The 52411-nt window shown below is 73.9% G+C and carries 63 protein-coding genes and 1 pseudogene (1 of these 64 cut by a window edge); 34 read left to right on the forward strand and 30 right to left on the reverse strand.

Going from position 1 to position 52411, the window contains the following annotated elements; translation table 11 throughout:
* Nucleotides 1-450: 450 nt before the first annotated feature.
* From ABZ312_RS36080 to ABZ312_RS36090, 3 genes are all read left to right on the forward strand, one after another.
* The gene (locus tag ABZ312_RS36080; RefSeq protein ID WP_500439544.1) at nt 451-1203 is read left to right on the forward strand and encodes an SDR family NAD(P)-dependent oxidoreductase; all 753 of its coding nucleotides are present in this window, start codon (nt 451-453) and stop codon (nt 1201-1203) included.
* A gap of 240 nt (nt 1204-1443) precedes the next feature.
* Nucleotides 1444-2193 carry a glucose 1-dehydrogenase gene (locus tag ABZ312_RS36085; RefSeq protein WP_500329326.1) on the forward strand — a complete coding sequence of 250 codons (750 nt, stop codon included), beginning with the start codon at nt 1444-1446 and terminating at the stop codon, nt 2191-2193.
* Between the two features lie 88 nt (nt 2194-2281).
* On the forward strand, nt 2282-3139 hold the full coding sequence (locus ABZ312_RS36090) for a TIGR03620 family F420-dependent LLM class oxidoreductase (protein WP_500329410.1): 858 nt from the start codon (nt 2282-2284) through the stop codon (nt 3137-3139).
* Between the two features lie 314 nt (nt 3140-3453).
* Here ABZ312_RS36090 and ABZ312_RS36095 read toward each other — a convergent pair whose 3' ends face one another.
* Genes ABZ312_RS36095 through ABZ312_RS36105 form a run of 3 tightly spaced genes read right to left on the reverse strand, consistent with a single transcriptional unit; the run spans nt 3454 to nt 4693 of the window.
* Complete coding sequence (locus tag ABZ312_RS36095) at nt 3454-4056, reverse strand: TetR/AcrR family transcriptional regulator (RefSeq protein WP_500329325.1); 603 nt, start codon at nt 4054-4056, stop codon at nt 3454-3456.
* A gap of 50 nt (nt 4057-4106) precedes the next feature.
* Nucleotides 4107-4379, reverse strand: coding sequence for a TetR family transcriptional regulator C-terminal domain-containing protein (locus ABZ312_RS36100; RefSeq protein ID WP_500359819.1), 273 nt, complete (start codon nt 4377-4379; stop codon nt 4107-4109).
* A complete protein-coding gene (locus ABZ312_RS36105) occupies nt 4277-4693 on the reverse strand; it encodes a TetR/AcrR family transcriptional regulator (RefSeq protein ID WP_500359808.1) in 417 nt (138 codons plus the stop codon). Before ABZ312_RS36105 ends, ABZ312_RS36100 begins: the two co-directional genes overlap by 103 nt.
* A 238-nt stretch (nt 4694-4931) precedes the next feature.
* Between ABZ312_RS36105 and ABZ312_RS36110 the strand changes: the two genes are divergently transcribed.
* Genes ABZ312_RS36110 through ABZ312_RS36120 form a run of 3 tightly spaced genes read left to right on the forward strand, consistent with a single transcriptional unit; the run spans nt 4932 to nt 7473 of the window.
* Nucleotides 4932-6608 carry a SulP family inorganic anion transporter gene (locus ABZ312_RS36110; RefSeq protein ID WP_500329408.1) on the forward strand — a complete coding sequence of 559 codons (1677 nt, stop codon included), beginning with the start codon at nt 4932-4934 and terminating at the stop codon, nt 6606-6608.
* Nucleotides 6605-7051, forward strand: a complete 447-nt coding sequence (locus ABZ312_RS36115; RefSeq protein ID WP_500329323.1) for a pyridoxamine 5'-phosphate oxidase family protein — start codon at nt 6605-6607, stop codon at nt 7049-7051. Before ABZ312_RS36110 ends, ABZ312_RS36115 begins: the two co-directional genes overlap by 4 nt.
* A gap of 11 nt (nt 7052-7062) precedes the next feature.
* A complete protein-coding gene (locus tag ABZ312_RS36120; RefSeq protein ID WP_500359811.1) occupies nt 7063-7473 on the forward strand; it encodes an ATP-binding protein in 411 nt (136 codons plus the stop codon).
* Nucleotides 7474-7486: 13 nt separating this feature from the next.
* On the opposite strand, the gene ABZ312_RS36125 is transcribed toward ABZ312_RS36120, so the two are convergent.
* Together ABZ312_RS36125 and ABZ312_RS36130 are read right to left on the reverse strand one after the other, a co-directional pair.
* The gene (locus tag ABZ312_RS36125) at nt 7487-7642 is read right to left on the reverse strand and encodes a DUF6126 family protein (protein WP_499509460.1); all 156 of its coding nucleotides are present in this window, start codon (nt 7640-7642) and stop codon (nt 7487-7489) included.
* Nucleotides 7639-8022, reverse strand: a complete 384-nt coding sequence (locus ABZ312_RS36130; protein WP_500329407.1) for an ArsR/SmtB family transcription factor — start codon at nt 8020-8022, stop codon at nt 7639-7641. The genes ABZ312_RS36125 and ABZ312_RS36130 overlap by 4 nt, the downstream gene beginning before the upstream one ends.
* Nucleotides 8023-8103: 81 nt before the next feature.
* Between ABZ312_RS36130 and ABZ312_RS36135 the strand changes: the two genes are divergently transcribed.
* Nucleotides 8104-8613: a DinB family protein gene (locus tag ABZ312_RS36135; protein WP_500359812.1), complete on the forward strand. Its 510-nt coding sequence runs from the start codon at nt 8104-8106 to the stop codon at nt 8611-8613.
* 29 nt (nt 8614-8642) lie between these two features.
* Here ABZ312_RS36135 and ABZ312_RS36140 read toward each other — a convergent pair whose 3' ends face one another.
* Both ABZ312_RS36140 and ABZ312_RS36145 read right to left on the reverse strand, forming a co-directional pair.
* Nucleotides 8643-9647 carry an MBL fold metallo-hydrolase gene (locus tag ABZ312_RS36140; RefSeq protein WP_500359813.1) on the reverse strand — a complete coding sequence of 335 codons (1005 nt, stop codon included), beginning with the start codon at nt 9645-9647 and terminating at the stop codon, nt 8643-8645.
* 83 nt (nt 9648-9730) lie between these two features.
* Nucleotides 9731-10627: a serine hydrolase gene (locus ABZ312_RS36145; RefSeq protein WP_500329319.1), complete on the reverse strand. Its 897-nt coding sequence runs from the start codon at nt 10625-10627 to the stop codon at nt 9731-9733.
* A gap of 30 nt (nt 10628-10657) precedes the next feature.
* On the opposite strand from ABZ312_RS36145, the gene ABZ312_RS36150 reads away from it, so the two are divergent.
* The 8 genes from ABZ312_RS36150 to ABZ312_RS36185 all read left to right on the forward strand — a co-directional run bounded on the left by ABZ312_RS36150 (nt 10658) and on the right by ABZ312_RS36185 (nt 18995).
* Nucleotides 10658-11629 carry a LysR family transcriptional regulator gene (locus ABZ312_RS36150; RefSeq protein ID WP_500359815.1) on the forward strand — a complete coding sequence of 324 codons (972 nt, stop codon included), beginning with the start codon at nt 10658-10660 and terminating at the stop codon, nt 11627-11629.
* Nucleotides 11630-11727: 98 nt separating this feature from the next.
* Nucleotides 11728-12537: a DUF427 domain-containing protein gene (locus tag ABZ312_RS36155; protein WP_500329550.1), complete on the forward strand. Its 810-nt coding sequence runs from the start codon at nt 11728-11730 to the stop codon at nt 12535-12537.
* Between the two features lie 44 nt (nt 12538-12581).
* Nucleotides 12582-13094 (forward strand): molybdenum cofactor biosysynthesis protein, encoded by a 513-nt coding sequence (locus tag ABZ312_RS36160; RefSeq protein ID WP_500329551.1) that lies wholly within the window; start codon nt 12582-12584, stop codon nt 13092-13094.
* Between the two features lie 115 nt (nt 13095-13209).
* The gene (locus tag ABZ312_RS36165) at nt 13210-14163 is read left to right on the forward strand and encodes an endonuclease/exonuclease/phosphatase family protein (RefSeq protein WP_500439546.1); all 954 of its coding nucleotides are present in this window, start codon (nt 13210-13212) and stop codon (nt 14161-14163) included.
* A 413-nt stretch (nt 14164-14576) separates the two neighbouring features.
* A complete protein-coding gene (locus ABZ312_RS36170; RefSeq protein WP_500439547.1) occupies nt 14577-15509 on the forward strand; it encodes a hypothetical protein in 933 nt (310 codons plus the stop codon).
* Nucleotides 15510-15733: 224 nt separating this feature from the next.
* Complete coding sequence (locus ABZ312_RS36175) at nt 15734-17305, forward strand: alpha/beta hydrolase (RefSeq protein ID WP_500329557.1); 1572 nt, start codon at nt 15734-15736, stop codon at nt 17303-17305.
* 136 nt (nt 17306-17441) lie between these two features.
* Nucleotides 17442-18326 carry a DMT family transporter gene (locus ABZ312_RS36180; protein WP_500439549.1) on the forward strand — a complete coding sequence of 295 codons (885 nt, stop codon included), beginning with the start codon at nt 17442-17444 and terminating at the stop codon, nt 18324-18326.
* 105 nt (nt 18327-18431) lie between these two features.
* Entirely contained in the window at nt 18432-18995 is a 564-nt protein-coding gene (locus ABZ312_RS36185; RefSeq protein ID WP_500439551.1) for an Rv1733c family protein, read from the forward strand.
* A gap of 6 nt (nt 18996-19001) precedes the next feature.
* Here ABZ312_RS36185 and ABZ312_RS36190 read toward each other — a convergent pair whose 3' ends face one another.
* Nucleotides 19002-19217, reverse strand: coding sequence for a hypothetical protein (locus ABZ312_RS36190; RefSeq protein ID WP_499509473.1), 216 nt, complete (start codon nt 19215-19217; stop codon nt 19002-19004).
* Nucleotides 19218-19370: 153 nt separating this feature from the next.
* Nucleotides 19371-19493: a hypothetical protein gene (locus ABZ312_RS36195; protein WP_500329562.1), complete on the reverse strand. Its 123-nt coding sequence runs from the start codon at nt 19491-19493 to the stop codon at nt 19371-19373.
* A 401-nt stretch (nt 19494-19894) separates the two neighbouring features.
* Between ABZ312_RS36195 and ABZ312_RS36200 the strand changes: the two genes are divergently transcribed.
* The 3 genes from ABZ312_RS36200 to ABZ312_RS36210 all read left to right on the forward strand — a co-directional run bounded on the left by ABZ312_RS36200 (nt 19895) and on the right by ABZ312_RS36210 (nt 21452).
* On the forward strand, nt 19895-20302 hold the full coding sequence (locus tag ABZ312_RS36200) for an ArsR/SmtB family transcription factor (RefSeq protein WP_500329564.1): 408 nt from the start codon (nt 19895-19897) through the stop codon (nt 20300-20302).
* Nucleotides 20299-20937, forward strand: a complete 639-nt coding sequence (locus tag ABZ312_RS36205; protein WP_500329565.1) for an SRPBCC family protein — start codon at nt 20299-20301, stop codon at nt 20935-20937. The genes ABZ312_RS36200 and ABZ312_RS36205 overlap by 4 nt, the downstream gene beginning before the upstream one ends.
* 68 nt (nt 20938-21005) lie before the next feature.
* On the forward strand, nt 21006-21452 hold the full coding sequence (locus ABZ312_RS36210; protein WP_500439553.1) for a winged helix-turn-helix transcriptional regulator: 447 nt from the start codon (nt 21006-21008) through the stop codon (nt 21450-21452).
* Nucleotides 21453-21577: 125 nt separating this feature from the next.
* Here ABZ312_RS36210 and ABZ312_RS36215 read toward each other — a convergent pair whose 3' ends face one another.
* Both ABZ312_RS36215 and ABZ312_RS36220 read right to left on the reverse strand, forming a co-directional pair.
* Complete coding sequence (locus ABZ312_RS36215; protein WP_500329730.1) at nt 21578-22024, reverse strand: nitroreductase family deazaflavin-dependent oxidoreductase; 447 nt, start codon at nt 22022-22024, stop codon at nt 21578-21580.
* A 168-nt stretch (nt 22025-22192) separates the two neighbouring features.
* Nucleotides 22193-22720 (reverse strand): annotated as a pseudogene (locus ABZ312_RS36220) (alpha/beta fold hydrolase); the annotation flags it as partial.
* Nucleotides 22721-22950: 230 nt separating this feature from the next.
* On the opposite strand from ABZ312_RS36220, the gene ABZ312_RS36225 reads away from it, so the two are divergent.
* Together ABZ312_RS36225 and ABZ312_RS36230 are read left to right on the forward strand one after the other, a co-directional pair.
* Nucleotides 22951-23544 carry a hypothetical protein gene (locus tag ABZ312_RS36225; protein WP_500329568.1) on the forward strand — a complete coding sequence of 198 codons (594 nt, stop codon included), beginning with the start codon at nt 22951-22953 and terminating at the stop codon, nt 23542-23544.
* A 117-nt stretch (nt 23545-23661) separates the two neighbouring features.
* Nucleotides 23662-25461, forward strand: a complete 1800-nt coding sequence (locus ABZ312_RS36230) for a S8 family serine peptidase (RefSeq protein WP_500439554.1) — start codon at nt 23662-23664, stop codon at nt 25459-25461.
* Nucleotides 25462-25546: 85 nt separating this feature from the next.
* On the opposite strand, the gene ABZ312_RS36235 is transcribed toward ABZ312_RS36230, so the two are convergent.
* The 3 genes from ABZ312_RS36235 to ABZ312_RS36245 form a co-directional block, all read right to left on the reverse strand.
* Nucleotides 25547-26161: a class I SAM-dependent methyltransferase gene (locus ABZ312_RS36235; protein ID WP_500439556.1), complete on the reverse strand. Its 615-nt coding sequence runs from the start codon at nt 26159-26161 to the stop codon at nt 25547-25549.
* Nucleotides 26124-27335 carry a PP2C family protein-serine/threonine phosphatase gene (locus ABZ312_RS36240; protein ID WP_500329574.1) on the reverse strand — a complete coding sequence of 404 codons (1212 nt, stop codon included), beginning with the start codon at nt 27333-27335 and terminating at the stop codon, nt 26124-26126. Before ABZ312_RS36240 ends, ABZ312_RS36235 begins: the two co-directional genes overlap by 38 nt.
* A 172-nt stretch (nt 27336-27507) precedes the next feature.
* Nucleotides 27508-27939 carry an ATP-binding protein gene (locus ABZ312_RS36245; RefSeq protein ID WP_500439558.1) on the reverse strand — a complete coding sequence of 144 codons (432 nt, stop codon included), beginning with the start codon at nt 27937-27939 and terminating at the stop codon, nt 27508-27510.
* Between the two features lie 198 nt (nt 27940-28137).
* Between ABZ312_RS36245 and ABZ312_RS36250 the strand changes: the two genes are divergently transcribed.
* On the forward strand, nt 28138-28902 hold the full coding sequence (locus ABZ312_RS36250; protein ID WP_500439560.1) for a YqjF family protein: 765 nt from the start codon (nt 28138-28140) through the stop codon (nt 28900-28902).
* A gap of 25 nt (nt 28903-28927) precedes the next feature.
* Here the strand turns inward: ABZ312_RS36250 and ABZ312_RS36255 are convergent, their stop codons facing one another.
* Genes ABZ312_RS36255 through ABZ312_RS36290 form a run of 8 tightly spaced genes read right to left on the reverse strand, consistent with a single transcriptional unit; the run spans nt 28928 to nt 32667 of the window.
* Nucleotides 28928-29326 carry a gas vesicle protein K gene (locus tag ABZ312_RS36255; protein ID WP_500329579.1) on the reverse strand — a complete coding sequence of 133 codons (399 nt, stop codon included), beginning with the start codon at nt 29324-29326 and terminating at the stop codon, nt 28928-28930.
* Nucleotides 29323-29550, reverse strand: coding sequence for a gas vesicle protein (locus ABZ312_RS36260; RefSeq protein WP_500359303.1), 228 nt, complete (start codon nt 29548-29550; stop codon nt 29323-29325). Before ABZ312_RS36260 ends, ABZ312_RS36255 begins: the two co-directional genes overlap by 4 nt.
* Nucleotides 29547-30350, reverse strand: coding sequence for a GvpL/GvpF family gas vesicle protein (locus ABZ312_RS36265; protein WP_500329582.1), 804 nt, complete (start codon nt 30348-30350; stop codon nt 29547-29549). Before ABZ312_RS36265 ends, ABZ312_RS36260 begins: the two co-directional genes overlap by 4 nt.
* Nucleotides 30343-30792, reverse strand: a complete 450-nt coding sequence (locus tag ABZ312_RS36270; RefSeq protein WP_500329584.1) for a gas vesicle protein — start codon at nt 30790-30792, stop codon at nt 30343-30345. Before ABZ312_RS36270 ends, ABZ312_RS36265 begins: the two co-directional genes overlap by 8 nt.
* 14 nt (nt 30793-30806) lie before the next feature.
* Complete coding sequence (locus ABZ312_RS36275) at nt 30807-31061, reverse strand: gas vesicle protein GvpG (RefSeq protein ID WP_018559348.1); 255 nt, start codon at nt 31059-31061, stop codon at nt 30807-30809.
* Between the two features lie 15 nt (nt 31062-31076).
* Complete coding sequence (locus ABZ312_RS36280) at nt 31077-31790, reverse strand: GvpL/GvpF family gas vesicle protein (RefSeq protein WP_500329731.1); 714 nt, start codon at nt 31788-31790, stop codon at nt 31077-31079.
* Between the two features lie 2 nt (nt 31791-31792).
* On the reverse strand, nt 31793-32275 hold the full coding sequence (locus tag ABZ312_RS36285) for a gas vesicle structural protein GvpA (protein WP_500329586.1): 483 nt from the start codon (nt 32273-32275) through the stop codon (nt 31793-31795).
* 29 nt (nt 32276-32304) lie between these two features.
* Entirely contained in the window at nt 32305-32667 is a 363-nt protein-coding gene (locus ABZ312_RS36290; protein WP_500329588.1) for a gas vesicle protein GvpO, read from the reverse strand.
* A 126-nt stretch (nt 32668-32793) separates the two neighbouring features.
* Between ABZ312_RS36290 and ABZ312_RS36295 the strand changes: the two genes are divergently transcribed.
* The gene (locus tag ABZ312_RS36295; RefSeq protein ID WP_500329589.1) at nt 32794-33537 is read left to right on the forward strand and encodes a histone protein; all 744 of its coding nucleotides are present in this window, start codon (nt 32794-32796) and stop codon (nt 33535-33537) included.
* 336 nt (nt 33538-33873) lie between these two features.
* Here the strand turns inward: ABZ312_RS36295 and ABZ312_RS36300 are convergent, their stop codons facing one another.
* Nucleotides 33874-34530 carry a class I SAM-dependent methyltransferase gene (locus ABZ312_RS36300; RefSeq protein ID WP_500329591.1) on the reverse strand — a complete coding sequence of 219 codons (657 nt, stop codon included), beginning with the start codon at nt 34528-34530 and terminating at the stop codon, nt 33874-33876.
* 148 nt (nt 34531-34678) lie between these two features.
* Here ABZ312_RS36300 and ABZ312_RS36305 point away from each other — a divergent pair, with 148 nt between their 5' ends.
* A complete protein-coding gene (locus ABZ312_RS36305) occupies nt 34679-35845 on the forward strand; it encodes a MalY/PatB family protein (protein ID WP_500329593.1) in 1167 nt (388 codons plus the stop codon).
* A 152-nt stretch (nt 35846-35997) separates the two neighbouring features.
* A complete protein-coding gene (locus ABZ312_RS36310; RefSeq protein WP_500329595.1) occupies nt 35998-37089 on the forward strand; it encodes an NAD-dependent epimerase/dehydratase family protein in 1092 nt (363 codons plus the stop codon).
* A 43-nt stretch (nt 37090-37132) separates the two neighbouring features.
* On the opposite strand, the gene ABZ312_RS36315 is transcribed toward ABZ312_RS36310, so the two are convergent.
* Nucleotides 37133-38101 (reverse strand): YihY/virulence factor BrkB family protein, encoded by a 969-nt coding sequence (locus ABZ312_RS36315; protein WP_500329597.1) that lies wholly within the window; start codon nt 38099-38101, stop codon nt 37133-37135.
* Between the two features lie 83 nt (nt 38102-38184).
* Nucleotides 38185-38706, reverse strand: coding sequence for a hypothetical protein (locus tag ABZ312_RS36320; RefSeq protein ID WP_500359299.1), 522 nt, complete (start codon nt 38704-38706; stop codon nt 38185-38187).
* Nucleotides 38707-38806: 100 nt separating this feature from the next.
* On the opposite strand from ABZ312_RS36320, the gene ABZ312_RS36325 reads away from it, so the two are divergent.
* The 5 genes from ABZ312_RS36325 to ABZ312_RS36345 all read left to right on the forward strand — a co-directional run bounded on the left by ABZ312_RS36325 (nt 38807) and on the right by ABZ312_RS36345 (nt 43174).
* Nucleotides 38807-40288, forward strand: a complete 1482-nt coding sequence (locus ABZ312_RS36325; protein WP_500439561.1) for an AlkA N-terminal domain-containing protein — start codon at nt 38807-38809, stop codon at nt 40286-40288.
* Between the two features lie 104 nt (nt 40289-40392).
* Nucleotides 40393-40908, forward strand: a complete 516-nt coding sequence (locus ABZ312_RS36330; protein ID WP_500329603.1) for a methylated-DNA--[protein]-cysteine S-methyltransferase — start codon at nt 40393-40395, stop codon at nt 40906-40908.
* A gap of 66 nt (nt 40909-40974) precedes the next feature.
* Nucleotides 40975-41658, forward strand: a complete 684-nt coding sequence (locus ABZ312_RS36335) for a 2OG-Fe(II) oxygenase (protein ID WP_500439562.1) — start codon at nt 40975-40977, stop codon at nt 41656-41658.
* Complete coding sequence (locus tag ABZ312_RS36340) at nt 41655-42491, forward strand: type 1 periplasmic-binding domain-containing protein (RefSeq protein ID WP_500439563.1); 837 nt, start codon at nt 41655-41657, stop codon at nt 42489-42491. The genes ABZ312_RS36335 and ABZ312_RS36340 overlap by 4 nt, the downstream gene beginning before the upstream one ends.
* Nucleotides 42488-43174: an alpha-ketoglutarate-dependent dioxygenase AlkB family protein gene (locus ABZ312_RS36345; protein ID WP_500329607.1), complete on the forward strand. Its 687-nt coding sequence runs from the start codon at nt 42488-42490 to the stop codon at nt 43172-43174. The genes ABZ312_RS36340 and ABZ312_RS36345 overlap by 4 nt, the downstream gene beginning before the upstream one ends.
* Here ABZ312_RS36345 and ABZ312_RS36350 read toward each other — a convergent pair.
* A complete protein-coding gene (locus ABZ312_RS36350) occupies nt 43128-44342 on the reverse strand; it encodes an MFS transporter (protein WP_500439564.1) in 1215 nt (404 codons plus the stop codon). The genes ABZ312_RS36345 and ABZ312_RS36350 overlap by 47 nt on opposite strands.
* A 74-nt stretch (nt 44343-44416) precedes the next feature.
* On the opposite strand from ABZ312_RS36350, the gene ABZ312_RS36355 reads away from it, so the two are divergent.
* The 3 genes from ABZ312_RS36355 to ddaH all read left to right on the forward strand — a co-directional run bounded on the left by ABZ312_RS36355 (nt 44417) and on the right by ddaH (nt 46868).
* Nucleotides 44417-45388, forward strand: a complete 972-nt coding sequence (locus ABZ312_RS36355; RefSeq protein ID WP_500329611.1) for a transcriptional regulator — start codon at nt 44417-44419, stop codon at nt 45386-45388.
* A gap of 17 nt (nt 45389-45405) precedes the next feature.
* A complete protein-coding gene (locus ABZ312_RS36360; protein ID WP_500329612.1) occupies nt 45406-45909 on the forward strand; it encodes an Lrp/AsnC family transcriptional regulator in 504 nt (167 codons plus the stop codon).
* A 122-nt stretch (nt 45910-46031) separates the two neighbouring features.
* Entirely contained in the window at nt 46032-46868 is an 837-nt protein-coding gene (gene ddaH, locus ABZ312_RS36365) for a dimethylargininase (RefSeq protein WP_500329614.1), read from the forward strand.
* A 22-nt stretch (nt 46869-46890) separates the two neighbouring features.
* On the opposite strand, the gene ABZ312_RS36370 is transcribed toward ddaH, so the two are convergent.
* Nucleotides 46891-47310 carry a PaaI family thioesterase gene (locus tag ABZ312_RS36370; protein WP_500329616.1) on the reverse strand — a complete coding sequence of 140 codons (420 nt, stop codon included), beginning with the start codon at nt 47308-47310 and terminating at the stop codon, nt 46891-46893.
* A gap of 35 nt (nt 47311-47345) precedes the next feature.
* On the reverse strand, nt 47346-48935 hold the full coding sequence (locus ABZ312_RS36375; protein WP_500359295.1) for an MFS transporter: 1590 nt from the start codon (nt 48933-48935) through the stop codon (nt 47346-47348).
* Nucleotides 48936-49036: 101 nt separating this feature from the next.
* On the opposite strand from ABZ312_RS36375, the gene ABZ312_RS36380 reads away from it, so the two are divergent.
* Nucleotides 49037-49522, forward strand: coding sequence for a winged helix-turn-helix transcriptional regulator (locus ABZ312_RS36380; RefSeq protein WP_500439565.1), 486 nt, complete (start codon nt 49037-49039; stop codon nt 49520-49522).
* 63 nt (nt 49523-49585) lie between these two features.
* Here the strand turns inward: ABZ312_RS36380 and ABZ312_RS36385 are convergent, their stop codons facing one another.
* Nucleotides 49586-50554, reverse strand: coding sequence for an SDR family NAD(P)-dependent oxidoreductase (locus tag ABZ312_RS36385; protein ID WP_500439566.1), 969 nt, complete (start codon nt 50552-50554; stop codon nt 49586-49588).
* Nucleotides 50555-50600: 46 nt separating this feature from the next.
* Nucleotides 50601-51629 (reverse strand): LacI family DNA-binding transcriptional regulator, encoded by a 1029-nt coding sequence (locus ABZ312_RS36390; RefSeq protein ID WP_500329733.1) that lies wholly within the window; start codon nt 51627-51629, stop codon nt 50601-50603.
* Between the two features lie 444 nt (nt 51630-52073).
* On the opposite strand from ABZ312_RS36390, the gene ABZ312_RS36395 reads away from it, so the two are divergent.
* Nucleotides 52074-52411, forward strand: the beginning of a protein-coding gene (locus ABZ312_RS36395; RefSeq protein ID WP_500329623.1) for a glycoside hydrolase 5 family protein. It continues 907 nt past the right edge of the window; the window shows 338 of its 1245 coding nt (coding positions 1-338); its start codon is at nt 52074-52076; the stop codon falls past the right edge of the window.

The raw sequence follows: 52411 nt of genomic DNA on the forward strand, positions 1-52411 counted from the left end.
CGCCCAGGGCGACGGCGGCGGCGAGCAGGACGGACAGGCCGGTGCGGCCGGATCGGTGAACCGGTCTGGGCCGTATGCGTGTTGACATGGACGAAAGCCTCCGGCAGCCCGGAGTGACCCGGGCTCGGTAGTGGGACATCGGATGCACGGCGCACCTTCGCGCCCGCGGCTCGCCCTGCACCCTCGTGGTGATCACACCCGGGTGACAAGACGAAAACCGGGGGGAGTACGCGCAGTTGCACAGATGCGAAGCGGGAGGGCGGGCAGAGGGCGCCGAAGTGCCCGGTGTGGTCCCGATTCCGGAGGAACGGCCGCTTCGTACGGCCCTGACACGCTCGTCGCGTACGCCCCGCGGACTCCCCCGGGCGCCGGCACCCGGGCGCCCGCACCCGCCGTGCGACGGCGGCCGGGCCGCCGGATACTGCTCACGAGCGACGCTGGAGGCCGGCGATGGGGCGTTTCGACGGGAAGACCGCGGTGGTCACCGGTGGGACCAGCGGCATCGGGCTGGCCGCAGCCGAGCGCCTTGCCGCGGAGGGCGCGCACGTCTTCCTCACCGGCCGCCGGGAGCCGGAGCTGCGCGGCGCGGTCGCCGCGATCGGCCCGGGAAGGGCCACCGGTGTGCGCGGTGACGTCGCCGTCCCCGCCGACCTGGACCGGCTGTTCGCCCAGGTCGAGGCCGCGGGGCGGCGCATCGACGTCCTCTTCGCCAACGCGGGCGGCGGCAGGCTGGCCCGCCTGGAGGACGTGACGGAGCAGGACTTCGACGACACCTTCGGGGCGAACGTGAAGGGCGTGCTCTTCACCGTCCAGAAGGCGCTGCCGCTCCTCAACGACGGCGCCTCGGTCATCCTCACCGGCTCGACGGCGGGCAGCGGTGGGGCGGAGGGGTTCACCGTCTACAGCGCCTCCAAGGCCGCCGTGCGCTCCTTCGCCAGGACCTGGGCCAACGAGCTCAAGGGCCGCGCCATCCGGGTGAACACCCTGAGCCCGGGACCGGTCGAGACCCCGGGGGTCAACAGCCTGGCCCCCGACCCCGAGCAGAACCGCCGCCTGCTGGACACCCTGGTCGGCACGGTGCCGCTCGGCCGCATGGGACGGCCCGAGGAGGTCGCCGACGTGGTCGCCTTCCTGGCCTCCGACGAGAGCACCTTCGTCACCGGGGTGGAGCTCTTCGTCGACGGCGGCCAGCAACAGGTGTGAGCCCGCTCGTCCTCTGCCCCGCTGTGCGGTCCAAATCGCCAGAAGGGGGCGCTTGACACTCCCCGCAGGTCGACCTAGTTTCGTATCGACCACTACATAACTCGCCAACCGCCACCCCTCCTCGCGGCACCCCGAACGCGGGCGCAGCTAATACCGGGAGGGCATCCCCTGCGGCAGTACGTAACAGATCTTGTTACACCGGAGGCTGTGGCGATCACTCATCGCGATCGGAGCAACACCATGGGACAGCTTGACGGCAGGACCGCCATCGTCACGGGCGGCACCAGCGGCATCGGCCTGGCCACCGCGCGGCGGTTCGCCGCCGAGGGCGCGCACGTGTTCGTCACCGGCCGCCGCAAGGACGCGCTCGACGCCGCCGTGGCGGAGATCGGCCCCCGTGCCACCGGTGTCCACAGCGACGTCTCCGACCTGGCCGGTCTCGACCGGCTCTACGCCGCCGTCGCCCAACAGGGGCGGCGCATCGACGTGATCTTCGCCAACGCGGGCGGCGGCAGCTTCTCCACCCTGGAGCAGGTCACCGAGCAGCACTTCGACGAGATCTTCGCGACCAACGTCAAGGGCCTGCTCTTCACCGTGCAGAAGGCGTTGCCGCTGCTCAACGACGGCGCCTCGGTCATCCTGACCGGCTCCACCGCGGGCTCGGTCGGCAACGAGGCCTTCGGCGTCTACGGGGCGTCCAAGGCGGCGGTGCGCTCCTTCGCCAGGACCTGGGCCAACGAGCTCAGGGGCCGCTCGATCCGGGTCAACTCCATCAGCCCCGGCACGATCGACACACCCGGCATCGACGGCCTCGCCGCGGACGCGGAGCAGAGGGCGCAGCTCAAGGGCTACCTCGAAGGCCAGATCCCGCTCGGCCGGATGGGCCGGCCCGAGGAGGTCGCCGCCGCGGCCGTCTTCCTCGCCTCCGACGAGAGCACCTTCATCACCGGCATCGAACTCTTCGTCGACGGCGGCACCAACCAGGTCTGACCCCCGCCGAGGCCTCCCCGTCCACGGCGGGGAGGCCTCGGTGACAGCCGTACGCACCGGAACCACCAGCACGGACGGGACACACGCGATGGACATGGGACGAACAGGGATCTGGAGCATCGAGCTGCGCACGGCCGATCCGGGAGCGATCGAGGACGCCGCAGCCGAACTCGACACGATGGGCTGGGGTGCCTTGTGGATCCCCGGACTCGGCGGCGGCGACATCCTCGGCGACTCCGAACGGCTGCTCCGCGCGACCCGCACCGCGCGCGTCGCGGTCGGAGTGCTCAGCATCTGGCGCCACCGGGCGGCGGAGATGGCGGCAGGACACGCGCGGCTGCAGCAGCGGTACGACCGCCGGCTCCTCCTCGGCCTCGGCGTCAGCGACGCGGCAGCCGCACGCGGCGCGGGGCGCCCCTACCGGCCCCTGTCGGACATGGACGCCTACCTGGACGAGCTCGACGGAGCCCCGGCCCCCGTACCGGCCGGGGAACGCGTCATGGCCGCTCTGGGCCCGAAGATGGTCCGGCTCGCGGGACGACGCACCGCGGGTGTGCACCCGTTCATGGTCACCCCCGAGCACTCGGCGGCGGCCAGGGAACTGCTCGGACCCGGCCCCCTCCTGGCGCCCTATCAGGCGGTCGTGCCGGAGCGCGACCCTGCCAGGGCCCGTGCCGCCGCCCGGGACTTCCTCGGGACGTTCCTCGCGATGGACCACTACGCCCGCAGCCTGCTCCGCCAGGGCTTCACCGAGGACGACCTGGCCGGAGGCGGCAGCGACCGGCTCATCGACGCCGTCGTGGCCTGGGGCGACACCGAGGCCATCGGCGCCCGCGTCCGCGCCCACCACCAGGCCGGCGCCGATCACGTGTGCCTCCACGTCATCACCGCGGACTCCGCACTCCCGCTGGCGCAGTGGCGGGAACTCGCCGCCCTCGCCCGCTGAACCAGGGGGCTGGTCGGCGCCGCCGGGCGAGCGTGTGGCGGGAGGTCGGCGATGGTGGTGGACGCGGGTTCGTGCACGACGCCCTGGTGGAGTCCGCCGTGCACGGGCCGCAGGGCGGGACCGATGCCGTGGCCGACGGGACAGCCGGCGTTCGGCGGGCAGGGGTGCAGCCGGAGGAGCCTGCCGTCCTCGACCGCACGTCGGGACTCGACGCTGTCCGGGCCCCCGCAGGTCGCCCGGACAGCGCCGATGACCACGGGCCTGGTCAGCCCGCCGTTGGCGGTCACGCCCGCGGACCTGCCCTTCGGCGATGGTCAGCCGGCCGCCGGCTCCGCGGGCCAGGCGCCCAACGCGAGATCGACGACCCGGTGCAGCTCCTCACGGGTCGCGCCGCCCGCGGCCTGCACGGCGACGCCCTGGTACACCGCGATGAAGTAGCGGGCGAGATCGGCCGGATCGGCGTCGGCGGGCAGTTCCCCGTCCGCCCGCGCCTTCTCCAAGCGCAGCCGGAGCGCCGCCTCGCCGGACGCCCGGCGCGCGGTGAGCTCGGCGCGCACGCTCTCCGACCCGGGCGACGCGGCGAGGCCTCCCTGCACGGTGAGGCAGCCAGGAGGGCAGTCGGGCCGGGTCGTGGCGTCCGCGGCGCCGTGCAGCAGCCGCTCGACGACGCGGCGCGCTCCGGGTTCGGCGAACGCCTCGCGGATGTAGCGGGCAGGGCCGTCGGCGTAGTGGTCGAGGACCCGCTTGAACAGCTCCTCCTTGTTGCCGAAGGCGCCGTACAGGCTCGGCGGGTTGATGCCCATGGCCCGGGTCAGGTCCGAGATCCCGGTGCCCTCGTAGCCCTGGCGCCAGAACACCTCGAGCGCCCGGTCCAGCACCTCGTCGACGTCGAAGGCCCTCGGTCGTCCTCCCGCCATGGTGGCCTCCTGCCCGGCGATCTGTAACGACCGTTATGATACCGCGCCGGTCAGGGGCGCGGGAGGCGGGCCAGCGCCGCCCGGCCGCTCTGCAGCAGCCCCGAAGCGTCCATGCGGGTCTTGGCGAGGAACTCCATCCCCTGCAGCCCGGCCGGCAGCAGCCGGCCGCGCTCCTGCGGGTCGGCCCCCGGATCCAGGTCTCCCTCGCGCTGCGCCTCCTTCACGCACGCGGCGAGGAGGTCCTCGACCTCCCGGTAGGTCGTCCGGGAACGTTCGACCACGTCCGGATCCTGGCCGTGCAGTTCGAAGGTGCTGTTGACCAGGAAGCATCCGCGCCGGTGCGGGTCGGCCCCGTAGCCCGCCGCCGCACTTCGAGCAGACGGGTCAGCCGCGCGACCGCCCCGCCGGGGCCGCCCAGCGCTTCCCGGACCCCGTCGAGCTGCTCGGCGCGGTGGTCGTCCAGGACCCGCAGGAAGAGCTGCCGCTTGTCGCGGAACGCCCCGTACAGACTGCCCTTGCCCAGCCCCGTGGCGCCCGTCAGGTCCTCCAGGGACGTCGCGGCGTAGCCACGGGCCCAGAACACCTCTCGGGCAGTCCGCAGCACCTGCCGCTCGTCGAAGCTCCTGGGACGCGCCATGGCGTCGATGACACGGATTCTTGACCTAACGGTCCCTTTACGCCGCCGCCCGTCCGCCGCCGGAGGACCCAATCCATCGGATCCACAAATTGCAAAAATCTTCAATTCACTACATGATGATCCCGCTGTGCCGTCAAGGGAAGCGCGGGGCACGGCAGCGGGGCCGTCCCCGGCAACCGGCCGGGGCGAGGGACGACGGGGCCGGTGTCTTCGCACGGTGACTTGGCTGGCAGGGCGGATGTGGGGCCCCGTACGCGCGTTGCTGCCCGCGCGGGGCGATCTGACGGCGATGCGGCGGCAGCCCCGTCGCGACCTGCTCGCCGGATTGACCGTGGCGGTGGTGGCCCTGCCGCTCGCGCTGGCGTTCGGAGTCTCCTCAGGGCTCGGGGCGGAGGCCGGACTGGCCACGGCCGTGGTGGCGGGGGCGGTGGCGGCCCTGTTCGGTGGATCGGACGTGCAGGTCTCCGGGCCGACCGGGGCGATGACCGTGGTGCTGGTCCCCATCGTCGCCCGGTACGGGCCCGGCGGAGTCCTGACCGTGGGTCTGATGGCCGGTGCGCTGCTCATCGGGCTGGCCCTGCTGCGCGCCGGCCGGTACATGCGCTACGTACCGGCGCCCGTGGTGGAGGGCTTCACCCTCGGGATCGCATGTGTGATCGGGCTGCAGCAGGTGCCCGCGGCCCTCGGGGTGCCCACGCCGGACGGCGAGAAGGCCGCGGCCGTGGCCCTGCGGGCCGTACGCGCGTTCCTGGCCCACCCCCACTGGGCGCCCCTCGCACTCTCGGCGGCGGTGGCCGGCGCCATCTTGGCGGGTGCCCGGTGGCGCCCGCGCGTGCCGTTCTCGTTGCCGGCCGTCGTCGTGGTCACGATCGCCGCCGAGGCCACGGACCTTCCCGTGGCGCGCATCGGGCACCTGCCGTCCGGACTGCCCGCGCCTTCCCTGGGGTTCCTCGACCCGGCCGCGCTCCCCTCGCTGCTGGCGCCCGCCCTGGCGGTCGCGGCCCTGGCCGCCCTGGAGTCGCTGCTGTCGGCGACCGTCGCGGACGGCATGACGCGCGGACAGCGCCACGACCCGGACCGGGAATTGTTCGGCCAGGGCCTGGCGAACCTGGTCGTCCCGCTGTTCGGCGGGGTGCCGGCCACGGCGGCGATCGCCCGCACCGCCGTCAACGTCCGTACCGGAGCGGGCTCGCGGTTGGCCGCGCTCACCCACGCCGCCGTCCTGGCGGTGATCGTCTTCGTCGCCGCTCCGCTGGTGGGGAGCATCCCGCTCGCGGCGCTCGCAGGGGTGCTGCTCGCCACCGCGATCCGGATGGTCGAGGTCGGATCGCTGCGGGCGACGGCCCGGGCGACCCGCGCCGACGGCGCGGTCCTGCTGCTGACCGCGGCCGCGACGCTGGCCCTGGACCTGACGTACGCGGTCGTCATCGGGCTGGTGGTGGCCGGGGCCCTGGCGCTGCGCGCCGTGGCGCGGCAGGTCCGGCTGGATCGGGTGCCGCTGCACGAGGGTCCGCCGGAGGGGCACGGCGCCGGGGAACACGCCCTGCTCGCCGAGCACATCGTGGCCTTCCGCATCGACGGGCCCCTGTTCTTCGCCGCAGCCCACCGTTCCCTGCTCGAACTCACCGAGGTCGCCGACGTGTCGGTGGTCATCCTGCGGCTCTCCCGCGTCACCCACATCGACGCCACCGGCGCCCTGGTCCTCAAGGACGCCATCGACCGGCTGAACCGCCGCGGCATCACGGTGCTGGCGTCCGGTCTCCGGCCCGGGCAGCGGCACGCGCTGGACGCGCTGGGCGTGCTGGACGCGCTGCGGGACGCGGACCTGGTGCACGCCACGGCCCCGGAGGCCGTCCGCGCGGCGCGCGCCCGGTTGCACCGGGCCGGTGTGCTGCGGGGGGAGGCCGCCGGATGAGCCCCGCGTACCGCATGACCGACCTGACCGGGGCGGAGGCGCTGTGGCTGCTGGAAGGCGCCGGCAACGGCCGCCTGGTGTACCCGCTGCGCGGCACGGTGGTCGTCCGCCCCGCCGTCCACGTCCTGGAGTACGGCGCGCTCGTCGTCCGCGCACCCGTCCCGCTCACCACGGTCACGCGGGGCGGCGACGTGACCTACCACTGCGACCGGTTCCACCGGACCTCGGGCACCGGCTGGTCGGTCACGGCCACCGGACCCGCCCAGGACCTCGCCGACGCCCACGAGGCCGCCCACCACCGGCGCGCGCTCACCGACTGGGTCCACGGTCCGCACGACACGCTGCTGCGGATCCACCCCCTCACGCTCCAGGGGCACCGGCTCGGCGGCCCCGGGGGCGCGGGTGCCCGTACCGGTGACGACGGCCGGCCCGGCACCCGGTGACCGCTCGCGCCATGCTGCAGCGCCGCCACGTGCTGACCCTCCCGACGGCGCCCCTGTCCGTCACCGTGGCCCGCAGGACGGGCGAGTACGTCTACACCTCCTGGGGCGTCGGCCCGGGCGACACCGTGCTGGGCCGGGCCCTGCTGATCCTCGGCGAGCTGGTCGCGAACAGCGTCCGGCACGCCGCCGGGGTCTCCCCCAGCCTGGACGTCGTCTACGCGACGGGCGGCGGGGTGCTCGCCCTCGCCGTGTACGACCTGCATCCCCACCGGCCGGACCTGCTCCGGGCCGCCGCGACCGGCGGCGGACTGGCCATGGTCACCGAGGTCACCGCCGAATGCGGGGGCACGGCCACGGTGCTCCCCGACCCCGGCACCGGTGGCAAGGGCATATGGGTCACCCTGCCGCTGCGCACGGCGTGAACCCGTGGGCCCCTCACTTGGGAGCGTGCTTCCCCAGGTAGAACAGCAGGGTGATGAAGCCGGCGATGAAGTGGGTGACGAAGACGTAGACGAGGACGCGCAGCAGTACCGCCCGCTGCTTGTACTTCTCGCCGCCCGTGTCCCTACCGGAGCCGGTCCCGGCGCTCACGCGGCGTCACCGGTCGTCCCGGGCGGGCCGGGGGTACGGACGGCGGAGCCTTCCTCGGTCTGCTTCAGCTCGGCCAGCAGGTCCTGCTGCCCGGTCAGCAGCTCCGTGAGGATCCTGCGGGCCGCCCGGAGCAGTTCCGCCACGTCGCCGCCCGCCAGCTCGTACACCACGGTGGAGCCGGTGCGCGTGGCGGTCACGATGCCGGAGCGGCGCAGTACGGCAAGCTGCTGGGAGAGGCTGGAGGGCTCGATCTCCATGGCGTTGAGGAGGTCCCGCACCGGCTTGGGCCCGTCCTGCAGGAGTTCCAGGACACGGATGCGCACGGGGTGCCCGAGCATGCGGAAGAACTCCGCCTTGGCCTGGTAGAGCGGAACCTGCACCCGGACCACCCGTACCTTCTGTAAGGATTCGCGAATTGAAGAACTCTTCAATCGTACCGCTCCGCAGGAAGTGAGCATCCAGTGACCGACGACGACCGCGTGGGCCCGCCGCTGCTCGGCGGGGAGCGCGAGACGCTCCGGGCGTTCCTCGACTACCACCGGGCCACGCTGGCCATGAAGTGCCGGGGGCTGACGGACGAGGAGCTGCGGCAGCAGTCGATGCCTCCGTCCACGCTCTCGCTGCTCGGGCTCGTCCGGCACATGGCGGAGGTGGAACGCGCCTGGTTCCGCCGGGTGTTCGAGGACAACGACACGCCCATGGTCTGGTCCGACAGGATCGACTTCCAGGCGGCCTACGACGCGGGCGCGTCCACCCGCGCCGAGGCCTTCACGGCCTGGGAGGCCGAGGTGGAGAACTCCCGGCGGATCGAGGAGGCGGCCGGGTCACTGGACCTGACCGGGCACCAGCCGCGCTGGGGCGAGGACGTCTCCCTGCGGATGGTCATGGTGCACGTGCTCCTGGAGTACGGCCGTCACAACGGGCACGCGGACTTCCTCCGCGAGGGTGTCGACGGCACCGTGGGGGCCTGACCGGCCCCGCGCGGTCCGGGAACCGGCCGTCAGGGGACCGGCCGCATGTCCGCGCCGTAGAGGGTGCGGTAGTCGGGGACGACGACGCGCGACGCGGGCGACTCGCGGCGGACCTGCGCGGTGAAGGCCTCGACGTCCGCCGACGGGTCGCGCCTCGGCTCCAGGTCCAGCGGCCGCTCGAAGTCGTCCCAGTGCACGGGCACGACGACACCGGGGTCGCCGAGCGCCCGCAGCAACCGGGGGACGTACCGGTGCGTCGAGGCACTGGTCGGTACGGCGACCATGGCCAGGTCCGGGCGCAGTCCCCGGGCCGCGCGCTCGCTGAAGTCACTGGCGCCCATCAGGAACGCCGAGGGCCCCTCGGCACCTGCCGTGACCTGGAAGGCGAGGGTGTCGCCCTCGGGGAGGTCGGCGATGGTATCCGGACGGGCCTGGGGCGGTGCGGCGTGCCTGCCGGGGGCGAAGTAGGAGTACCCCTTGTTGCGGCTGTGCAGGCTCGCGACGACCTCCACCACGATGCCGTCGAAGTCCAGCACTTCCCCGCCCTTCACCACCGAGATCCGCGCCGGGTCGACGCCGAGCGCGACCAGCAGGTGGTACGTGGTCTCCGTGCCGACGACCCGGGCGCCGGTGGAGGCGGCGATGTACGGCACGTCGGCGATGTGGTCCCAGTGCGAGTGGCTGACGAGGACGAGTTCGGGGTGGCCGACGCGCTTCCGGACCGCGGTCTCGTCGGTCCGCAGCCGGGTGGCGGGGTCGAAGGCGCCGGTGAAGAGTCCCGTGGGGAACCGGGTGACGTAAGGGTCGAAGAGCACGGTCCGGCCGGAGACGTCGATGCGCCAGCCCGCGGTGCCCAGCCAGCGGAAGGTCGCCGCACCGGCGTCCGGGGCCCCGCGCCGGGCCGCGGGTGCCGCCGCTGCCGCCGTGGGCACCGTGCCCGGCAGCAGCGGGGTGGCCGCGGACAGTGCGGCGCCCCGCAGCATCGTGCGCCGTCCGAACCTCTTCACGTCTCGTACGTCCCTGTCGTCGCTCATGGCCTCAGGAGATCAAGGCCGAGTCGCCCGCGTCCAAGACCGGAATTCCGCACGCCTGATACGCGATCCGCTATGAGCGCAGGTCAACGGCGTTCGGCCCGCAGGAAGTCCACCGCGATCCGGGCGGCGGCGCCGATCGCGGAGTCCACCGCGGGGCGCACCGCGGTCAGTTCGCGGGTGCGGGCGAAGACGGCGACCGCGTAGCGCCCGCCGTCCGGGTGGCCGACGACCCCCGCCTCCAGGTGCAGACCGGGCAGCGTGCCGGTCTTGGCGGCCACCGTCACCTCGCCGGGGAAGCCGGAGACCATCCGGTGCCGGAAGACCTGCCGGCCCATCAGCTCCCGGACCCAGGCGCAGGCCTGCGGCGGGCCGGCCTCGTCCCGCCAGACGAGCCCGAGCAGCCGGGTGATCTCCCGGGGCGTGCCGGCGTTGGTCCGCGTGGGGTCCAGGACCGCCAGCCGTCGCTTCCGGTCCTCCGGCAGGGCGGGCCAACGGGCCGCGAACTCCGCCTCGGTGCCTGCCCCGACGTCGGCGAGCATCGACTCCAGCACGTCCCGGGGACCGCCCACGAGCCGGATGCCGGTGAGTCCGAGCTCCTCGGTGAGGAGCCGTACGGTGTCCAGTCCGATCCGGGCCAGCAGCAGGTCCGCCGCGGTGTTGTCGCTGACCGACATCGCGAAGTGGGCGAGATCGCGGAGCGAGAGCTCGACGTCGTCGGCGCATCCCGCCGTGCCCCAGCCGCCGAGCCGGTCGGCCGCGGTGACCCTTACGCGCTCACGGGGGTCGAGCTGGCCGGCGGCCACCTGGCGGGCGAACTCCAGCACCACGAGGATCTTCACGACCGACGCGAGGACGACGGGCTCGTCCGCGCCGACGGCGACCTCGGCCGTGTCGCCGGCCCCCGCACCGACCGGTACGGCGTGCAGCACCCCTTCGGCGCCCGCCGCCGCGAACACCTCCCGGATGTCCTCCTCGACCATCAACAGCCTCCTCGCGTAGGGTCCTTGATCGTGGATCTCTTGCGCCACCTGCGTATCTTCGTCGCCGTCGCGGAGGAACTGCACTTCGGCCGCGCCGCCGACCGGCTGGGCACGGCACAGCCGCCGGTCAGCCAGGCGGTGCGCGCGCTGGAGCGGGAACTCGGCGCGGAGCTGTTCGACCGGTCGCGACGCCGTACCGCGCTGACCTCGGCGGGGACGCTGCTGCTGGAGGAGGCGAGGGAACTCCTGGCCCGTGAGGACCGCCTGCGGGCCCTGGCGCGGCGTGCCGCCGACGGGGGCCTGGGCACCCTGCGGGCGGCCGTGCCCACCGGCACCACGGCGGCGGTGGCCTCCGCGCTGCTCGCCGCGTGCACGGAACACGCCCCGGGTCTGGCGGTCGATCTGCGGGAGGCGACCACCGCGGAGCAGCTGCGGCTCCTCGGTGCGGGCGGCCTCGACGTCGGCCTCGTCCACCGCCCGGTGGAGGCGGCCGGACTGCGGCTCGGCCCGGAGGTCGCCTTCGACCTGGGAGTCGTCCTACCCCGTGCCTCGCCGGTGGCCCGCGGTCCGCAGGTGTCCCTCGCCGATCTGTCCGGCCAGGACCTCGTGGTGTTCCCGCGCGGGGAGGCTCCCGGCTGGTACGACCGGCTGCTGGAGGGCTGCCGCGCGGCGGGCTTCGTCCCCGGTGGCGTCCGGCACGCCTCGAGCCCGGAGTTCCTGCTCGCCCTCGTCGCGGCGGGTGGCGGCATCGCCTTCGACCAGGGCGCCGCCGCCCGCAGGGAGCCACGCGTGGCCTGGCGGCCGCTGTCCGGACGCCCCCTCGCCCGCCGGATCGGCGGCGCCTGGCCCGCGGGCCCCTCCGCGCACCCCGCGGCCCCGCGCTTCGCGGCGCTCGCCGCGCGCGTGCTGGCGCGGCACGGTGCGGTGGCCGAGGAGCGCAGCGCAGGCCCGGCTGCGGCGCCGGACGGGCCGCCGCGGCCGTGGTCGGTGGTGTTCGGCTGAGACGGCGGCGTGCCCCGGGCACCGCCGGGGTGGCCGATCACGCGGCCGCCGGAGAAGCTGGGCGTACGGAATCCGTGAACGGACCGAGGTGATCACCGATGGCGGACGAGAACGTGAACCATCCGGGTCTGATCGTCCCGGTCGGCCACGTCGAACCCGTCCCACGTCGCATCCGGGCACTGGTCGGGGGCCGTACCGTCCTCGACACCCGGCGTGCCGTGTACGTGTGGGAGTGGCCCGGCTATCCGCAGTACAGCATCCCGGTCGAGGACCTGACCGAGGGGGTGCTCACCGACGACGGCCGGGCCGGCCGGCTGGGCCCCGGCCCGGCACGCCGCCACTCGCTGCGCGTCGGCTCCGAGGTCCGCGAGGGCGCGGCCTGGGTCTGGGACGAGGGCTCACCGGACCGGCTGCTGGGGACCGCGCGCTTCCGCTGGGAGGCACTCGACGCCTGGTACGAGGAGGACGAGCAGGTCTTCGTCCACCCGCGCAGCCCCTACACCCGCGTGGACGCCCTGCGCTCCTCCAGCAGCGTGCGTGTGGAGGTCGACGGCACCGTCCTCGCCGACGCGCCGCATGCGGTGACCCTGTTCGAGACCGGCCTGCCGACCCGCTACTACGTCGAGCGCGTGCACGTCGACTGGACCCGGCTGCGTCCCTCCGACACGGTCACGCACTGCCCGTACAAGGGCACGACGAGCGGCTACTGGTCGTTCGACGGGGACGTCGCCACCCACAAGGACATCGCCTGGGCGTACGACTTCCCCACGGCGGCGTGCGCCCCCGTCGCGGGGATGGTCGCGTTCTACAACGAGCACGTGGACCTGTACGTCGACGGCGCGCCGCTCCCCCGCCCCATCGCGATGTCCCGGACGGAGTGGGACCGGCGTCGCCTCGGAAAGCCCTGAGACGCCCGCACCGGGCACGGCGGGCGGCGAATTAGGCTGGCCGCATGTCTCAGCAGGTCGAAGTCGTGCAATTGCTGGTGTCGCCCGCGCACCGGTACACGGGGCGGCCGTCGGAGGGGCCGTCGGCGGCGCCGGACGGCGAGCTCGTGCGGAGCGCCGAGGTGCGGAGCGGGCTCGGGCTCGTGGGCGACCGCTACTACGCGCGGCCGGCCCATCGGAACGCCGCCGTCACGCTCATGGCGGCGGAGAGCCTGCCGCTGGACATCGCTCCGGAGACCGACCTGCGGCACACCCGCCGCAACGTGCTGCTCCGAGGCGTCGACATCGACGCGTACGTGGGCACGACCGTGTCCCTGGACACCGGCGCGGGGCCCGTCCTGTTCGCGGTGCGGCGCCCCGCCCGGCCCTGCGCCTGGATGGACGCCGTCATCGGTCCGGGGGCCCAGCGCGCGCTGCGCGGCAAGGGCGGGGTGCGGTGCACGCCGCTGAGCGACGGCGTGCTCACGCTGGGGCCGGCGGAGTTCCGGGTCGTGGAGGACGAGAGGGAGACGGCGTAGCGGGGGCGTGCCGGCCCGTCACGGGGTACCACGGGAACCGGATCACGCGGCCCGGCGTGGTTGCTGCGTGCGATCACTGAGGCGGACGGTTCACGGGCGGGCCGATCACGGGCGGATGGACGCGGCAGGGGACGCCCGCGGATGGCGCGGCCCGCGGCGGTGGGACGGGCTCCTGGTGGCGCTTCCCCTCCTGCTGGCGCTGCTGCTCGTGTGCCACGCCTCGGTGCCGAACGGCCCCGGCCGGTGGGGGAGCCTGCTGGAGACGTTCCTGCCGTGGCTGGGGCTGGGCGTCCCGTTGCTGCTGTGCGCGGCCCTGTTGCGGCGCTCGGGAGTCGCCCTGTGCACGCTCCTGGTACCGCTGGCGGCCTGGCTCGCGGTCTTCGGTGATCCACTGGGCCCGCGCGGCGGGGCCGGGTACGACCTCGTCGCGGTGCAGCACAACGTCAGTGACGAGAACGCGGATCCGGCGGGTACCGCCGAGCAACTGATCTCGGCAGAACCGGACTTGATCGCCCTCCAGGAGCTGACGCCGTCCCTGCTGCCGGACTTCGGCGCCGTCCTGGACGCGGCGTACCCCCATCACGTGCGCTTCGGCACGGTCGGGCTGTGGTCGCGGTACCCCCTGGTGGACGGGCGCAGGATCGACATCCGGCCCGCGGACCTCGGCGAGGACTGGGACCGGGGCCTGCGGGCGACCGCCCGGATGCCGCGGGGGGACGTCGCCGTGTACGTGGCCCACCTGCCCTCGCTCCGCCTCGGCCCGTCCGGGTTCGGCTCCGGCAGGCGGGACGAGAGCGCGGCCCTCCTCGGCGCCGAGATCACGGCCGAGCGGCTGGACCGGGTGGTCCTGCTCGGCGACCTCAACGGCACCGTCGAGGACCGCGGGCTCGCCCCGCTCACCTCGCAGCTGGACGCTCCGGAGTCGGGGCTGGCGTTCAGCTGGCCGAGGCGGTTCCCGCTGGCCAGGATCGACCAGGTCCTGGCGCGGTCCGCGACGGTCTCGGACGTACGGACCCTGCCCGCGACCGGGAGTGACCACCTGCCTGTCGCGGCCCGCATCCGGTTCTGATCACGGGCGGCCCAATCCCACGCCCGCACACGGGGTCTGACGCACCGTCCGAACTCGATCGGGCCTCGCCCCACAGCCATGTCAGGGCACGACAAAGAACGCTGACGGACCATCAGCTTGAGCAGCCTCGGATGTCCCGAAGCTTCGCTGCCCTGCTGACGCAAGATTAGCTGATACTCCGTCACCCAGTTGGACATCTCTTCACATTTTTCTTATTCGGGCCACCACACCACCCCTGACCTGCAGAAACTTCCCGGGCGGCGGCGCGGCCCCACCCCATTCGGCCCTACCCCTCCGCCGGTCTCAGGGTGCGGAGCGGCTGCGGATGATCGCCATATAGGTCTCGAGGACGCGCTGGCAGTCGTGCCGGGGGCCACATCCCGCCTGCCCCGTCCACAAGGAGGTTCAGCTCCATGCGTGGTGCTCGCATCCTGGCCATGGCGACGATGACCGCTGCGGCCGTCATCCTTCCGAACTCGCAGGCCTTCGCCGTGGTCGACGTCAACGTCGCCCAGAACGGACGCTCCGTCACCGTCACCGCCAGTTCGGAGGTTTGCCAGGCGCCCGGCGCGATGGTGAACGCCAACGCCTTCCCGTCCGGCCTGCTGCGCAACGCCCTGTCCCTCAGCGCGGCGACCCCGGGCGGCCCCCTGACCGGCACGTTCACGATCCCCGAGGACGCGCCGGCCAACACGTACACCATCACCGTCAGCTGCATGATCGGCCCGAAGTCCGACCAGGGCAGCGTCGGCACCCTCACCGTTCCGGCTACGACCAGCACGGAGGGTGACCGCGACGGCGGAACCACCACGGACAACAACGGCACCAACACGAACACGAACAACAACACCAATAACAACAACAACGACTACGACAACGGCAACGGCAACGGCAACGGCAACGACGACGAGTACGGGGACGACTACGAGGACGACTACGGCAACTACGGCCGCGGCCACGACCGCGACAAGTGCTCGTGGGGTGGGCACGGCCGGGGCGGCCGGGGTGACGACCGCGGCGGCGACGACAACGGCCGCGGCGGTTACGGCGACCGGGGTGGCTACGGTGACCGCGGCGGCTACGGCGACCGGGGCCGCGACCACGACCGCAAGTGCTACAAGAAGCGTCACCACGGCCACGACCGTGACAACGACCGTGACAACGACAACGACTACGGCAATGACAACGACAACGACAACAACGGCGGCGCGCCCGACACCGGCTTCGGCGGTTCGACCGGCATGAACACCGCCGAGAGCCTCACCGGCGCCTCCCTCCTCGCCGCCGCGGCGGCGGGCGGCGTGTTCCTCCTGCGCCGGCGTCGCACGCAGGGCGGCGAGGCCTGACCGCCCCGCAACCCCCGCGCACGACAGCACGGCACTCCGCCCCGGGCCCCGCACACGGGCCCGGGGCGGGCTGCTGTCCGCCGCCGGCCGGCCGTACGTTCCCGCCCCCGTCACGGCCCGGGCCCGCCCGCCGCGGTTCACTCCACCGGCGTACGCGAACGCTCCCCCGGACACGCTGCGTGGTGCACTGATCACGCACCGGAAGGTGAAGGAGAGACGTGGCGATGAAGGCAGCCCGGACGACCGGCCCCATATCCCCCGGACCCCGGCGCGGGCTCCACCACGCGGCGCTCGTCGCGCTCTGGGCCTGCGCACTCCTGGTGACCGCCTGCACGGCCGGTCCGCCGGGGCGGAGCGCGGGGCAAGGCCCCGCGGGGCCGCCGGGCGCCGCCGCGGCGACCGTTCCTCCCGCACTGGCCGGCTACTACCGGCAGAAGCTCGACTGGAAACCCTGCGCGGACGAGCCGTCGTTCGAGTGCGCCACCTTGCGGGCCCCGCTGGACTACACGCGTCCGTCGGCGGGCGACATCCGTCTGTCCGCCACCCGCAAGCGGTCCACCGGGACCGCCGCCCAGCGCATCGGGTCGCTGCTGTTCAACCCCGGCGGCCCCGGCGAACCCGCGATCACCTCGCTCTGGTCCTACGCCGGAACCTTCTCACCGGCCGTACGGGCCGCCTACGACCTGGTCGCGGTCGACCCGCGCGGGGTCGGCGACAGCACCCCGGTGCACTGCGGTACCGGCACGGCCGGCACCCGCCTGGGGGTGTGGGGCCTGCCCGGCGCCGACGCGCCGGACTTCGCCGCGGCCGACGAGGCGGCACGCGACACCGCCGCCGCGTGCGAGCGCGGCGCGGGGCGTCTGCTGCCGCACGTCGGCACGCTCGACTCGGCCCGGGACATGGAACTCGTGCGCGCCCTGCTCGACGACGAGCGGCTGCACTACCTCGGCTTCTCCTACGGCTCCTACCTCGGTGCGAGCTACGCCGGCCTCTTCCCGTCCCACGTGGGCCGCATGGTGCTGGACGGCGCCGTCGACCCCACGCTCGACGGCGTCCACAGCCTCCTGGGCCAGGCCCGGGGCTACCAGATCGCCTGGGACTCCTTCGCCGCCGACTGCGCCGCCCGCCCGGCCTGCCCCGTGGGTCACTCCGCCGACGGGGCGGGCCGCACCCTGGACGCCCTGGTCGAGACCCTCGACCGGAGCCCGTTGCGGCAGGGCAAGGACGTCGTGGTCGACGGCGACGCCCTCATCAGCGCGGTCACCACGGCGCTCATGGCGCCCGCGTGGGAGAAGCTGCGCGTCGCGCTCGGCGAGGTGCGCTCCGGGGGCACCACCACCGTGCAGGAACTCGGCGGGGCCTTCGGCGACTCCGGTTTCAGCGGTGACGCGTACGTCGCGATCAGCTGCCTCAGCGGCACCCTGGGACCACGGGCCACGCCCGCGCAAGCACGCGCGGCGTTCCCCGCGTTCGTCCGCGCCTCGCCCCGCTTCGGCGCGTACTTCGCGGACCAGTTGTCGACCTGCGCCCACTGGCCGGTCCCCGCGGACCAGCCGGCCGGTGCCCTCACCGCATCCGGCGCCGCACCGATCCTGGTCGTCGGCACCACCCGCGACCCGGCGACCCCCTACCCCGAAGCACGGACCCTGGCCCGCCTGCTCTCCTCGGGCCGGCTCCTCACCTACGACGGCGACGGCCACACCGCCTACCTCAGGTCGGTCGGCTGCGTCGACGACGCCGTCGACGGCTACCTGACGCGGGGCCAGTTGCCGCCCGCGGGCACGGTCTGCGCCTGACGCCCCCGACAAGGGTTCGGGGGCGGCTCGGGGTGGACCCTGATGCCCCGGCGGCGGCGCACACGATGTGCTGGGGGCCCGCGCCACCACCCCCGCACACCAGGAGGAGCCCCATGCCCGTTCGGAGGGTGCTCGCATGAACCCCGGCGTGCTGTCCCTGGCGGCGGCCCTGCTGTCGGCGGTCTGCTACGCGACGGCGGCGGTCGCCCAGGAACGTACGGCCGCCGCCGGGCGGAAGCCGACGGGCGGCCTGTGGACGCTGGCGCTGGTGCTCCAGGCCGCCGGGGCGGGGCTGCACGCGGTCGCCCTGCGGTACGGGTCGCTGACCGTGGTCCAGGCACTGGGCGCGCTGACCCTCGTACTGGCGCTGCCGCTGCACGCGGCCCTCGGCCGGCGCCGCGTGCGGCCCCGCGAGTGGGGCGGGGCCGGGCTGACCGTCCTGGGGCTGGTGGCCCTTGTGCTGTCCACGGCGCCGCCCGGTACGGAACGGGTACTGGGTGGTGCCGAGTTGGTCCTGCTGGCCGCGATCACGGCGGCGGCGTCTCTGGCCCTGACCCGGGTGCCGTGGGGGGCCGACCGTTCCGTGGTGCGCGCGCTGCGCTTCGCGACGGCGGCGGGCGCGGCGTTCGGAATCGCCTCGTGCCTGACCCAGGGTTTGGCGGTGCACCTGGCCGCGAGCGGGCTCGGAGCTGCCTTCGCCGACCCGATGCTCCTGGTGGCGGCCGGCTGCACCGGTGTCCTGGCGATCGCGGGGATGCTGTGGTCGCAGGAGGCGTACCGGGGTGGGCTGGGCGTCGCGCTGGCTGCGGTCACGCTGGCGAACCCCCTGGTCGCGGGGTGCGTCGGCGTCCTGCTGCTCGGTGAGTGTTTCCGGGGCGGCTCGGTGGGCCTGGCGGTGGCCCTGGCGGGGGCGGTGGCGGCGGGGCGGGGCGTGGTGGTCCTGTCCCGGCCGGCACCCGCGGCGGGCCGTGCGCACCGGGTCCCCGGTCCGCGGGCTGCGTCGCCTGCGGTCGCCGACTAGTCGGCAGCCAGGGGGGCGAATTCCCGGCGGGCGGCGGCCCCGCGGGTGCAGCATGTCGGCAGTCCGGTCGAGACCGGGCCGCGCGCCTCGTCCGAGGGGGGTCCCATGTTGCTCTGCGCCTGTCCTGCCGTGCTGCCGTCCCGGTGCCGCCCGTGCGCGCACACCCTTCCGCGGCTGGCCGCCTCCGCGCTGATGGTGCTCGCCGTACTCGTCTCGGCGTGCGCGGGGTTCGCCGTGCACCGGGCGGAGCGCGCGCAGGCCCTGGCCGAACGGGGCCACCGGCACCTCGTGGAGGGCACCGCGCTGTCCTCGACGGGGCCGGTCTTCCATGAGCACGGCATGCGGTCGTTACCGCCGGTGAGCGCCGGCTGGGAGTACCCGCACGGCCGTTCGCACACCGGACGGGTCCCGGTGGGGCGGCCCGTCGAGGCGGGCGAGCCGGTACGGATCTGGGTGGACGACCGGGGCTCGCCGGCGCCGGAACCCCGCAGTACGGCCGGAGCGCGGGGCGCGGGCCTGGTGCTGGGCCTCATGTGCTTCCTGCTGTGGTCGGCCGTGGCCTGGGGCGTGCACCACGCCGTGGGCGCCCTCGTGCTGCGCGGGCGGCTGAGGACGTGGGAGCGGGAGTGGGCGCGCGTCGAGCCGGTGTGGTCCGGCCGGGCGCGCTGACCGGCGTCAGCGGAAGAGCCGCAGGACCCGCAGGCCTCGGACGTGGTCCTCGCCGGGACCCGCCCTGAGTTCCTCCGGGGGTTTCCAGTCGGCGTGCAGGGCGGCCCAGAAGTCGGTCCACGCCTGGGTCTCCGTCGGCCCGCGCCCGACCGCGTCGGTTCCCGGACAGGTGACCACGTAACCGTCGCCGTCCTGCCGGATCGTCACCGCTGGCTCGACCATGGCCACCTCGCGTCCCGGTGCACCCGAATCACGTCAAGGGTCACCCGGTCGGCGCCGACGCGCAACAGCGCTCCGCGTGGGCCGTCCGGGGGACCCCGCAGCGGCCCGCCGCGCCCCCGGGCACCCGGGGCGCGGCGCTGTCCGCCGGCCCCGTCACCCCGCCAGGGCCACGCGGCGGAAGCCCTCGGCGAGGTAGCGCAGCCGCCTCACCACGTAGGCGAAGACCGGGCGGAAGGCCGGGACGGTGCTCCCCGGCCGGTAGGACGTGTCGCTCATCTCGGGCGACCCTTCTGGACGTGCACGGTGTGCGTCGGGGGTGGGTGTCAGTACGGGAGGGGCTTCCCGGACGGTGTCCGCAGGTCGATCGGAGGGCGCGACGGCGCCGGCTTCTTCGGTCGCTGGACGCGGATGCGGCGCATGGTCATCACTCCTTCGGAAACGCGGCCCGTGGTGGGCGGACCCTTCCAGTCCTACGTCGTGGGCACTGTTGCCCGCGTCAGGGAACGTCCCTGAAGCCACCCCTATGCCCGGCATGTCCCTCCTCTCATGGGGTGAGTCCCGCGCAGGGTGCGTCGTGGCTGCTCAGGGACCCGGGGGAGGAAACGGAGATTTCCCTCACAAGCGTCGATACCGGTGGCCAATCTAAGTTCTTGCTTATATAAGCAGCTGCTGCCATAGTGACGGACGTGCATGCATTCGACGTACTCGGGGATCCGGTGCGGCGCCGCATCCTGGAGCTCCTCGCCTCCGGGGAACAGCCGTCCGGTGCGATCACCGAGGTCATCAGCGGGGAGTTCGGCATCTCACAGCCCGCCGTGTCCCAGCACCTGAGGGTCCTGCGGGAGAACGGCTTCGCCGCCGTGCGCGCGGAGGGGACCCGGAGGCTCTACGCCGTCCAGGCCGCGCCGCTGCGCGAGGTCGACGCGTGGCTGGAACGCTTCCGCGGTTTCTGGGAGCAGCGGCTGGACGCGCTCGGCACCGAGCTCGCCCGGGGGCGCCGGGAGCGCCGCCCGGCACAGGAACAGCAGCGACCGGGAACGGGACAGGCCCGAGACCCCGGGAAGGAACGGGAAGACACCGCATGAACATCGTCGACGAGATCAACGCCATCCACCGCGCGACCGGCAGCCGGGAGGTCTCCGGCGAGGAGGCGCGCACGGTGCTGCTGCGCCGTACGTACGACGCCCCGGTCGAGGACGTGTGGGACGCCTGCACCACCGCGGAGCGCATCGGGCGCTGGTTCCTGCCGGTCACCGGCGATCTGCGGCTCGGCGGCCGGTACCAGCTGCAGGGCAACGCCGGCGGGGAGATCCTGCGGTGCGAGCCGCCGGAACTGCTCCGGGTCAGCTGGGTCATGGGCGGGGCGCCCGGGTTCAGCGAGGTGGAGGTGCGGCTGACCGCGGAGGACGCGGAGCGTACGGTCCTGGAACTGGAGCACACGGCCGTGGTGCCGCCCGGCATGTGGGACCGGTTCGGGCCCGGTGCGGTCGGCGTCGGCTGGGACCTGGGGCTGCTGGGGCTCGGGCTGTACCTGGCCGGCGGCGGCATCGGGCCGGAGAAGGCGGAGGAATGGCAGTTCTCCGACGAGGCCCGGGACTTCATGACCCGCAGCAGCCGGGCCTGGGGCACGGCGTACGCCGCCTCGGGGGCCCCCGAGGACACCGTGGCCGCCGCGGTCACCGCCACGACCGGCTTCTACGTCCCGGCACGGCCCGAGTAGCCCCCGCCCCCGATGCGGTGTTTGCTCCGCCCGACCTCTCGGTTTAAAGTCGCAACCGGGAGAGGGCGATGCAGAAGAAGGACTTCAGTGACGGACCGTGCCCGGTCGCGCGGACCCTGGGCATCGTCGGCGACTGGTGGTCGCTGCTGATCGTCAGGGACGCGCTCAACGGGGTGCGCCGGTTCAACGACTTCCACCGCAGCCTGGGCTGCGCCAAGAACATCCTGAGCAGCCGCGTCACCAAGCTCGTGGAGCACGGGGTGCTGCGCACGGTGCCCGCCTCGGACGGGAGTCCGTACCGGGAGTACGAACTCACCGAGGAGGGCAAGGGTCTGCGGCTGGTGCTGCTCGCCCTGCGTCAGTGGGGCGAGGCCAACCTCTTCGAACCCGGGGAGGAGCGGACCACCCTCGTGGACCGGGCGACCGGTCGCCCGGTGGCCCCGCTGGGGATGCGCGACGCCGACGGCCGGCCGCTCGGGCCCGACGACGTCGAGTTGCGGACGCCGGCGCCCTGACGACCCGCGGGTGCCGGACCGCGACGGGGGAAACGTGGTCCGGCACCCGCACCGCGCGCCTGTCCGCGATGACGCCGTTCATGCGCACCGGGCGCGGCCCGGTGCGCATCACCCCCGCGCCGCGCTCAGTGGGGACGGGCCGCCGGCTCCAGGACGAAGACCGGGATCTCGCGGTCGGTCTTCTTCTGGTAGTCCGCGTAGTCGGGGAAAGCCTCGACAGCCCGGTCCCACCACAGCGCCTTCTCCTCGCCGGACACCTCACGCGCCGTCATGTCCTGGCGCCGGGGGCCGTCCTGGAGCTCGACCCGGGGGTCGGCGACCACGTTGTGGTACCAGACCGGGTTCTTGGGGGCGCCGCCCAGCGAGGCGACCACGGCGTACTGCCCGCCGTGCTCCACCCGCATCAGGGGGGTCTTGCGGATCTTCCCGCTCTTCGCGCCGCGGGTCGTCAGGATGACCACGGGCAGGTCCCGCATCGTGGTCCCCTCGGTGCCCCCGGAGCTCTCGTACCGCTCGACCTGCTCGCGCGCCCACGTCTGCGGGCTCGGTTCGTACTCGCCCTCCAATGGCACGGGCTCCTCCTCGGTGTCGGTGGTGCTGTCCCGCCCCATCCTCCCCCGCCCGCCGCCTCGTTGCGACGCGCACCCCACCGCGTACGCGTGCTCACCCGGCCACGTCGTGCAGCAACGGCCGCAGGAAGTCCGCGAGTTCGACCGGATGTGTGAGGTAGGGGGCGTGCGCGCCGGGGATGCCGACCAGCTCGGTTCCCAGCCTTCCCGCCAGCCACTCGGCCAGCGCACCAGTTCCTCCGGCGCGCCCCTCGGCCCGTCCGCCGCCATGCCCCGTTCGAAGGCCCGGTCGAACCGGGCGCGCACCGCGCCGGGATCCGCGCTCACCGACAGGAGCGGGGGCTCGTGGACGATGGCTGCCCGCACCGTCTCCGGGTGGCGCAGCGCGAGGTTGAGCAGGATCACCGCCCCGCTCCCGGACCCCAGGACGGCCGCCGGACCGAAGCCGAGGCCGCGGAGCAGCCCGGCGGCGTCGTCGGCCTGCTCGTCGATGGACGTCGAGGTCCATCGCGGCGGACGCGGGCTGCGCGCGTTCCCCCTGCGGTCGTAGGAGACGACGGTGAACTCGTCCGCGAGCGCCTCGGCCGTCCTGGTCCACACACCCGCGTCGCCGCCCGCCCCGGAGACGCACAGGAGGGGCGGCCCCTGGCCGCGGCGCTCGTAGTGGAGCGCGACCCCGCCGACCTCGATCATGCCCATGGGGATGGTCTTCCCGCCGCGGCGCGCCCCCGGCGTGGGCCGTCCGGGTGAGGCGGCCACGAAGAGGTCGCTGCAGCTCGGCTGCCACGCACCCTCTGGTGGCGGTATGTCACGAGAAGCGCTTTTTGTCCGGTGGTGATTTGCTGCGCATGGCGGCGGACCGGTTCTGGGAGCCCCCTCCACGGAGCCGCCGTCTCATCCCTTTCCGTCACAGCTCAAGGAGGAGCTTGATGTCGGTCTACACCCCCCAGCAGTACGGTCAGCAGCTGCAGCAGCCGCACTGGCAGCAGTCCGGTCAGCAGCAGTCGCAGCCGTGGGCAGGCCAGCAGGGCTACGGACAGCAGGGCATCGGCCAGCCGTTCATGGGTCTGCAGGGCTACGGGCAGCAGCACTTCGGCCAGCCCGGCATCGGGCAGGGCCAGCAGCAGCTGCCGCTGCTGGTGACCGAGCTGTCGCTGCGCTGTGCGGCCACCGCGGTCAACGCCGTGGTCGAGCAGGTGCGCATCGACCCGCAGATCATGATGGGCATCCAGGCGCAGGGCCAGATCCCCCCGCACGCCTGGAGCAGCGTGCTCACCGAGTGCGCCCGCCGCATCGCGCCGGTCGTGCACAGCGCGCTGAGCCAGATCGCCCAGGGCCAGTCGCCGTTCGGCCAGTACGGCCAGCAGTTCGGCCAGCAGTTCGGCCAGTTCAGCCAGTACGGCCAGTTCCCGGGCCAGTTCCAGAACGGTCAGTTCCAGAACAGCCAGTTCCAGAACGGCCAGTCCCCGTACGGGCAGTCGCCGTACGGGCAGCACGTCGGTCAGATGCCGCTCGGCATCTGAGCGGTCTCCCGGTCGGCCGGGGCGGCCCTTGCGGCTGCCCCGGCCGACCGGGCCGTCCAGCCGCGGCAGCGGCGCGGTGTGGTCCAACGCAAGGTGATCGGTGAAGGCGGAAGCGTGATGAGTGAGCAGCAGGGCAACGGCGACATGGCGAAGGGGCACGGCGGCGCCAAGGGCGGCCGCAAGCCCGGTGCCGGATCGGAAGCCGGCGGGGCGAACGGACCGGTCGCGGCACCGGGCGACACGAAACAGGGCCCCGGGCACTACATGGGGATGGCGGGGACGCACGCCGGGCACCCGGGCCGCGCGGCCTGGGGCCGGTACCTGGTGGCACCCCGGCCGGTCCCCTGGCTGACCGCGGGCGTGCCGCCCGTCGAGGCCTCGGCGCTGTTCACGCTGCTCGAGGAGGATCCGGAGGTGGAGGTGGTCGCCCAGGTGCACCCCTCCCGCTCCCGCGGCCTGGAGGCGATCGCCGAACCCCACCCGGTGTGCCCCCCGGTGGCCGTGGTGACGATGCCCCACGAGCGCGCCCGCGCGCTGGCCGCCAACCCCCAGGTGGTGGTCGAGGCCGACCAGCCGCTGGCCTACACGCCGGCCCCCGCGACGCGGCCGGCCGCCGCGGCCGTGGACCCGGCGATGGAGGTCACCCTCCAGGAGCCGCCGCGGATCACGGTGCGCGTGACGAGTCGCGGTCAGGGCGTGCCCGACGCGCAGGTGTGGGCGACGGGCACCGGCACGACGGCGTACGCCGTCACCGGCGCCGACGGCCGGGCCGAGCTCGTCCTGCCGGCCGACACCCCGGCAACCCTCCGGTCCCTGTACGTGCGACCGGCGGGCGACCACTGGCCGGTGCGCACCGGCCGCCCCTTCCCGGACGACGACACCCTGTCCGGCGCCGAGGTGGAGGTGGTGGTCCGCTCCCTGGCGGAGACCTTCGAGGGCTTCCCGGACCGGCCGCTCACCGGCTGGGGCTGGCAGGCGATGCGCCTGCACGAGATCCCCCCGACCTACCGCGGCCACGGCGTGTCGGTGGCCCTGCTGGACTCCGGCGTCGACACCGCGCACCCGGACCTGAAGGACACCGTCCGCTCCGGCGCCGACTTCACCCCCGCCGCCGACGACGCGGGCTGGCGGACGGACGCGACCGGGCACGGCACCCGCTGCGCCGGGATCGTGGCCGCCGCCGACAACCGCACCGGGGTCACCGGCATCGCGGCGGACGCCACGGTGCACGCCCTCAAGCTGTTCCCCGGCGGCCGCGTCGCCGACCTGCTGCGCGCGGTGGATCACTGCATCTCCCACGACATCGACGTCGCGCAGATCAACGTCACCTACGACCAGCCCTCGCAGCTGGCGGCGTGGAAGCTGATGGACGCGCACGCGGCGGGCATCGCCGTCATCGCCCCGGCGGGCGACACCTCCGGTGCGCTCAGCCCGCTCGCCGCCCTGCCCACCGTGCTGGCCGCGGGCGCGCTCGCGCACACCGGCACGTACCCGCCGGACAGCCCGGCGGCCGCCACCCAGCCTCCGTGGCCCGGTCCGTACCCGGCGCCCTTCACGCCCACCGGGCCCGGCGTCGACCTCACCGCACCCGGAACCGCGATCGTCACCACGGCGCTCGGCGCCACCTACACGGTCGCCGAGGGCACCGCCATCGCGGCGGCCCATCTCACCGGGCTGGCCGCGTTGCTGCTCGCCCACCACGAGCAGCTGCGGGCGACGCCGCACCCCCGCGGCGCCGCGCGCACGGACCAGCTGATGGCGCTGCTCCGCGGTGCCAGCCGGCCGCTGCCCGTCACCGAACCGCTCCGCGTCGGCGCCGGGCTGCCCGACGCCCCGACCGCGCTCGGTCTCGCCGCCCCGACGGCGACGTTCGACGCGTCCGCCGACCCCCTAACGGGCTCGTCCTCCCCCAACTGAGGCGCGCCCCGCACACCGGGCGGTGGTCCGGTCCCGTCTCCCGGACCACCGCCCCTCACGCGCCGCCGGCGTCGGGGGCGGACGGTCAGGGCGCCGCGCCGGGGGTGCGGGCGACGGTCAGCGCGACCGAGCGGTCGCCGATCCGGACGACACGGGCGACCGGGGCGTGCAGGCCCGAGGCGGCCGCCAGGTCCGCGGCGTCGCGTGCCGTCACGGGGAGCGGCAGGTCGCGTGCGACGAGCGACGCGAAGGGGCCGGAGGCCCGGAAGCCGGACGCGAGGGGGAGGCTGTACCCGACACGGCCACCAGGCCGCACGACGCGCCGCCAGTCGGCGAGGGCCCGCCCACCGAGGAAGTGCAGGGACGACGCGCACAGGACCAGGTCGAGCGCTCGGTCGGCGCAGGGCAGCGGCACGGCGTCCGCGACCCGCCAGTCGATCGCCCCGGGGGCCGCCAGGCGCTCGGCGCGCGCCCGGCCCGCGGCGATCATGGCCGCGGAGACGTCCACGGCCAGCACCGCGGGGTCGGCGGACGAACGGGAGCGGGCGAGCGTCAGGGCCACCGCCCCGGTGCCGCAGGCCACGTCGGCGACCCTCCGGTCCACCGGCGTGGGGTCCGCCAGCTCGATCAGGGCCGCGGCGACGGCGTCGTGATGGTCGTCGTCATAGTCCGCGGCCAGCAGGTCGAACGCCTGGCTCATCGGCGTCCGCTGCCGTGTCGGCTCCAGCGGGGGTCCGTGCATTTGGTGGCGGTCCTCCCAGGGCGTCGCGCACGATCGCGACCACGGCCATGTCGTCCTGCAGCGGGGCGGAGGTGTGGGCCAGCAGGTCGTCGGTCATCTCCCGTACGAGCTGGTCGGGGCCGCGGTCGCCCCACTCCGCGACCCGGCTGATGAGCGGGTAGAACTCCCCGTCGCCGTTCCGGGCCTCGGTCACGCCGTCGGTGTAGAGCAGCAGCCGGTCGCCGGGGGCGAAGGTGAAGGTGGTGGGAGCGTAGCTGCTCCCGGTCAGTCCGCCGAGTCCCAGCGGCGGCGCCGGTTCGGGGACGTCGAGGGTGGTGACCGTGCCGTCGTGGAGGAGGATCGGCGGCAGGTGCCCGCAGCTGACCACGTGCACGTACGGCTCGTCGTCGGGGATCTCGACGACGGCGGCGGTGACGAAGCGCTCCCCGACGTCGGTTTCGCCCGGCCCGTCCCACGCCTGGGTCAGCTCCCAGCGGACGCTGCCCTCCAGCGACTCCATCAGCTCCGCCAAGGGCGCCTGCCGGTGCGCCGAGGCGCGGAACGCCCCGAGGACGGTCTCGGTGTCGCCGATGGAACCCAGTCCCTTGCCACGCACGTCGCCTATGAGCAGGCGGGTGGCCCGGGCCGTGCGGGCGACGGCGTACAGGTCGCCGCCGATGCGCTCACCGTCGCCGGCGCTGCGGTACGCCGTGGCGATGGACACCGGCCCGGCTTGGCGCGGCAGCGGGCGCAGCAGCACGCCCTGGGTCGCCTGCGACACCGCGCGCAGCTCCGCGAGCTCATGTCTGCGGCGCTCGCGCAGGGCGCTGATGAGGACGAGCAGCAAGGAGAGCAGCACCAGGGAACCGAGCTGGACGAGGACGTTCTCGGTGAGGAGCGTGTGCCGCTCGGCGCCCGCGGCGACGAGGGCGAGCACCGCCGCGAGTCCCGTCAGGGCCCCGTACACGGCTCCGGCGAAGGCGGAGGCCAGCGCGACGGGGATGACCAGCACGTGGGCGAGGTGGATGTCCTCCGGGAGGAAGTGGTCGGCGACCGGCACCGCCGTGATGATCGCGATCATCACGGCGAGGAAGACCCTGCAACCCGATCCGATGGGATCCTGCATCGCCGAGAGACGGGACCCGAGCTCCATGCGGGTGCCTCCCTTCCCGCACCCGGGCCGGGTGCGACCACGACAAGCCCTCCCTCTGCGCGATCTCAACATACGGGCTTTTCGTTTTCTTCCGGACAAAATTCTCGTACGGGAATCCATCATCCGACGTCCGGAGGTATGGGCGGAAGATCCACGGGCACTTTCCGGGGGCTCAGGCGGCCAGCAGATCCGCCCAGCGCCCGCTGCCACGGCTGCGGGTACCGACGCCGGAACCGATGCCGAGGCTGTCGACGATGGCGGCTCCACGGCCGTGCTCGCCTGGGCCGCGGCCGGCGGCCCAGGTGCCGTGCCGCGGCGCGGGCCCGCCGTCGGTGACCTCGACGCGGATGATCGCCGTGCCGTCGGCCTCGCCGCGGCGCAGGCGCAGGGCGACCGGTGGCAGCGCGTGCTCCACGGCGTTGGTCACCAGTTCCGAAACGACGAGGACGGCGTCGTGGACGGCCTCCTCCGGCACCGACCAGCCGGTCAGCACGGTGCGGGCGGTGCGTCGCGCGACGGCGACGGCCACGGCGCGGTGCTCGAGCTCGCACACGTACACGTCGGTGCGGCCGGCCGATGACGAGGTGGCGTACCAGTGCGTCATGTCCATCACTCCCCACGCCGAAGGGCTGCTCCGCAGCGTCACCGGTATGGGGAAGAACCCCCTGTCCGTCCCCAACGGATGCGGGGCCCCGGCACCCGCTCACATGGTGTACCCGGCTGTGACCTCCTGAACCCCACGTGTCACAGCGGTTGCGCAGCGCCTGCCGGAGGCCCGTGGCACGTCTGCGATGCTGGTCGCGTGCCGCCCCCGCAGACCACGCCCGAACCGATCACCGCGGACCCGCCCGACGTCGCCGCCGGCCCGCTGCTCACCCAGTCGTGGCTCGACCTGGCCTTCCTCCACTGGGCGGCCGACCCCGCCGATATCGCGCCGCTCCTGCCGGCCGGCACCGTCCCCGACACGCTCGACGGCGCCACCTACGTCGGCCTCGTCGCCTTCCGCATGCACCGCGTCGGCTGGTTCCGTCTCCCGGGCGTCCCCTACCTGGGCACCTTCCCCGAGACGAACGTCCGGCTGTACTCCGTGGACGCCCACGGGCGGCGCGGTGTCGTCTTCCGGTCGCTCGACGCGTCCCGGCTGATACCGGTGGCGGTCGCGCGCGCCGCGTTCCGCCTGCCGTACCTGTGGTCGCGGATGGCGATCCGCCGCGACGGCGACACCCTCACGTACACCAGCACGCGCCGTTGGCCGGGCCCGCGCGGGGCGCACTCGCGGATCAGCGTGCGCGTCGGCGAGCCCGTCGCGGAACCCACCGAGCTCGAGCACTTCCTCACCGCGCGCTGGGGACTGCACAACACCTTCTTCGAGCGGCAGCTGTACCTGCCGAACTCCCACCCCCGCTGGCCGCTCCACCGCGCCGAACTGCTCGAGTGCGACGAGAGCCTGATCACGGCCGCGGGCCTGCCCGCCCCCGTGGGCCCCCCGGTCAGCGTCCTGTACTCTCCCGGCGTCCCCGTCCGCTTCGGCCGCCCCTCCCGCCCGGGCGGCATCCCCACGCCCTGAGCCCTTGCGGCTCCGGGGCCGCGGCTCAGTCGGGCGGGAGGAGCGTGCCCAGGGGCCCGAGGTCGAGGTTGAGGTCGGACATGGACAGGCCGTACTGCACGCACAGGCCTTCCATGCGGTCGTGGAGGATCATCAACGTGGCGCCGAGGCGTTCCTCCTCCTCCTCGGTGAGGTCGCCCGCGTCGACGCGGTGGAGGGCCTGGCGTTCCATGAGCTGGCGGAGGAGTTCGACGAGGGTCAGGACGAGTTTCATCAGGTCGCGTTCGACCGTGTCGGGGTCGGTGCTGATGCGGCGCGCGGGGCGGGGGGACGGGGTGTCGCGCGGGACGGCGGGGAGCAGGCGGAAGGCGCGGGCGGCTGCGTCGGCGACCTCGCCGAGGCGGTCCGGGGGGTGGGCGTCGCCGGGGAGCGCCGGGGGTGTCATGGGCCGGGCCCCGGGCCCCACGGGGAGGGGGTGCGCTCGCTGACGGAGACGATCAGGGCGCGCAGGGAGATGCGGACGAGGTCGATGTCGGCGATGGAGAGCACCACGTCGCCGGTGAGGACGACGCCGCCGCTCAGGAGGCGGTCGAGCAGGTCGACGAGGGCCACCTGACGCTCCGCCAGGGGTTCGGGGGTCCGTTCGGGGGTCCGGTCGGCGGCGGTCACGGCGGCACGTCCGCCACGTCCGCGTCGGGGAGGGCGGCGAACGAGTACGGGGCCCAGGGGCCGGTGACGTCGACGCGCACCCCGGGCAGTCCTTCGCCGGCGGCGAGGACGCGGGCGCGGAAGGCCTCGGCCTGCTCGTCCGCGAGGAGGAAGGCGTCGTTGAGGACGTTCTCCCCCGCGCCGGCGGCGAGTTGCCCCTGCTGCACGCGGTGCCGGGCGTGCCCGGTGGCCAGTTCGCGGCCGATCGTCTCGACGCGTGCGGCGGCCTCCTCCGCCGCGCGGTAGGCCTCGTCGCGGGAGTGCCGCTGGGCGCGGCGGGCACGCAGGTAGGCGCGGCCAGGGCTGAGGTCCTCGCCGGCGCCGGCTCCGGCGGGGCCCGCGGACGCAGCCGCCGGGGCCTCCACGTAGATCTTGACCCCCCATTCGAGGTGTCCTGCGAGCCGCTCCAGGACCTGCGTGAACGCCGCGTCGTCGTCCCGCAGCACGGCCAGGACGCGTGCGTCGTCCAGGTAGACCGTGGCCAGCCGCAGGGGCAGCACGGTGGTGTGCGCCGAGAGCGCCTCGATGACGGTGTGGTGGGCGCGGGCGACGGTCTCCAGCCAGTCCAGGTCCTCCAGGTGGCGGCGGAGGGCGTCCTCCCGGAAGTCCGCGGCGGGCACCGGGCTGACGGCCGCGGCCAGCGGACCCGACGTCACGAGCCCCACCGGTGCCCCGGCGACGCCCGTCAGCGCGGCCAGGGCGCCCTCCGGAACGCCGCCGCCGCGCAGCACGGCGTACGCGTAGCTGACCCGGTCATCCATCGTCCGTCCCGGGATCGCCGCCGCGGCGGTGCGTCGCCGAGGAGGACCGCGTGCGGTGGCGGGAGGCCACGCTGCCCCGCGGCGTGTCCGTCAGCTCCCGCCCTTCCTTCAGTGCTTCGATCTCCTCGCGCAGCCTGCGGTTCTCCTGCGCGAGCGAACTCTCCCCGTGGGCCCGGGAGGACAGCGACGGATCGTGCTCCCACCAGTCGATGCCCATCTCCTTGGCCTTGTCGACGGAGGCCACCAGCAGTCGCAGCTTGATGGTGAGCAGTTCGATGTCGAGCAGGTTGATCTGGATGTCGCCGGCGATGACGATGCCCTTGTCCAGGACCCGCTCGAGGATGTCCGCCAGGTTGGCCGAGGACCCCTGCCCTTGGGCGTACTGCTGGGGAGCGGCCCTCGTGGGGTACGAGCCGAGCCGGCCCGCCGGGGAATCCGTCACTGCGTCACCTCGTCTCAGGGCGCGGGCTCACCGCGCCGGAAGGCCGCGATCTCGTCGAGCCGGTCGAGCAGTTCCTCCTCGCGGGCCTCGAAGGTCTCCTCGTCGATCCGTCCGGCGAGGAGCTCCTTCTCCAGGGCGGCGAGTTCGCGTTCGACGGGCTCGGGGTCGTAGTACTCCTGCTCCGCGGCCTCCAGTACGCGCTCGACCACCCAGCCCACCCCGCGCACCGGCGCCAGGGGGAGGGTGACGATCTGGGTGAACAGTCCCATGGGGGCCACTCCCTCTCACACGAAGCTGTACGGGGGCAGCGGTCCGAGCAGCCGGAAGTCGCACTCCTCGCCCACCTGGTTGGCGAGGCTCAGCTGCGTGGCCAGGAACATCTCCTCCTTGCTGTCGTCCACCAGGAAGGAGACGCTGAGGAAGTCCTGTCCGCCCGGCGGGGAGGCCACGTCGTCCCGGACGAAGGGGCGCAGCGCCTCGACGATGCCCGCCCCGAGGGCCTGCTGGCGGGCCTGCACCTCGTTGGCGAGCAGCTCGCCCAGCATCAGGGGGATGTCGGGGGACGCGGCTCCGCCGCGGATCTCCTCGTTCAGCCGGCGCGCCTCGTCGTTCTCCTCCAGGATCCGGCGCAGCAGGGAGTCCTCGTCCCACGAGACCTTCAGGTGGTACTCGGCGCAGCCCTGCAGGTTCTTCAGCTGCTCCCGGTACTCCACCGCACGGTCCTCCAGCGCGGCCTTCACGGCCTCCTCGTCGGGTGCCGTGAAGCCGAAGCGCAGTGGCAGCACGGCACCGTCGGCCATCAGCCGTTCCTGCACCTCCTGATGGGCGAGCACGTCCCTGCGCCGGGGACGCAGGTCCTCGGGGGCCTCGCTCACGACCGCGGAGAGCTCGGCATTCGTCACCGTGCGCAACTCCTGGCCCGATCCGCCGACGGCCGTGAGGCCGTCCAGGCGCAACGGGTGGTCCTTCGCGGTGATGGAGTAGACGTAGACGGCCATGCTCATTCCCTCTCCCGCCGGGAAGCCCGCCCGGTGCTCCTGCGCCGCGGCTGCCGGGGCTCCTCCTCGTACTCCGCTTCCTCCTCTTCGGGCTCTTCCTCGTACTCGTCCTCCTCCTCGTCCTCGTCGCTCCCGCCCTTCAAGGTGTCGGTCACGGCCTCGACGGCGCCGGACAGGGCACCCTTCGACTTGCCCTTGGCCCCGCCCTCGGTGATCTCACCCACGAGATCGGTGAGCTGGGTGGGCTGCTTTCGCCCGGATTCCAGGTCAAGCCGGTTGCAGGCTTCGGCGAAACGGAGATATGTGTCGACGCTCGCCACGACGATCCGGGCGTCGATCTTGAGGATCTCGATGCCCACCAGGGACACGCGGACGAAGACGTCGATGACGAGCCCCCGGTCCAGGATCAGTTCCAGGACGTCGTAGAGGCTCCCCCCGCCACCACCCCTCGACATGCCGCCCCCGCTCTGCGGCACCACGGTCATGGCGCCTCCCTTCAGCGCCTTGTGTCGGGTCAGGCGCGTCGGTCTATCTGCCCCCGCGTGTAACGGCGTGTCCGCTCGTACGCCACCAGGTCTCCTTCCTCGTCCAACGTCACGTGGTACGTGGCCATCACACTGGTCGTCTGGGGCACGCGCTCCAGTTCCAGGACCTCGACGTCCGCTTCCCAGCCGTCTTCGGTCGGTTTCACCGCGGAAACGGATTCCGGCCTGCGACCGAGGAGTTCGGAGAGTTGCTCGGACGCGGACCGCATGGCCCAGGCCGCCGAACGTTTGCGGGGCCGCCGGGACCGCTCGGCGCTCGAACGCCGTGCCGTGCCTTCGCTCCGGGTGGAGCGCGGGCCCCTTCCGGGGTCGCTCTTGTCGCTTGCGGCCATCCACATCTCCGGCTCTGGAGCGGCGCCACCCCTACAACAAAACGTACTATTTCAGCATATACACCTCACAAGGTGCGCGGCGACGGGTCGCCTCCCGCAGGGCGCAACTCCCGAAGGGAACAAGTGATGAAGGACTCGACCAGGCTCGCTCTGGCTGCCGCGGTAGCGGGCGGCTACGTTCTCGGTCGCACCAAGAAGGGGCGGCTCGCCCTCGGAATGGCGACCTTTCTCGCCGGTCGCCGCGCCGGACTCGATCCGCAACAGTTGGTGACCGAGGGTATTCACAAGCTCAAGGACCTGCCTCAGGTCGCCCAGCTCAAGGAACAGGTGGGCGGAGAACTGATGGACGCCGGGCGCAAGGCGGTCGTCGCCGTCGCGGACCGGAAGCTCGCGGATCTCGCAGGGACCTTGCACGACCGTACGGCCCGCATCGGCAGCAAGAAGGAGAAGCGCGAGGACGAGGAACCGGACGAGGAGGAAGAGGAGTACGGACCGGAGGACGAGGAGGAAGAGGAAGAACCCGAGGAAGAACCCGAGGAAGAGGAAGAGGAAGAGGAACTCGAGGACGAGGAACCCGAGGAGGAAGAAGAGGAGGAAGAAGAGCCGGAGGCGGACGAGCAGGCCCCTCGGCGCCGTCGCCCGGCCAAGCGGCAGGCCCCCAGGCCGCCGGCGCGCAAGACCGCGGCCAAGAAGGCGCCCGCCAAGAGGACCCCCGCCCCCGCCAAGAAGGCACAGCCGGCGAAGAAGTCCGCCGCCAAGAAGACCGCGGCGCCGGCCGGCAAGCGGGGGGCGAAGAAGACCGCAGCACCTGCGAGGAAGTCCGCCGCGAAGAAGACGGCCGCCAAGAAGGCGTCCACACGGCGGAGGTAGCCCTATCGCCATAACAGCACAGGACACCGGTGTGGCACCGGCTGCCGGCCTGGATCGATCGACTGCTGACGGCTCCCTCGGCTTCGTCGGGGCCCGAATGGAGAACCTGGCCGGCGGGCGACAAGGTCTCCACCGGGACAACGAGTTGATGCATCGTCCGGCGCCCTGCACTGACCCACATCGCCCTCAGCTGCCATGCCCAAGGCCGCGGTCGGCGGCTCGACTCCAAGCACTTCCAGCGGTACGTGAGGACGCCCGCCGCTGACGTCCCGTCACTCCGCCCCCACCCACAGTGCCCCGGCGGGCCGTGGTCGGCACGGCCCGCCGCGCGTCGTTTCACCGCTCCAGGCGGCGGATCTCCAGGGTGTTGTCCACACGCGTCGTGGGCCGTCCGTCGGGGTCGTTCTGGACGCGCTCGTGCTCGTCGGTCAGCAGCACCTCCCACTCCTCCTCGGCAAGCTCCAGGCTCCGCAGCACCTCTTCCGGCGTCGGGAAGTGCACCTCAGGGTGCGGCTCGGTCTGCCAGGCCGGGAACCCGGAGTGCCCGACGACGAGCAGCACGCCCCCGGGTGCCACGGCCGCCGCCGCGGCGCGCAGGATGCGCTCGCGCGGCATGTCGTTCGGCGAGTGCAGGAACTGCGCGGAGACCAGGTCGTAGGTTCCCCCGGGGAACGTCTCGGACAGGTCGTGCCGTTGCCAGTCGACGATGCCGTCGGGGATGCCCTCCGCCGTCGCGTGGGCGGCGGCACGCTCCAGGGCGACGCGGGAGATGTCGACGGCGGTGACCCGCCACCCCTGCCGGGCCAGCCAGACCGCGTCGGCGCCCTCGCCGCAGCCCAGGTCGAGCGCGGTACCGGGCTTCAGGCGCCCGACCTCGCGGACCAGGACGTCGTTGGCCTTGCCGCTCCAGACGCGGTCGCTCCCGGCGTACCGGGCGTCCCAGAACTCCGCCTCGGATGCGGCGCCGGTCGCGCTGGTGGTGCCGTCGGTCATGGGTGTCGTCTCCTCCGTGCCGTGGATGTGGACCTGCCCCGACCATGCGGTCCCGCGCACTCGCCGGGCAAGTCTTCTTGCCGGTTCGGCAACACGTCCACCGGCCGCCCACTGCCCCGGCGGCTGACCGGCACCTATGTTTGGTGTCATGGACACCGCGTCGACTGACGACCACCCGCTGCGCCGCCTCACGCTCGACCAGCTCCGGCGCCGGACGAGCATGAAGTGGCGCACCCATCCGGAGGACGTGCTGCCCCTGTGGGTGGCGGAGATGGACGTGCCGCTGGCCGGTCCCGTGGCCCGCGCGCTCACGGAGGCGATCGCGGTCGGCGACACGGGGTATCCGGCGGGCACCGCGTACGCGGAGGCGCTGGCGGACTTCGCCCGTGAGCGGTGGGGCTGGGACGGTCTGGCCGTGGAGCGCGCCTCCATCGTGCCCGACGTGATGCTGGGTGTCGTCGAGATGCTGAAGCTCGTCACGGACCCCGGGGACCCGGTGATCGTCAACTGCCCGGTGTACCCGCCGTTCTACCAGTTCGTGACGCACATGGACCGGCGCGTGGTGGAGACCCCGTTCGGCTCCGGCCTGCGGCTGGATCTCGCGGCGCTTGAGGAGACCTTCGCCCGGTCCACGGCCGGCGGCGGCCGGGCCGCCTACCTGCTGTGCAGCCCGCACAATCCGACCGGCACGGTGCACACCGCCGAGGAGCTGTCCGCGGTGGCGGCGCTGGCCGGGTCGTACGGGGTGCGGGTCGTGGTGGACGAGATCCACGCGCCGCTGGTGACCGCCGAGGCGGCGTTCGTGCCCTACCTGAGCGTGCCCGGCGGCGAGAGCGGCCTGTCGCTGATGTCCGCTTCGAAGGCGTGGAACCTGGCCGGTCTGAAGGCGGCCCTCGCCCTGGCCGGGCCCGCCGCGGCGGACGACCTGGCGCGCATGCCGGAGGAGGTCGGTCACGGACCGAGCCACCTGGGCGTCATCGCCCACACGGCGGCGCTGCGCGACGGCGGCCCATGGCTCGACGCCGTGCTGGACGACCTCGCGCACAACCGGCGGTTGCTCGCGGGGCTGCTGGCCGAGCACCTGCCGTCGGTCGGCTACCGGCCGGCCCCGGGCACCTACCTGGCCTGGCTGGACTGCCGGGAGCTGGGCCTGGACGACGACCCGGCCGCCGCCTTCCTCGCCCGCGGGCGGGTCGCCCTCAGCGCGGGGCCCGACTTCGGCACGGGCGGCGACGGGCACGTACGGCTGAACCTCGCGACGACGCCCGAGGTGCTCACGGAGGCGGTGCGCCGGATGGCGAAGGCGGTCGGCTGACGCCGCGGCCGGGGTCTGAAAGGTCCCTCGCCGGGTAGCCGCCCTGGCAGACCGAGGCACGTCGGACGAGGCCGCCGTCACGCCGGGCAGCGCGGTCCGGCACCGTGCGGTGCCCGGGCGCTCGCGGCGGCCCCAGGGAGGCGAGGAACGTGATGGACGACTCCACGCCCGGGAGCGGCGGCGGCCTGCGCGTCGTCGTCGTAGGGGCGACCGGAAACGTCGGGACGAGCCTGGTGCGGGCGCTCGGCGAGGACCCGGCGGTGGCCGAGATCGTCGGCATCGCCCGCAGGATCCCCGAGGACTGGCAGCCCGCCCGTACCTCGTGGGTGCACGCCGACCTGGGCGACGACAGGACGCGCCTGGTGGAGCACTTCCGCGGTGCCGACGCCGTCGTGCACCTGGCCTGGCTCCTGCAGCCCACCCACGACCCCGCGATCACGTGGCGCACCAACGTCCTGGGCAGCATCCGCGTCTTCGAGGCGGCCGCGGCGGCCGGTGTGCCGGCCCTGGTGCACGCCTCGTCGGTGGCGGCGTACTCGCCCGGCCCGAAGCGCTACCCGGTCGACGAGTCGTGGCCCACGCACGGCTGGCCGGGGGCCGCGTACTGCCGGGAGAAGGCGTACGTCGAGCGCTACCTCGACACCTTCGAGCGGGAGAACCCGCGGCTGCGCGTGGTGCGCATGCGGCCGGGCTTCATCTTCAAACGGGAGTCCGCGGCTCAGCAACGCAGGCTGTTCGCCGGGCCGTTCCTGCCGAACCGGCTCGTACGGCCCCGCCTGGTGCCGGTCGTCCCCGACCTGCGCGGTCTGCGCTTCCAGGCGCTGCACTCCGACGACGCGGCCGAGGCCTACCGGGCGGCGCTGCACCGTCCCGTGCGCGGCGCCTTCAACCTGGCGGCCGATCCACCGCTGGACGCGGGTGAACTCGCCACGCTGCTCGGGGCGCAGGTCGTCCGCATGCCGCGGGGCGCGGTGCGGGCGGCGCTGGCCGGGGCGTGGCGGCTGCACCTGGTGCCGTCGTCGCCCGGCCTGTTCGACGCCGTCGTCAGACTGCCGCTGATGAACACCGCGCGGGCCCGCCGCGAGCTGGGCTGGGAGCCCCGCCACACCGCCACGCAGGCGATCGAGGAGTTCCTCGCGGGTCTGCGCGAGGGCGCGGGCGACACCTCCACCGCCCCACTGGCACCGGGCGGGGCCGGCAGCCGGCTCCATGAGGTCGCGACCGGCGTCGGCTCACGGCCGTGACGGTCCACGGCCGCGACGGCGCGGCGGCCGTGGCGCCGTCCCGTCATCGCCCTTCGTCGGCGTGCAGCCGCTCGGTGTCCTCCGGCTCGGCCTTGGGCACCGTCTCGTCCGGACCGTCGTCCGGGCCTCCGTCCGGCCGTGCCCGCGCCCGTTCGAGCTCGGCGTTGAACTCCAGCCCGAGGAGGACGGCGATGTTCGAGATCCACAACCAGACGAGGAAGACGATGATCGCCGCCAGGCTGCCGTAGAGCCGGTTGTAGTTGCTGAAGTTGGACACGTAAAAGCTGAAGAGGGCGGAGGCGGCGGCCCAGATGGCCACGGCCACAATGCTGCCGGGGCTCACCCATCGGAAGCCGCCGTGCTTCACGTTGGGCGCGGCCCAGTACAGCAGCGCGAGGACCAGGCTGAACAGCACGAGCATCACGGGCCATTTGGCGATCCCCCACACGCCGAGCGCGGGGTCGCCGACTCCCAGCACCTGACCCGTTCTGCGGGCCAGGGCTCCGGTGAGGACCACGCCGAGCGCGATGAGCGCCGTCACCACCAACAACACCACGGGAATGACGAATCGGGCGGCCAGGGTCTTCCACACGGGCCTGCCCTCGTCGATGTCGTAGAGGGCGTTGGCGGCCCTCATGAAGGTCGCCACGTAGGCGGAGGACGACCACACGGCGACCGCGATGCCGACCGCGAGGGCGAGTCCCCCGCGGCCGGCGCCGTGCTGCAACTGCCCGAGCACACCGGTCAGCGTGTCGCGCACCGGTCCGGGCGCGAGTCCGCTCGCGTTGACGATCAGGGGCTTGACGCTGGGGCCGCCCAGCAGACCGACGACCGAGACCATGACGAGGAGGGCGGGGAAGACCGACAGGACGGCGTAGTAGGTCAGCGCCGCGGCCCAGTCGGTCAGGTGGTCCGCCCAGAACTCCTTCACCGTGCGCCGGAGCACCACGCGCCAGGACTCCTGGGGGAGCTCGGTCGGCTTGCTGACGCCGGTCTGCGGGTGGCGGGCCATGCGCGATCACTCCCCTCAGGGCACACGTCCCCCACAGGAAACAATGCAAACCGCCCCATAATGCATGAACGACGCACCGGCCCTCAGTGCTGGAGCGCGACCTTCGCCGCCACGATGACCAGGCCCAGCACCAGGTTCACGATCCCCACCGACACCACCGCCCAGCGGGAGGCGCCCACCCGGATGACGGCCGCACTGGCCCACACGACCTGCTGGACGACGGCTATGGCCAGGGCCAGCCAGGCCGCGCCCTCCAGCCCGAGCCCCAGCAGGGGGCTCACCGCGACCGCCGTCGCGGGCAGCAGCGCGGCCTGCACGATCGGCCACTCGCGGACGCACACCTGGCGGATCTCGTGCCAGGTGACCCTCCCCCCGCGCAACCGGTCGCCGACGAAGCCCGCGTAGACGTGGGCGGCCCAGAACACCAGGCCGGTGCAGATCAGCAGCAGCACCAGTTCCAGGCGCGGGTACGGCCCCGCCGAGCCGGCCCCGGCCACCACCGAGGCGGCCAGCAGCGACCCGTAGACGGCGCCCGTGTAGTTGGCGCGTCCCGTGCCGGGAGCCTCCCGGCCGGCGAGGTCCCGCGGGGCGGAGCCGGCTGTCACCCCTTCAGGATCACCGAGGCGACCCGCCCCCGCACGGCCGTGCCGGGCGGGCCACGCCCGGAACGCGACGTCCGAATCCCGCCAGCGTTCCGCCCCCGCGATGCCGCACAGTGGAGGGGTGACGAACGACGCGACCGACGAGGACAGCAGGTACGAGGCGGTGTGCAGCCGCGACGCGCGCTTCGACGGCGAGTTCTTCTTCGCGGTGACGACGACGGGGATCTACTGCCGCCCGAGTTGCCCGGCGGTCACGCCCAAGCGGCGCAACGTCCGCTTCTTCCGGACGGCGGCGGCCGCCCAGGGGGGCGGTTTCCGGGCCTGCCGGAGGTGCCGTCCGGACGCGGTGCCCGGGTCCGCGGCGTGGAACGCGCGGGCCGACGTGGTGGGCCGTGCGATGCGGCTGATCGGCGACGGCGTCGTCGACCGGGAAGGCGTCGCGGGGCTGGCCGCACGGCTCGGGTACAGCGCGCGGCAGGTGCAACGGCAGCTCAACGCCGAGGTGGGGGCGGGACCGATCGCCCTCGCGCGTGCGCAGCGGGCGCACACCGCCCGGATCCTGCTGCAGACCACGGACCTGCAGGCCGCGGAGATCGCCTTCGCGGCCGGTTTCGCGAGCGTACGGCAGTTCAACGACACCGTCCGCGAGGTGTACGCGCTCACGCCGACCGTGCTGCGGCAGGCGCGCCCCGCCCGGCACGCGGTCGCCGACGCCGCCGCCGGGGTGCCGCTGCGGCTGGCCTACCGGGGGCCGTACGACACCGGGCAGGTCTTCGACTACCTGGCGGCCCGCGCGATCACCGGCGTCGAGGAGATCACGGGGACCCGCGGCCGGCGCGTCTACCGGCGCACCCTGCGACTGCCGCACGGGCCCGCGGTCGCCGAGGTCGAGGAGGCGGCGCCCGGCAGGGGCGGTGACTGGCTCGAGTGCCGGCTGCACCTGACCGGGCTGCGCGACCTGACCACCGGGACACAGCGGGTGCGGCGCCTGTTCGACCTGGACGCCGATCCCTACGCGGTCGCGGAACGGCTGTCCGCGGACCCGTCGATGGGGGCCCTGGCCCGCCCCCGCCCCGGGCTGCGCGCTCCCGGGGCGGCGGACCCGCACGAACTGGCGGTGCGGGCGGTGCTGGGGCAGCAGGTCTCCGTGGCGGCGGGACGCCGGCTCGGCGCGGCCCTGGTCGCCGCCCACGGTGAGCCGCTGGCGGCGCCGAGCGGTGGCCTGACGCATCTGTTCCCCGACGCGGACACCCTCGCCGGGGCGTCGCTGGAGGCGGTCGGGATGCCGCAGGCCCGGCGGGAGACGCTGCGCGGCCTGGCCCGCGCCCTCGCCGCCGGCGAGGTCGTCCTCGACCCGGGCGCGGACCGGGACGGCGCGGAGAAGGACCTGCTCGCGCTGCGCGGCATCGGACCGTGGACGGCCGGCTACATCCGGATGCGCGCCCTGGGCGATCCCGACGTGCTGCTGGAGGGCGACGTCGCCGTGCGCGCGGGGGCCGCGCGTGCCGGTGTGCCGCTGGAGGACGCCGAGGGCTGGCGGCCGTGGCGCACCTACGCGATGCACCTGCTGTGGGGCGCCGGTTGACCGGGAGGCAGCGGGAATGCGACGTCCGATTCCCGCCGGACATCGGTGATGAACCACCGCAGAATCGTAAATGTCACTGAAAGTGCGAGGAAAGGGAAAGACCGATGACGGTCTACACGACGCTCGACAGCCCGCTGGGCGAACTGCTGCTGGTCGGCGAGGAGTCGCCCACCGCTCACGGCGGCACCGCGCTCTCCTCGCTGTCCGTGCCGGACCAGAAGGGCGGCGTCCTCGCGGCGGACCTGGTGGACGGCGCGCGTGCCGACGACGCCGCGTTCACCGAGATCGCCCGCCAGCTGCGGGCGTACTTCGCCGGCGAACTGACCGACTTCGACATCGAGTTCACCACCGCCGGCACCGCCTTCCAGCAGCAGGTGTGGAAGGCCCTGGAGACCATCGGCTACGGCACCACGCTGACCTACGCGGACGTCGCCGACGCGATGGGCATCCCCCGGACCTCGTCGCGCGCGGTCGGCACCGCGATCGGCCGCAATCCGCTGCTCGTCGTCCGTCCCTGCCACCGCGTGCTCGGCGCCAAGGGCGCGATCACCGGCTACGCGGGCGGGGTGGAGCGCAAGCGGCTGCTGCTGGACCTCGAGGCCGGGCACGGTACGGCGTGAGGACGACGGCCATGACCACCACCGGCCGCACCCCCCACGACACCCCTGCCCGAGCGGGTCGACGCCATGGACTGGCCCGCGCTCGCCGCCGGACTCGACGCCCACGGGAGCGCCCTGACGGCCCGTCCGGTCCTCTCCCCCGCAGAGTGCCGGGCCGTCGCCGCGCTCTACGACGAGACCGGGCGGTTCCGCTCGACCGTCGACATGGCACGGCACCGCTTCGGCTCGGGCCAGTACCGCTACTTCGCGTACCCCGTCCCGGAGCCGGTGCGGGCCCTGAGGGCGGCCTTCTACCCGCGGCTGCTGCCGATCGCCCGCGACTGGGCGGCCCGGCTCGGGCAGCCCGCGCCCTGGCCGGACACCCTCGACGCGTGGCTGGACGTGTGCCACGCCGCCGGCCAGACGCGGCCGACCCCGATCCTGCTGCGCTACGGCGCGGGCGACTGGAACGCGCTCCACCGCGACCTGTACGGGGACCTCGTCTTCCCGCTCCAGGTCGTGATCGGGCTCGACGCCCCCGGCGAGGACTACACCGGCGGCGAGTTCCTGATGACGGAGCAGCGGCCGCGGGCGCAGACCCGGGGCTCGTCCACCACCCTCCCCCAGGGCCACGCGCTGGTCTTCACCACCCGCGACCGGCCCGTACGCTCGGCCCGCGGCTGGTCCGCCGGCCCGATGCGGCACGGGGTGAGCACCGTACGCGCCGGCCGCCGCCACACCCTGGGCCTGGTCTTCCACGACGCGGCGTGACCACGTACGTGCTGACCGGCCCGGACGGGCAGCCGTACCGCAGCGCTGTCCCGGGGACGCTCGGCGGGCACCGGCGCGGCCGGCTGTACGGCCGCCTCGACTGCCCGGCCGCCCTGCGAGCGATCGCCCGCGGCGGATACGTGCGGGAGCGGGTGTTCTTCGCGGACGAGGCGACGGCGGTCGCCGCGGGCCACCGGCCCTGCGCCCGCTGCCTGCCCGGACGGTACCGACAATGGAAGGCGACACCGAGGGAGCGGAACGCCGTGATCTACCCCGACGCACCCGCCGCGGCACCGGCCTCGCCGCTGGTCACGCCCGAGGGGATCGCCGTGCTCGACGGCGTGCCGGCGCCGCGGCCGCACACCGGCTCGGAGCTCACCGCCCTGCTCGGCCTGCTCGGTGACGCCCGCCCCCGCCCGCGCGCTGTCGCCGTCGGTCACAGCCGGGACGCCGCCTCTCGTACCGCCGCAGGGGCCTTCGCCGCGGCGTGGCGCGCGTCGGGCGGCACCGTGGTGACCGTCGTGGACTGGCCCGAACGGGCCGCGTCCTGGTTGCGGGCCGCCGGGCGGCTGACCGCGTCGGCGCCGGACGCCTGGGTGGTGGCCGCGGCGCCCGCCGGGTGGGCGCAGCTGGCCCGGCGTCTGCGGCACAGCACACCGTGGGACCCGGCCCGTACGTACGGCTTCGCCTCCCTCGGCGACGCGCGCGTGGTGGCCGCCGCGGGCGCGGAGACGCTCCAGGGCCTGCGCGGCGCGGCCGCCGACGGCGGGACCTGGCGCGTGGACCGGGGCTGGGTGACCGCGGCCGCCCCGGGGACGGGCGGCGCCCGGTGAGCGCGCTCATCCCGCGCCCCCGGCTGCAGGTGGCACCGGGCGCGGTGCACGTGCCGGGCTGGCTCACCCTGGACCAGCAGCGGGAGCTGGTCGTCGCGTGCCGTGCCTGGGCCATGGGCCCGGTCCCGATCCGGCACACCCGCCTCCCCCGCGGCGGGGTGATGTCGGTGCGCACGGTGTGCATCGGCTGGCACTGGCAGCCCTACCGCTACACCCGTACCGCGGACGACGTGAACGGCGCCCGGGTGGCCCCCTTCCCCGACTGGCTGGTGGACCTGGGCCGCCGCGCCCTGGTCGAGGCGTACGAGGACCCCGCGGCGGGTGACGGCTACACCCCGGACACCGCGCTGATCAACTTCTACGACGGCGACGCCAAGCTCGGCATGCACCAGGACAAGGACGAGCGCAGCGCCGCCCCCGTCGTATCGCTGACCATCGGCGACACCTGTGTGTTCCGCTTCGGCAACACCGAGAACCGCAACCGCCCCTACACGGACCTGGAGCTCGCCTCCGGCGACCTGTTCGTCTTCGGCGGCCCGTCCCGCTTCGCCTACCACGCCGTGCCGAAGGTCCACCCGGGCACGGGTGACCCGGCCACCGGTCTCGCCTCCGGCCGGCTGAACATCACGATGCGGGTCACGGGACTGGACGACGGGACGCAGGGGCGGGCGCGGCGGCGGTGACGGCGTCCGCGGGGCCCGGGCACAGGCCCGGGGCCAGCGCCAAGGTGACGGCGACGGAGACCGCGGCCATGACCGTCATCGCGGTGGCCGGGGAGGTGTGCTGGGCGACGGCACCGGCGAGCGCGGCGCCCAGGCCCTGGCAGGCGAGCATGCCCGAGGAGTGCAGTCCGAGGGCGTGACCGCTCAGTTCGTCCGGGGTGAGGGCCATCAGACGCTCCTGCAGCAGCAGGCTCGCCGCGTAGCCGACGGAGGCGACGGCGACGACGGCCGCCGCCAGGGGCAGGCCCGGGTGCAGCGCGAAGAGCAGGTAGGGGGCCGCGAGCAGCAGTCGCAGCGCGGCGCCCGCACGTTCGCGCCACCACGGCGGGACGAACCGGCCGGCCGTCGTGTCGCCGGCCAGCATGCCGCAGGCCGCGGCGGCCAGCAGCAGCCCGGCGTGGTCGGGCGCGTAGGGCACGAAGAGCGACTCGCAGCCGACGATCAGGCCGTTGGGCACCCAGAGCGCGAGGTACACGTAGCGGCGGGGCCGGGCGGACCACAGGAGTACGTTGGTCCGCCAGGTCTCGGCCGCCGAGGGGCGGCCGCCCGCGCGCGGGGGCCTGGGGCGCAGTCCGGTCAGGGCGGCGGCCGCGGCCGCGAGGTAGAGCGCCGCGCCGGCGAGCAGGACCCCGCGGGGGGAGAGTGCGGCCAGCAGCAGGCCGCCGGCGGCGAAGCCGCAGATCTGCATGGTGCCGGTCGCCATGTTCAGCACGGAACGGCCCAGCAGGAAGCCGCCCTTGGGCAGGATCTCGTGGAGCAGTCCGTAGCGCACTCCGCCGCCCAGTGACGCCACCAGGCCCTCGACGGGCAGGATGACGAAGACGGCCCACATCGGCAGACCGGGGACGGCCAGAACGGCGGTGCCCAGGGCGAAGAGCAGGGCGACCGCCGTGAGCGCGGCACGCGGCGGCAGCCGGTCGGCCGCCGACAGCAGCGTCGTCGCGCCCACCACCTGCGCGAGGGACGGGCCGAACATGGCGACGGCGGACAGCAGCGGCGAGCCCGTGGCGTCGTAGACCAGGGTGCTCAGGGCCAGCCCGCTCACCGTCTGCGCCGCGACCTGTCCGGTGGAGACCACGAACAACGGGGTGAACTCCCGTGTGCGGAAGAGTTCTTGGTAAGTGCGCATGGACCTGAGTCTCGGCGGCGGCGCACAGGGCGGTTAATGTTTCGCGCAGACGCGAAAGGTGAGGAGGGCGGCGCATGGGCTGGTGGCTGGTCGACGCGGAGACGCTGGTGGCGAGCCGTTTCGTCGTCTCCCCACTGGCCGAGACCATCGCGGCACTGAAGCTGCTCGACCGGGGCACGGCCGCGCACCCCGGGGAGCGCGCCTGGCTCGACGTTCATTTGGCGGCGTACCGCGAGCGGCTGGCCGCCGACCCGGTGACCGGGCTGCTGGTGCGCGCCGCCCTGGGGCGCACCTGGAACGCGGACTTCCTGACGCCCACGCCCAGCGGCGAGGGCAGTCCGGGATTCGAGGAGGAGCTGAGGCGGATCCGGGAGACCTCGCCGGAGGCCGCCCGTGAGCATCTGGCGGTGTCGCTGGGCAGACCGCTCCCCGAACGGCTGCGCCGCGCGGACCTGCCGGAGCGTGCGGCGGACGTCGTCGCCTGGGTGTGGACGCACACGGTGCTGCCGGACTGGCCGCGCCGCCGGCGGGTCATCGAGGCCGACATCGTGGCGCGTACCGCCCAGTTGGGCCGCGGCGGCTGGGCGGAGGCGCTGGACGACATGCGCCGGGGGATGCGCTGGCTCGGTGAGGGCCGGTTGCAGATCAACACGCGGGAGTACCCGCCGCGCGACCTGTCGGGCGCCCGGCTGATGTTCGTGCCCGTCACCCCGCGCACCGGGTGGGTGTCCTGGGACGAGCACGTACGGTACGCGGTGGTGTACCCGTGCTCGGGGGCGCTGGCCGAGGCGGGGCGGCAGCGGGTCCCCGAGGCCCTGGGCCCGCTGCTCGGTCCGGCGCGGGCCGCGGTCCTGGTGCTGCTCGCGACGCCGATGAGCACGACGCAGCTGGTGGCCCTGACCGGTCAGGGACTGGGCTCGGTGGGGCGTCATCTGAGGGTGCTGCTCGACGCCCGTCTGGTGCGGCGGCGGCGCGCGGGGCGTTCCGTGCTCTACTACCGGACGGAGACCGGCGACGCCCTGGTCGCGGCCCAGCAGGACGGCTGAGGGAAGGAGCACCGGGCATGGTCCACAGACCCGTGCCGTTCGACGAGCTCGACCGCAAGATCGTCGCGGCCCTGATCCTGAACGCCAGGACGAGCTTCGCGGAGATCGGCGCGGACATCGGCCTGTCGGCGACGGCCGTCAAGCGGCGGGTGGACCGGCTGCGCGAGTCCGGGATCATCACGGGTTTCACCGCCACCGTCCGGCCCGCCGCGCTGGGCTGGCGCACGGAGGCGTACGTGGAGGTGTACTGCGAGGGCGCGGCGCCGCCCCGGCGGCTGGCCGAGGTGGTCAGGAACCACCCGGAGATCACGGCGGCCATGACGGTGACGGGCGGCGCGGACGCCCTGCTGCACGTCCGGGCCACCGACGTCGAGCACTTCGAGGAGGTCCTGGAGCGGATCAGGACCGAGCCCTTCATCCGGAAGACGATCAGCTACATGGTGCTGTCGCACCTGCTGCCGGAGAGCCCGGAGGCGGGGGCGGGGCGGTCCGCCGCGGAAAGCGCAACGGACCTGCGCTGACGGGCCCTTCGACGCAGCATCGCTGCGCCTGTGCGCAGCGTCCCGATCTTGTCGCCCGCGGGCTGCGGTTCCTACCGTTGAGTCATCCCCTGGCCGTCCCGCAGGAAGCGGAGGAGTTCGCCGTGCCCGAGAACCGTGTGGCCCGCCCCCGGCGTTACCTGGTCTGCCCGCCCGACCACTTCGACGTGCGCTACGCGATCAACCCCTGGATGCGTGAGGGCGTGCGGGTCGACACCGCGCTCGCCCGGGAGCAGTGGGCCGCGCTGGTGCGGGCCTACCGGGAGCACGGCCACACGGTGGAGTGCGTCGGGCCGGTCGCGGGGCTGCCCGACATGGTGTTCGCCGCCAACTCGGCGCTGGTGGTGGAGGGGCGGGTGTTCGGCTCCTCCTTCCACGCGCCCGAGCGGCGCCCGGAGGCCGACGAGTACGCGGCCTGGTTCAAGGCGGCGGGTTTCGAGGTGCACCGCCCGGAGTCGGTCTGCGAGGGCGAGGGCGACCTGGTGCCGGTCGGCGGGTTCGTCCTGGCGGGTACGGGCTTCCGCACGGTCCGGGCGGCGCACCACGAGGTGCAGGAGTTCTTCGGCGTGCCGACGATCGGCCTGCGGTTGACGGACCCGCGCTTCTACCACCTGGACACCGCGCTGTTCGTCCTGGACGACGGGGCGGGCGGCGGCGAGGCGAACATCGCGTACTACCCGGAGGCCTTCTCCCCCGGCAGCCGTGAGGTGCTGCGCCGGATGTTCCCGGACGCGGTCGTCGCCACCGTGGACGACGCGCTGGCGTTCGGCCTCAACTCGGTGTCGGACGGGCGGCACGTGTTCGTGGCGCCCGCGGCGGCGGGGCTGGTCGAGCAGCTCGCCGGGCGGGGCTACGTGCCCGTCCCCGTCGACCTCACGGAGTTCCACAAGGCCGGCGGGGGCATCAAGTGCTGCACGCAGGAGCTCCGCCCGGCGGTCTGACGTCGCCGGTCCCTGCCCGGGGTCACTGACCGGGCAGGGACCGGTTGAACAGCCGCACCTGCCCACGGGCGACGGTCCGGCCCTCGGCGTCCGTGATCACCACCAGCCACAGCTGCAGGCTCCGGCCCTGCTGCAGGGGTGTGCCGCGGACCTCGAGGCGGCCCTTGACGTACGGGAGCAGGAAGTCGGTCTGGTTGCTCACACCGACGGCGAACCGGCCCTCGGAGCGCACCGCGTGGGAGGCGCCGACGCTCGCCACGCTCTCGATGACGGTGGTGTGGAGGCCGCCGTGGGTGATCCCCCACGGGGTGTGGTGGTCCTCGGTGACCTCCAGGTGGGCGGTGACCTCCTGCGCGCTGATCGCGTCGAAGCGCAGCCCGACGGCGCGCAGGAAGGCTCCGGCGGCCTCCGGGTCGAGGGCGGGGTCGGTCGTCTCCGTCATCGTGGCTCTCCTGTTCGTCCTGGACGTGCGCGGGGTCAGTGGGCCTGCGGAGCGGGACGGTTGGCGATGAGCACGAGGGCCGCGACGGCGGCGACCGCCAGGCCGACGCCCGGGATGAGCACGGCCAGGTGCAGGGCTCCGGTGAAGGCGTCGCCGACGGCCGAGGTGACGGTGTCGCGGAGCGCCGCCGGCAGCGTGGAGCCCTGGTCTCCGGTGCCGACGGCCTGGGTCACCTGGTCGGCGATGCCGGACGGGACGCCCCGGTCGGCGAGTTCGCCGGGCAGCCGGGAGGCGAGGCCGCTGGTCAGCACGGTGCCCGTGACGGTCGCCCCGAGCGTGCCGCCGACCTGGCGGAAGAGGTTGACGGTACCGCTGGCCATGCCGCCGTCGGTGTGCGGCACGCTGATGACGGCCACGGCCGTGCTCGGCGGCAGGACCAGGCCCGCACCGGCCCCGAACATCGCCATCAGCACCGCGAGCACGGGTATGGACGCGGTGGGGGTCTGGGCGGTCATCAGCAGCGCGCCGGCCGCGGCGAGCGCCGCGCCCGCGCCGAGGGTGGCCTTGAAGCCGATCCGGCGTGCGATCCCCGCGGCGACGTAGCTGACCAGCACGTAGGAACCCATGATCGGCAGCAGCAGGAGTCCGGCGTCGAGGATGGACTCGTGCCGGATCCGCTCGAAGTACAGCACCTGGGCGAAGGCGGTGGCCACGAAGGCGTACTGGGCGATCATCGCGACGACGTTGGCCGTGGCGAAGGAGCGGCCGCGGAAGAGCCCGAGCTTCAGCATGGGCGTACGGGTGCGCGCCTCGTGGACGACGAAGACGACGAGCGCCGCGGCCGCGACGGCGAAGGCCGTGATCGCCTTGGCCGTGCCGAAGCCGGTGTGGCCGCCCTCGATCAGGCCGTAGTTCAGCGCGCCAATGGACGCGACCGCGAGCACCAGGCCCGGCGGGTCGAGGTGGCGTCCGGCCTGCCGGCTCTCGGTGACGAAACGGGGCGTGAGGACCAGCACCAGGACGGCGAGGACCACGTTGACCAGGAACACCGCGTGCCAGGACCAGTGCTCCAGGATCAGCCCGGCGGCCACGGGGCCGAAGGCGAGGCCGATGCCGGACACGGCGACCCAGATGCCGACGGCCCGGGTGCGGGCGTGCGGCTCGGCGAACATGTGCGTCACCAGGGACAGGCTGTTCGGCAGGATCGCGGCGCCGCCGAGGCCCATGAGGGCCTGGCCGGCGATGACGCCCGCGGCGCCGGAGGCCAGTGAGGTGACCAGGCTGCCCGCGCCGAGCAGCAGCATGCCGAGGGCGAACACGCGACGACGGCCGAAGCGGTCGCCGACGGTGCCGGCGGCGAGCACGAAGCTGGCGACCATCATCGAGTAGATGCCGGCGATCCACACGAACGCCGCACCCGACACCCGGAGGTCCTGTTGGAGCGGGGCGAGGACCGCGACGGTCTGGGTGATGTTCACGAACATCGCCATCTGGCCGAGGCTCGCGACGACGAAGCCGATCCAGCGCTTCCTCGACTCCCCCGCGTCCGGTGTCCTCGCGGTGGTCCTTGCTGTGGTCGCACCCACGGTCACGGCCTTGGCCGCGGCGGCGCTCGTGCTCGTCATGAACGGTTCCCTCCTGAGCTGAGTCCGCATTTCGAACCTAGCTGCGCAGCGAACGCTACCAGCCCTGAGTTCTTTCCGCGAACTCAGGTAGGATCCGGACCATGGAATACCTCGACCAGGACGTCTCCAACTGCTCCGTCGGCCGCGCCATCGGCCTCGTGGGCGACTCCTGGGTGCTGCTGGTCCTTCGCGAGGTCACCCGTGGGGTCAGGCGTTTCAGCGACATCCAGGAGCACCTGGGCGTGTCCCGCTCGGTGCTGACCGACCGGCTGAACGGCCTGGTCACCCAGGGGCTGCTCGAGCAGCGCGCGTACCGGGAGCCCGGCGCCCGGAGCCGCTCCGAGTACGTGCTCACCGAGAAGGGCCGCGACCTGTACCCGCTGATCACCGCCCTGCGGCAATGGGGCGACAAGTACCTCGCCGACCCCGAGGGGCCCTCCCTCCTGACCACCCACCACGGCTGCGGCGCGCCCGTCCGGGCCCGGCTGGTCTGCGACGAGGGCCATGTGGTCGACGCCCCGGAAGAGGTCGACCGCCGCCCCGGCCCCAGCGCCCGGCCCCGCCCCACCGCGGGCGCGACGGCCTGAGACCGGCCGCGCGGCGCCCGGGGCGGGGGGCGGGGGCGTGCAGGCGCCCGGGGCGGGGGGCGTTCAGGCGCCCGCGTCGAACGCGTCGACGCCGGTCAGCTCCGCGGACAGCCGCCACAGGCGCGCGGCCTGCTCGGGGTCGGTGGCGTGGTCGCGCACCCCTCCGGTGAGCCCGTCCACGCCCTCGGTCAGGCGTTCCGCCACGTCGCAGTCCTCGCAGTAGAGACCGCCCCTGCCGGCGAGCATCGGTGACGTGGCGGCCCAGACCTGGGTCGCCGCGCCCTGCTGCGGTGTCTTGAGCGCCGGATCGGCGGGGTTGCCCTCCGCGTCGATCCAGCCCGCGGCGACCCTCTCCTCCAGCGGGACGTGACGCGCCAGGTCCGTGAGGATCACGCCCGGGTGCACCGAGAACGCCCGTACACCCCGCTCCCTGCCCAGCCGGTCCAGCTCGACGGCGAACAGCGCGTTCGCCGTCTTCGCCTGCCCGTACGCCGCCCACTTGTCGTAACCGCGCTCGAACATGACGTCGTCCCAGCGGATGCCCGAAAGCTGATGGCCCTGCGAGGACACCGAGACCACGCGCCCACCGCGCCTGGCGAGCGCCGGCCACAGCCGGTTGACCAGGGCATGGTGCCCGAGGTGGTTGGTGGCGAACTGCGCCTCCCAGCCCGGGCCCACCCGCGTCTCCGGGCAGGCCATGATCCCGGCGTTGCCGATCAGCAGGTCGATGCCGCGGCCGGAGGCGAGGAAGCGCTCGGAGAAGTCGCGGACGCTGTCGAGGTCGGCGAGGTCGAGCGCGTCGGCCTCCGTCCCGCCGATCCCCGCGAGGGCCTTCCCGGCCGCTTCGGGACGCCGGGCGGCCACTACGACGTGGGCGCCCGCGCCGGCGAGGGCGCGTGTGGTCTCCCGTCCGAGGCCCGCATGACCACCGGTGACGACGGCGAGCTTCCCGGTGAGGTCGATCCCGCGCAGCACCTCCCGCGCGGTCGTGCGGGCACCGAATCCGGTTCCGATCCTGGTCTGAGCTGTCATGCCCCCCATGCTGGGAGCTGGTGTGCGCTCCAGGGCAAGTGCCCGCTCAGCCGCGCGGCGGCGCCGTGCTGTCGCGGACGACGAGTGCCGGCGTCGGCTGGGCCACGTCGCGGGCCGGGCGGCCGCCGAGCAGGCAGACCAGTTCCTGCGCCGCACGCCGCCCGAAGGCCGTCGCGTCGCGGTCCAGGGCGGTCAGGCGCGGATGCGTGGCCCGGCAGAGCGCCGAGTCCTCCCAGGCGACCACCGACAGGTCGCGCGGTACGGACAGGCCCATGCCGAGCGCCACACCGGCGCCCGCGACCGCCATCACGTCGTTGTCGTAGATGATCGCCGTGGGCGGCTCGGGTCCGGCCAGCGCGAGGCGGGTGGCCTCGGCGCCCTGGCCCTCGGAGTAGTCGGTGGTGACCGAGCGGACACCGGACATCCCCCGGCGCGCGGCCCCCGCCCGCAGCGAGCCGATGCGGCGCGTGGTGTGCGCCAGGCCGGCCAGGCCCGCGACGTGGACGACACGGTGGTGGCCCAGCCCCGCCAGGTGGTCGACGATCGCGCCCATGGCAGCCGCGTCGTCCACCCGGACGGTGGAGATCACCGGGTACGGGACCGGCTCGTGCGGTTCACGGTCGACGTCGCGGCCGCCGACCACCACGGCGGGCAGGCCCAGGGCGTCCAGGAGGACCGGCCGGGGATCGCCGATCCGCGGGTCCACGACGATGACCCCGTCGACCCGCTGTTCGGCCCACCACCTGCGGTAGACCGCGCACTCCTCCTCGGCGTCCGCCACCACCCGGAAGAGCAGGCCGAGGTGGCGTTCCGACAGCACCTCCTGGATGCCCGAGACGAGCTGGAGGAAGAACGACTCGATGCCCAGCGAGCTCGCCGGGCGGGCGAGCACCAGGCCCACGGTGGCGGCGCCCTCCCCCGACAGGGCCCGCGCGGCGGTGCTGGCCCGCCAGCCGAGCTGGTCGGCGACCCGGCGCACACGCCTGCGGGTGGTCTCGGAGACCCCGGGGCGGTCGTTGAGGGCGAAGGACACGGCGCTCTCGGAGACGCCCGCCCGCCGGGCGATGTCCTTCATCGTGGGGCGCCGGGCGGGGACGCGGCGGCCGGTCCGGGCAGCGGGCGGCGGCTCCACCGGTGGCTCGTGCGCCGCGATCGTGGGCCCCCTCGGATCGTCCGCCTGACGTCGTACGCGCCGGGCCCGGGCGGCGCGACGCGGGGACCAGTATCCCCCAGCCTGGGAGGGTCGGGTACTAAAGCGCTTGAGCGGCACGGCCCTAAAGCGCATTAGCGCTGACGCCCGAATTCCTCTCGCATTCCGTTGACCTGTGGCTTCACGGCCCCAAGACGTAGGCGTAAGAGCCGAGTTGACTTTCCCGGAGCGCGGTGTCACCTTGTCGTGGGCGCCGGCGGCGACTCCCCCAGCCGCGCCGATCACGGGACGGACATCCCCCGACCGCCCCGCGACCACCGGTTCCGCCGCCGCGCGCCCACCCCAGCTCGTACGATCACGGGAACCGCCATGACACCGCGCTTCGGCGTCAACTACACGCCCAGTCAGGGCTGGTTCCACCACTGGCTCGACTTCGACCTCGACGCCGTCCGCGCCGATCTGGACTCCATCGCCCGCCTCGGCCTGGACCACATCCGGGTCTTCCCGCTGTGGCCGCTGTTCCAGCCCAACCGCACCCTGATCCGGCCGCGCGCCGTGGAGCAGTTGGTCGCACTGGTCGACGCCGCAGCCGAGCACGGCCTGGACGTCAACGTGGACGGGCTGCAGGGCCACCTGTCCAGCTTCGACTTCCTGCCCTCCTGGACGGCCACCTGGCACCGCAGGAACATCTTCACCGACCCGGACGT

It is taken from the genome of Streptomyces sp. NPDC006207 (genome assembly GCF_040613835.1).
GTDB lineage: Bacteria > Actinomycetota > Actinomycetes > Streptomycetales > Streptomycetaceae > Actinacidiphila.

Excerpts from the sequence above, each read along its gene's own strand:
- ABZ312_RS36310 (WP_500329595.1), top strand. The coding sequence starts at position 35,998 with ATGGACGACTCCACGCCCGGGAGCGGCGGCGGCCTGCGCGTCGTCGTC.
- ABZ312_RS36155 (WP_500329550.1), top strand. The coding sequence starts at position 11,728 with ATGGCGGACGAGAACGTGAACCATCCGGGTCTGATCGTCCCGGTCGGC.
- ABZ312_RS36235 (WP_500439556.1), bottom strand. The coding sequence starts at position 26,161 with ATGAGCCAGGCGTTCGACCTGCTGGCCGCGGACTATGACGACGACCAT.
- ABZ312_RS36240 (WP_500329574.1), bottom strand. The coding sequence starts at position 27,335 with ATGGAGCTCGGGTCCCGTCTCTCGGCGATGCAGGATCCCATCGGATCG.
- ABZ312_RS36245 (WP_500439558.1), bottom strand. The coding sequence starts at position 27,939 with ATGACGCACTGGTACGCCACCTCGTCATCGGCCGGCCGCACCGACGTG.
- ABZ312_RS36385 (WP_500439566.1), bottom strand. The coding sequence starts at position 50,554 with ATGACAGCTCAGACCAGGATCGGAACCGGATTCGGTGCCCGCACGACC.
- ABZ312_RS36335 (WP_500439562.1), top strand. The coding sequence starts at position 40,975 with ATGGACTGGCCCGCGCTCGCCGCCGGACTCGACGCCCACGGGAGCGCC.
- ABZ312_RS36090 (WP_500329410.1), top strand. The coding sequence starts at position 2,282 with ATGGACATGGGACGAACAGGGATCTGGAGCATCGAGCTGCGCACGGCC.
- ABZ312_RS36285 (WP_500329586.1), bottom strand. The coding sequence starts at position 32,275 with ATGACCGTGGTGCCGCAGAGCGGGGGCGGCATGTCGAGGGGTGGTGGC.
- ABZ312_RS36330 (WP_500329603.1), top strand. The coding sequence starts at position 40,393 with ATGACGGTCTACACGACGCTCGACAGCCCGCTGGGCGAACTGCTGCTG.
- ABZ312_RS36315 (WP_500329597.1), bottom strand. The coding sequence starts at position 38,101 with ATGGCCCGCCACCCGCAGACCGGCGTCAGCAAGCCGACCGAGCTCCCC.
- ABZ312_RS36085 (WP_500329326.1), top strand. The coding sequence starts at position 1,444 with ATGGGACAGCTTGACGGCAGGACCGCCATCGTCACGGGCGGCACCAGC.
- ABZ312_RS36305 (WP_500329593.1), top strand. The coding sequence starts at position 34,679 with ATGGACACCGCGTCGACTGACGACCACCCGCTGCGCCGCCTCACGCTC.
- ABZ312_RS36225 (WP_500329568.1), top strand. The coding sequence starts at position 22,951 with ATGTCGGTCTACACCCCCCAGCAGTACGGTCAGCAGCTGCAGCAGCCG.
- ABZ312_RS36325 (WP_500439561.1), top strand. The coding sequence starts at position 38,807 with ATGCCGCACAGTGGAGGGGTGACGAACGACGCGACCGACGAGGACAGC.
- ABZ312_RS36205 (WP_500329565.1), top strand. The coding sequence starts at position 20,299 with ATGAACATCGTCGACGAGATCAACGCCATCCACCGCGCGACCGGCAGC.
- ABZ312_RS36080 (WP_500439544.1), top strand. The coding sequence starts at position 451 with ATGGGGCGTTTCGACGGGAAGACCGCGGTGGTCACCGGTGGGACCAGC.
- ABZ312_RS36180 (WP_500439549.1), top strand. The coding sequence starts at position 17,442 with ATGAACCCCGGCGTGCTGTCCCTGGCGGCGGCCCTGCTGTCGGCGGTC.
- ABZ312_RS36390 (WP_500329733.1), bottom strand. The coding sequence starts at position 51,629 with ATGAAGGACATCGCCCGGCGGGCGGGCGTCTCCGAGAGCGCCGTGTCC.
- ABZ312_RS36350 (WP_500439564.1), bottom strand. The coding sequence starts at position 44,342 with ATGCGCACTTACCAAGAACTCTTCCGCACACGGGAGTTCACCCCGTTG.
- ABZ312_RS36140 (WP_500359813.1), bottom strand. The coding sequence starts at position 9,647 with ATGAGCGACGACAGGGACGTACGAGACGTGAAGAGGTTCGGACGGCGC.
- ABZ312_RS36265 (WP_500329582.1), bottom strand. The coding sequence starts at position 30,350 with ATGGATGACCGGGTCAGCTACGCGTACGCCGTGCTGCGCGGCGGCGGC.
- ABZ312_RS36095 (WP_500329325.1), bottom strand. The coding sequence starts at position 4,056 with ATGGCGGGAGGACGACCGAGGGCCTTCGACGTCGACGAGGTGCTGGAC.
- ABZ312_RS36255 (WP_500329579.1), bottom strand. The coding sequence starts at position 29,326 with ATGACACCCCCGGCGCTCCCCGGCGACGCCCACCCCCCGGACCGCCTC.
- ABZ312_RS36185 (WP_500439551.1), top strand. The coding sequence starts at position 18,432 with ATGTTGCTCTGCGCCTGTCCTGCCGTGCTGCCGTCCCGGTGCCGCCCG.
- ABZ312_RS36375 (WP_500359295.1), bottom strand. The coding sequence starts at position 48,935 with ATGACGAGCACGAGCGCCGCCGCGGCCAAGGCCGTGACCGTGGGTGCG.
- ABZ312_RS36170 (WP_500439547.1), top strand. The coding sequence starts at position 14,577 with ATGCGTGGTGCTCGCATCCTGGCCATGGCGACGATGACCGCTGCGGCC.
- ABZ312_RS36355 (WP_500329611.1), top strand. The coding sequence starts at position 44,417 with ATGGGCTGGTGGCTGGTCGACGCGGAGACGCTGGTGGCGAGCCGTTTC.
- ABZ312_RS36370 (WP_500329616.1), bottom strand. The coding sequence starts at position 47,310 with ATGACGGAGACGACCGACCCCGCCCTCGACCCGGAGGCCGCCGGAGCC.
- ABZ312_RS36360 (WP_500329612.1), top strand. The coding sequence starts at position 45,406 with ATGGTCCACAGACCCGTGCCGTTCGACGAGCTCGACCGCAAGATCGTC.
- ABZ312_RS36160 (WP_500329551.1), top strand. The coding sequence starts at position 12,582 with ATGTCTCAGCAGGTCGAAGTCGTGCAATTGCTGGTGTCGCCCGCGCAC.
- ABZ312_RS36195 (WP_500329562.1), bottom strand. The coding sequence starts at position 19,493 with ATGAGCGACACGTCCTACCGGCCGGGGAGCACCGTCCCGGCCTTCCGC.
- ABZ312_RS36280 (WP_500329731.1), bottom strand. The coding sequence starts at position 31,790 with ATGGCCGTCTACGTCTACTCCATCACCGCGAAGGACCACCCGTTGCGC.
- ABZ312_RS36165 (WP_500439546.1), top strand. The coding sequence starts at position 13,210 with ATGGACGCGGCAGGGGACGCCCGCGGATGGCGCGGCCCGCGGCGGTGG.
- ABZ312_RS36120 (WP_500359811.1), top strand. The coding sequence starts at position 7,063 with ATGCTGCAGCGCCGCCACGTGCTGACCCTCCCGACGGCGCCCCTGTCC.
- ABZ312_RS36105 (WP_500359808.1), bottom strand. The coding sequence starts at position 4,693 with ATGGCGCGTCCCAGGAGCTTCGACGAGCGGCAGGTGCTGCGGACTGCC.
- ABZ312_RS36210 (WP_500439553.1), top strand. The coding sequence starts at position 21,006 with ATGCAGAAGAAGGACTTCAGTGACGGACCGTGCCCGGTCGCGCGGACC.
- ABZ312_RS36275 (WP_018559348.1), bottom strand. The coding sequence starts at position 31,061 with ATGGGACTGTTCACCCAGATCGTCACCCTCCCCCTGGCGCCGGTGCGC.
- ABZ312_RS36295 (WP_500329589.1), top strand. The coding sequence starts at position 32,794 with ATGAAGGACTCGACCAGGCTCGCTCTGGCTGCCGCGGTAGCGGGCGGC.
- ABZ312_RS36190 (WP_499509473.1), bottom strand. The coding sequence starts at position 19,217 with ATGGTCGAGCCAGCGGTGACGATCCGGCAGGACGGCGACGGTTACGTG.
- ABZ312_RS36145 (WP_500329319.1), bottom strand. The coding sequence starts at position 10,627 with ATGGTCGAGGAGGACATCCGGGAGGTGTTCGCGGCGGCGGGCGCCGAA.
- ABZ312_RS36230 (WP_500439554.1), top strand. The coding sequence starts at position 23,662 with ATGAGTGAGCAGCAGGGCAACGGCGACATGGCGAAGGGGCACGGCGGC.
- ABZ312_RS36115 (WP_500329323.1), top strand. The coding sequence starts at position 6,605 with ATGAGCCCCGCGTACCGCATGACCGACCTGACCGGGGCGGAGGCGCTG.
- ABZ312_RS36290 (WP_500329588.1), bottom strand. The coding sequence starts at position 32,667 with ATGGCCGCAAGCGACAAGAGCGACCCCGGAAGGGGCCCGCGCTCCACC.
- ABZ312_RS36300 (WP_500329591.1), bottom strand. The coding sequence starts at position 34,530 with ATGACCGACGGCACCACCAGCGCGACCGGCGCCGCATCCGAGGCGGAG.
- ABZ312_RS36380 (WP_500439565.1), top strand. The coding sequence starts at position 49,037 with ATGGAATACCTCGACCAGGACGTCTCCAACTGCTCCGTCGGCCGCGCC.
- ABZ312_RS36110 (WP_500329408.1), top strand. The coding sequence starts at position 4,932 with ATGTGGGGCCCCGTACGCGCGTTGCTGCCCGCGCGGGGCGATCTGACG.
- ABZ312_RS36175 (WP_500329557.1), top strand. The coding sequence starts at position 15,734 with ATGAAGGCAGCCCGGACGACCGGCCCCATATCCCCCGGACCCCGGCGC.